Origin of the sequence: Actinomyces gerencseriae DSM 6844 (assembly GCF_000429265.1) — a bacterium.
Taxonomy (GTDB): Bacteria; Actinomycetota; Actinomycetes; order Actinomycetales; family Actinomycetaceae; genus Actinomyces; species Actinomyces gerencseriae.
Map to the genome: position 1 here is coordinate 167,812 of NZ_KE386873.1, position 56,029 is coordinate 223,840.

The window sequence follows — 56,029 nt, forward strand, 5'->3', positions numbered from 1 at the left end:
AAAGGTGCCACCGGCAGATCGTAGGAGCCGATCCTGGGAGTGTCGGTGGGACGCCTCGCCCTATCGAGTACGACGTGCGCCACACAGGACCGTCGACCACGACCTCCGAGCAGTCCGGAGCTCCCCGCCGGGGCCCGCGATCACCGGCGTGTCGGCGCGCCCGTGCGGCATGGCGACCGCCGACCGGACCGGCGGGAGAGCCGTCGGAGCGGTCGAGGCGACCGAGGACGAAGCCGTGAGACGTCGGGCGCGTTACGGGAGCAGCAGGATGCCGTCTCCCGCCAGCGCCCGTGCGGCCGCCACGAGGTCGGCCCGCAGCGCCTCGGCGTCGGCGCCCGGCAGTCCCATCAGCGCCGACACCGCACTCGCGATCTGGGCCACGCTCAGCTCGCCATCGGCGACGTCCACCAGTGCCGCGAGCGCGGTGTCGGCGCGCACCGCGCGGCCGAATCCCCCGCCCTGGCGGATGAGAATGAGGGTCGGGTCGCTCGCGCCGGGTCGCAGATGACGTTCCTGAGTGACGTCGGGGGCGACGACGGGGTGGAGCGCGGCGACCTCGTCGTCGCTCATGGCGGCCAATCGACTGCGCACGGCGACGACCTGCGCCACGTGCTCTCCCAGCGGCCCGGACGGTGCGGCGCCCACCTCCTCCAGGATCCGCCACGGCTCGCGCCGACCGTCGTCGGATGCGGGACGGTGCAGGATCAGATAGCCGAGGCCGATCCCCTCGATGTCGCGGGCGGCGAAGTCGTCGATCCAGGAGCCCAGCCGGGCGTTGAAGGCGGTCTCGTCGCGCTCGGGGGAGACGCCGCCGTCGCGCAGCCACATGGCGGCGTACTCCACCGGGTCCTGTCCCTCGCGCTGGATCACCCAGGCGTCGAGGTCGTCCGGCAACCAGGCGCGCACCTGCTCGCGCCAGTCCCGCCCGCGGTGATGCTCCCAGTTGCCGAGCATGACGGCGGTGCCGCCGGGGCTCAGGTGCTCGCCGACGGCGGGGACGAGGACGGGCAGCAGCGGAGCACCGGCGTCGCGGTACTCCATGAGGGGCAGACCGGCCTCGCGCACGGAGGACGGTGTGAGGACGAAGGGCGGGTTGGAGGCGATCAGATCGAATGCGCGACCGGCCAGGGGCTCGAGGAACGAGCCGCGGATCAGCTCGAGGCGATCGGGGTCGGTGCCGGCCAGGGCCGCGTTGAAGGCGGTGAAGGCCAGAGCGCGCTCGGAGATGTCGGTGGCGGTCACGCGGTCGGCGTGTCGCAGGAGGTGAAGGGCTTGAATGCCGCAGCCGCAGCCGAGGTCCAGGGCCGTGGCGACGGGGTCGCGCGGGGTGAGGGAGGCCAGTGTCAGGCCCGCCCCACCGATGCCGAGAACGTGGTCGGGGGCGAGCTCGCGACCGGTGGTGAGCTCGCCCAGGTCGGAGGCGACCCACCAGCGCACGTCGCCGTCGCGGTCGTGGGCCTCGTGAGGGCGCAGATCGACGGCGGCGCGCACGACGGCCGGGGCCGGAGACCCGGTGGTCGCAGACCCGGCATCGGCGGAGGAGGCGCGCGCCGGGGCGGACGGCGGCTCCGGGGCGGAGCCCGGCGCCGGGGCGGTGTCGGCGGCGTCGGCGTCGGGGGACTCGTCCCGCCCGACGGGGACGACGAGGCCCATGGCGAGTGCTCCCGCGGTGCGGGTGCGCCGCAGCACCGCGTCGAGCTCCTCCGCGGGGACGGGCTCGCCGAGCATGAACAGCGCGGTCAGAACGGCTGCGGGACTCGGATTCGCGCCGGCAGCGCGGTCCTCGGCGAGCACGGCGCGCAGGGCCCGCACCGCCGGGAAGAGCAGATCGCGGCGCAGGGCGTCGTCGGCGACCGGGCCCAGGAGGTGCCGGGTGGACTCCACGCCCCAGCCCGAGGCCTCGAGGTCGGCGCGCAGGGAGGCGATCCGCTCGGGCGAGGCGGTGGGAGCGGGCGGCGACGCGGGAGCGGCTGATGCGGTCACGCCCGCGACGGTACCCGGACCGACTCGGTCCGTCTCAGTCCGCCGGGCGCGCGGCGAGCCCGCGGTACTGGACGAGCTCGACCCCCGACGTCGTCGATATGGCTGATCAGCATGAGCCCGTCCGTGCGGTGATCCTCCGCGAAGGCGCGCAGCGCCTCTGCCCCCCACCGGGCCAGCGAGAGGCATTCATAAACTTCCCCGGCCTTCTTGTCGAAGATAGGTTGTTGAAACTTATCGCCTCTGACTCTAATGTGATGCGCGACGTCCGACCGCCAACGAGTCGCCGCGCCAGTGGGCCTCGCACGACGGCGCAGGCGGGGCCGCCCGGCGCCGACCGACGCGGCCCCGGACCGACCGACATGACAGACCGCGACCGACCAGCAACATCAGGAGAGAGTCCTCATGCCCGTTCTCACCATCGGCGACCGCTTCCCCGCCTACGAGCTCACCGCCGTCGTCCCCGGCGATCTCAAGGACATCGAAGCCGATCGCCCCGAGGACTACTTCACCACCGTCTCCTCCGCCGTCCCCGAGGGCACCTGGCGGGTCGTCTTCTTCTGGCCCAAGGACTTCACCTTCGTGTGCCCCACCGAGATCGCCGCCTTCGGCGATCTCCACGAGGACTTCAAGGACCGCGACTGCGAGGTCGTGGGCGTCAGCGTGGACAACGAGTACACCCACTACGCCTGGCGTCGCAGTCACGACAAGCTCCAGAACCTCCCCTTCCCCATGGCCAGCGACCTGAGCCGCGAGCTCGTCGAGGCCCTGGGCATCAAGCGCCCCACCGGCGAGGCCGACCGCGCCACCTTCATCGTGGACCCGAACAACGTCATCCAGTCGGTCTCCGTGACCGCCGACTCCGTTGGCCGCAACACCGAGGAGGTTCTGCGCCAACTCGACGCCCTCCAGTCCGACGAGCTGTGCGCCTGCAACTGGAGGGCGGGGGCGGCCGCCATCGACGCCCTGTCCGAGATGAAGGACTGAGTCCGGTGGTCGCTCGACCGCCGAGCCGGCCGTTCATCTCAATCCGCTCCACCACCGGCAATCTCACGAAAGACGAGGATCACCATGACCATCGCCACCCTGCGCTCCGCCCTGCCCGACTGGGCCAAGGACCTGTCGCTCAACCTGTCCACCCTCACCCGCGCCACCACGCTGACCGAGCAGCAGCGGTGGGGCACGTTCCTGGCCGCGGCCGCCGCCACCCGTCACGAGTCAGTCCTCGTGCAGGTCTCCGAGGAGGCCCGGAAGCACCTGAGCGATGAGGCCCGATCCGCCGCGCTCGGCGCCGCCTCGATCATGGCGATGAACAATGTCGCCTACCGCACGCGCCACTTCCTCGGCGGCGACTACGACAACGAGCGCGTGGGCCTGCGCATGAACATCATCGGCACCTCCGGCGGCGTGGAGAAGGTCGACTTCGAGCTGTGGATCCTGGCGGTGTCCACCATCAACGGCTGCGAGAAGTGCGTGACCGCCCACGAGGCCACGGCGCGCGCCGAAGGGCTGAGCACCGAGCAGATCTGGGAGGTCGTACGCATCGCCGCCACCCTTCAGGGCGTCGCCCAGGCGGTGGCGGTCGTCGAGACGCTTGACTGACACCGGCGGACCCGCAACGACGAGAGGGTTCACGACGCAGACCAGCGGCGGACCGGCGACGTGCGAGCCTCGGCGGCCCCGCGCACCCGGAGATCCGAGGGGGCGGATCCCGCGCGGTCGTACGTGAATGCGCCCGGTCGTACCAGACGCCGCGCGGTCGTACCTTAGAGGAGCTCTAAGGTACGGCCGCGCGGTTTGATGTACGACCGCGCGGGCTCATGTACGACCGCGCACAGTGGATGAGCGGCGCGTCGTCCGCGCTTCCCGAACCCGCACGCCCCGGGCCGCCCCGATGACGGCCGGGATGGGCCGGGGGACCGAAGGCCCAAGCCGGCTCCGAGACACTCCAGTTCCCGAGACGCTCCGACCGACGCGGCCCGAAGGGATCGGGACCGCGCCGGGGCTACGACTGCCGCGGGGGCGCCGTGACAGGGCCGCCGCCATCACCCGACCGCCCGCAACTTCTCCTCAGCCCCCGCTCTCAGTCGTCCGGGTCGACGTCGATAGCGCCCTGAACGTCGTTGAACAGCAGGTTGGCGATCTCCGACTGGACCATCTCGACCTCGGGCACGTCGGTGAGCTCCAGCGGGTCGTCCGAGCTCGTCTGCAGCCACAGGGTGCCGCACCGGAAGACCCGGTCGGTCAGGTCCTGGTCGTGCTGGACGTCGCTGATGCGGGTCAGGGGCAGGTCATGCCCCGTCTTGTTGAACACGCCCGATCTGGTGATGACCCGCTTGGACGTCACGGTGTAGCTCGTGGTCACCCACCGCACCCACGGCACCACGAGCAGCGGCACGCTCGCGACCAGCACCACCGCCCAGATGCCGATCAAGCCCCAGGGATTCCAGGAGCCGGGGACCAGCACCGAGCAGACGATGCCGAGTGCGAGCAGCACGATCTCGAGAATGATCCGCCACAGGAGGACCTTGATATGAGTATGCATGTGCCGCACCACGACCTCGTCGCGGCTGAGCAGCTTCTTCGACAGAGTCATGAGCACATCGTGCCATGCCTTCGCGGCCCGCACGGGCCCGTGACGGTCTCCCCATCCCCACGGTCGCGCAGGTCTCCCGAGCCGGGCGGCCGGCGCCCGTTCCCACTGCCCACGCCGCCCGGACCACGGGGCGCGCCCGCCGCCGCGCGGTCCGCGACACTCAGCACCGCGCGATTGTCATTCGATGAGAATCGCGTCCAGGCCATCGACCGTGGGCACATCGCGTTCCGGAGATCCGCCGTCACGGCGCAGGTACACGACGCAGAGCCCCGCACCGAGGTCGCCATCGACATCCGCCCAGGGGTCGTCGCCGATCATGAGGGCGTGCGACGGGGCGACCGAGAGACGGCGGCACGCCTCCTCGAAGATCCCCGCGGAGGGCTTGGACGCCCCGAGCTGGACCGAGGCGAGCAGAGGCCAATCGGTCTCAAGAGCGCCGACGGCGGCCAGCTTCTCCCGCTGCGGCGCCTGGTCCCCATTGCTCAGATACGCGACCGTCAGCGGGCCGCCGGGGCGATCGGCTCCCGCTCGGCGGAGACGGGTCAGGAAGCCGGGCACGTCGTCGTAGGCGCGCCACAGACTCCGATACACCTCCCGGTAGGCGCGCATGTGCGCATCGGCCTGCGCATCCGACAGCGTCGCGCCGTCGGGCACGAAGTCGCGGATGCGAGCACGCAACTGGTCGCCGAAAGCGAGCTCCCCCATCTGGTAACGGGTGAAGTACCTGCGATCCAGAGTCTCCCACAGCTCGGCGGTCTCCCCCGGCCCGAGGCTCCAGCCCGGCAGTGTGGAGGCCCACTGATAGGAGGCGACGTCGGCGGCACCGCGGTGGTCCACGAGGGTGCCGTCGATGTCGAGCAGGATGGCGCGGACGGCCGCGGGAACAGTGAAGATCGGCATGGGGCCAGTGCGCCCGAGGCCGCGGAGATCGAGGAGCCGCACAGCGAGCCGTCCGGACCGCCCCGACCGCCCATGCATGCCGAATCATCCCCGCTCGCACGGGGTGAGCCGCCCGGACGCGCCCGGGCCTCCGCAGTCACCAATGCGCTTATCCGCTCCACGCGACGTCCGCTTCAGCCCGCCCGCTCCACCGCTCGGCGCCTGCCGGTTCCCGGACTCGCGGCCCGGTCATCCCGACCATAGCCCGTCGATGAGACGCCTGCCTGTCTCCGGACAGGCGGGTGCAGGGCACCGCGGTCGATTCGTGCAGGCTGTGCGGCTGCCGGCTCCCGGATGGGCGGGCGTAGGCTGATCACGAGCACTCGTGACGACGCGCCCCGGCCGGTCGCGGGTGCCTCCGCGTGATGGGCGCCGCTGTCAAGGCCGGCGCCCCATGGATGAGGAGACTCGATGAGCAAGACACCAACGCCCTCCACCAGCACGCCCGTCCCGAGCGAGTCCGCCACCGCCCCCGATGGATCGACGATCGGAGGAGCAGCACCGCCCCGCCCGACGCAGCCCGACGATGCGCCCGCCACGGTCCACGGTCGGATCGTGCGCCCCGCCATCGTCCTGGTCACCTGCTGCGCGGCGCTGTTCATCTCCTCCATGAACGTCGCCCTCATCAACGTGGCCCTGCCGGTGATCCGCGCGAGCCTGAGCGCCTCGACGACCCAGCTGCAGTGGGTGATCGACGCCTACACCCTCATGATCGCCGCCCTCCTGCTGGTCAGCGGCTCGATGGCGGATCGCTTCGGCCGCAAGCGCGCCCTGCTCGTCGGGCTGGTCCTGTTCGCCGTGACGTCGGCTCTGTGCGCGCTGGCGCCCACGGTCACCTGGCTCGTCGTGGGGCGCGGCCTGCAGGCCACGGGCGGGGCACTGCTGACGCCGGTCGCCCTGTCGATCATCTCCGCGACCTACACCGATCCGGCGAGGCGGGCCGCCGCGATCGGCGTCTGGGGCGCCGTGGCGGGCCTGTCGCTCGGGCTCGGGCCACTGGTCGGCGGGCTGCTCACGGACACCATCGGATGGGCGGCCAACTTCTGGCTGAACGTTCCCGTGTGCCTCGTCGCGGCGATCGGGGCCGTCCTGTTCGTCCCGGAGTCCCACGCCGCGCGTCCCCGCCGATTCGACCCGGCCGGCCAGATACTCATGTTGGGACTCCTGGCGGGGGCGGTCGGCGCCCTCATCGAGGGTCCGGAGGCCGGGTGGTCCTCATCTCTCGTCCTCACGCTGGCCGTGCTCGCCGTGGTCTGCCTCGCGCTGTTCACCGTGGTGGAACGACGCGTCGCAGAACCGCTCGTGGATCTGCGCTTCTTCCGCTCGGCCGCCTTCAGCTCCTCGGTGCTCATCGCGGTGATGGTCTTCACCGTGCAGGGCGGCTGCCTCTTCCTCGTCCCGCTCCTGCTGCAGGGGCCCTTCGGCTACTCGGCGCTCATGACGGGAGCGCTCATCCTGCCCATGGCAGCGGTGCTGGCCCTCAGCTCGCCGGTGTCGGGGCGACTGGTAGGTCGCCGCGGGACCCGCCCTTCCCTCGTCATCGGCGGGGCGGCGATCTCGGTCGCCAGCGTCATGCTGGTATTCATCAGCACCGGGACCCCGGCGTGGTACCTGATCATCGCCTTCACCATGCTGGGGGCGGGGATCGGCTTCATCAACCCGCCCATCACGACGACGGCGGTGGCGGGTCTTCCCCTGTCCCAGGCGGGAACCGCCTCGGGACTGGCCTCGGCCTCGCGGCAGGTGGGAGTGGCCCTCGGCGTGGTGGTGGCCGGCCTGGCCGCCAGCACCGACGACCTCCGTCTCACGGCGGCCAGTCACCCCGTCTTCCGGCTCACGGCGGTTCTCGGGCTGGTGGTCGCGGCCCTGGGTGTGGTCTCCACGACCCGGTGGGCGCGGGGCACTCGCCATCGGCTCGACGCCCTCTTCAACGCCTCGGACGCGTAGTCGGACGCCCGAATCGGACGGATCGGATTCGCACGTCGTTCGCCCACCGAACCGCTCCCCATCGCCCCGGAGGACCACGGCGCATCACGACAGGAGGATCGAATCATCTGCGGGAGTCGCCGGCGCCTCAGCCGTGCAGCAGGTCCAGGCCGACGCTCGCCACCACCGGCGCGATCCCGAGCACGACGAAGGCCGGCAGGTGGCACAGCCCCAGCGGGAGCACCAGCCGCACCGCCAGCCGCTCGGCCGCCTCCTCGTCGGCCGCTCGCCTGCCGGCGCGCAGCGAGGCCGCCGTCCCCTCCAGCAACGGCGCGGGAGACGCCCCGTCCTCCCAGCCTGGACGCAGGCATCCCTCCAGCCGCGAGCGACGCTCCCGCCATGCCTCGTCGTCGGGAGCGTCCCAGGCCTCCTCCCAGTCGGCGCCCAGCAGCAGCGCCCGACCCGCAACCGCCAGCTCCTCCTCGTCCAGCGCCTCGCCGAGGGCCCGCAGCGCTCCCGGCAGGGACGCTCCGCAGGCCAGGGCGGCGGCCGCCAGGTCGAGCACGAGCGCCTCGTCCACCCCGCTCGACGACGCCGTCGCGGCGGAGACCATTCGCGCCGTCGCCCGATGGCCCACGATCATGAGGCAGATGCCGGCGGCTCCCAGCACGCTCCCCAGGCCGCCGTCGAGCAGCACCTCCTCGGGGCGAGCGCCCACGGCCGCCCCCAGCAGCAGCCCGACCGGCGGCAGCACGGCCAACAGCCTGGCGGTCGCCCTCGGCCCCGACAGCGCGGTGCGACGCGAGGCCTCGGCACGCCCGGACTCGGCGACCCCGCCGGCGACCGCCTCCAGGATGCCGGCCAGGGGCGCGCCGAGCGCCGCGGTGAGCCGGCACGCCGCCACCGCCCCGGGCACCGCCGCCACGGCGGCCCGACGTCGCTCCCTGGCGGCCCTGCGCCCCGGAAGGGGCGGGTCCCATGTCCATCTGCCGCGCAACCGCACCGGCCACCAGTGCTCGGGGACCGCGTCGGCCAGCTCCCGCAGGGCGGGCGGGACACCATCGTCGCCCGGTTCCGCTCCCTCGGACACGCCGTTGCGCGCCAGGCTGCGGGCCCATGCGCGCTGCGGCGTCGCCCCGGCGCGCAGCAGGGTGGCGACCTCGGTCAGGAGCAGGCCGACGTCGAGGTCCGCCAGGGACCGCACCGGGGCCCGCCCACCCGCTCCCCGCCCGGTCGTGGCACCGGTGCGGTGGGGGCCCGGACCGGCGGGACGCCCGCGCCTGGCCGGTATCCCTATGACGGCGGCCGCCAGCGCCACCAGCAGGCCGACCGCGATCACGTCGGGGTCCACAGCGCACCGCCTCCCAGCACCGCCGCGACCGGAGCCGCCCCGATGCGCTCCGCCAGTCCGTCGGCGGCCGGCCCGGCGCTGACGATGCCGTCCCGGGAGACCAGGAGCGCGTCCTCGCAGACGAGCCGTCCCTCTGCGTCCCGGCGCAGCAGGCCGACGCCGGCGATGCAGCGCCGCGTTCGGGGCGGACCGGAGCCCCTCGCCGTGCCCGGAGAGAGCCCCGCGTCGCGCTGGTCCCGCAGCGAGTCCAGCGACCCCCGTAACAGCGCATCCGGCTGCGAGTCCCCATCCGGACGCGCGGGCGGTCGAAGCGCATCCGCCCGCGACGGGCCCTCGTCCAAGGCTTCACTGGTGCGACGCAGGTGGACGACGGCGTCCAGGGCGCTGACCGCCTGGGCGGCGACCGCGGTCTCGTCGAGCCCGGCCAGAGCCCCGAGCGCCGTCAACCGGGCGGGGACGTCGGCCGGGGAGTTGGCGTGCAGGGTCGCCCAGCCGCCCTCGTGGCCGGTATTGAGGGCGGTGAGCACGTCGCGCACCTCCGGGCCGCGGCACTCCCCCAGGACGATGCGGTCGGGCCGCATGCGCAGGGCGGTGCGCACGAGCGCGGTCATGGGCACGGCGCCGACGCCCTGAACGTTGTCGCCGCGCTCCTGGAGGTGGATGACGTGGGGGTGATCGGGGCGCAGCTCGGCGGCCTCCTCGATGCACACGATGCGTTCGGTGGCGGGCACGAGGCCGAGGAGAGTGGCCAGAAGCGTCGTCTTGCCGGTGCCGGTGGCCCCGGTGACGAGGCAGGATGCCCGTGCCCTGACGAGTTCCGTCAGAACCGTCTCCAGGCCGGGCGCGATGGTGCCGGCCTCGACGAGCTCGGCCAGCGTGAAGGCACGACGCCGCTTGGTGCGCAGGCAGATGAGAGTGCCGTCGGCCGACAGGGGCGGTAGGACCGCATTGAGGCGGGTGCCGTCGGGCAGGGTGGCATCGACCACGGGGCTGGCGTCGTCCAGCCGGCGCCCGCAGGAGGCGGCCATGCGCACCGCGAGCGCGCGCGCCTGCGGCTCGGGCAGGGCAGCGCCGCGGGCGGCCTCCAGACCGCGGCCGCGATCGATCCAGGTGCGTCCGGCGCCGACGAGGACGTCGGTGACGCCGTCGAGCTCCAGCAACGGCTGGAGCACCGGACCGGCGCCCTCGACGTCGGCGCGCACGCGGCGGCTCAATCGGGCCAGGCCGCCGGCGCCGGTGGTGGGAGCCGCACCCGTTCCCAGGGCGCGCTCCAGGCCGACCCCACGCGCCAGCGCCCCGCGCACGACGGCGAGCTCGTCCTCCGCGGCGCCTCTGTCGTCGACGCCCGTCGCGGCTCCGGAGGACAGGACCTCCCCGGGGCGGGGCCGACTCCCGCCGGGCCCCGTTGATCCCGTCCCTCCCTCGGAGGGGACGCGGAGGACGGGGTCCGCGCATGAGCTCCCCGTGCCCATCATGCTCGCTGCGCTCACCATGGCCGGTCAGCCTCGAGGAGTCCGGACGCCACGGCGCGGGCGGCGCGCCGGGTGCTGCCGCGGCCCCTGGTCGGGTCGTCGCCGCGCGCCACCCGCTGGGTGACGGCCCGGTCGTTCGGAATGGTGGCGACCACCGGCGCCCCCGTCATCGCCTCGAGGTCATCGGCGGTGACGTCCTCCCCGATCGAGCGCACGATCAGCGCCTGCGAACCGTCCCCGGTGGGGCCGGCACGGGCGATCAGGGCCTCGGCGGCGACGGCCGAGCGCAGGTCCAGGCCGGTCACGAACAGCGCGAGGCAGCCGGGCGGGAGGGCGGCGCCGCGCGGAAGATCGACGATGACGAGGTCGTGGTGCGCGCGCAGCGCCTCCAGGGCGGGGCCGACGGCCGTCGGACCGGGGGCGCCGCCTCGCCCGTCTCCGGTCAGGATGGGCATGCCGAGCCAGGTGGGCAGGACGGGGACGAGGCGATCGGGGCGGAATGCCGCCTCATCGGCGGGGAGGTCCCCCCACCGCAGACCCGGGACGACGTCGTCGCCGATGAGCAGGCCGAGGCCGCCCGCCGGATCGGCGTCCAGGAGCGCGACCCGGGCGCCCGCGGCGGCGCAGGCCCGTGCGAGGTGGAGCAGGAAGGTACTGGCCCCCAGGCCGCCGCGGGCCCCGACGACTGCGACGATCCGGGCGCGCGGCGGATGCTGGGCGCTCAGCAGGGCGGCGACAAGGCGGTCGGCGCCGTCGGGCGCCGCGAGCGTCTCCAGGGCGAGGACGCTCAGACGATCGTCGGCGGGGGCGTCGGCGAGCGCCTCCGCGGAGCCCAGAAGAAGGAGGGCGCCGGCCGTCCCCATGAACTCGACGGCGGCGCCGGTCACATCTTCCGCCCGGCACAGCGCCGGAGCGCGCCCGGTGCAGGCGCGCACCAGGGCGAGGACGTCCCAGGCCAGGGACTCGGACCCGGCCGGGGACCCGGTGGGGGCCTCGGCCAGGGCGCCGGACAGAGCCGTCGCCAGGACCTCGGGCGGGAGCGCGCCCGGAGCGATCCGGCCGGCGGAGGCGTCCGCACCGGCGGAGGCGTCCGGGCCGGCGGGGAGTACTGGTTCGAGGACGTCGTCGAGGACGATGAGGACACCGACATCGGGCGTCGGCGGCGTGTCATCGGCGGGCACAGCGGGCGGGGAGGCGAGCGGATCAGACGGAGCCGGCCAGTCCGGAGGGGGCAACCGGTCCGGCAGGGTCGCAGCGATCCGCGGGCCCGGAGCGTCGCGAACGGTCGAGGGGGCGATCAAGTGGGGCACGGCGTCTCCTCCAGTCCGGATGGGATGCATGGGCGCATCTCCTTGCACTCCCAGAGTGGGGCCGGCCGCCGCGCCGTCGCATCCGATCGCCGCGACCCCTGTGGAGTAGGGGAGCAGCACGGTTCCTGTGGAGCCCCGAGAGCGCGGCCGAGCACCCGCGGCGACCGCCCCACCGGGGCCTCGCCCCATCCCGCACCGCCGGGTATCCTTGTGGCAACTATCACAACGAAGAGAAGCGGCGACGAGAGAAGCAAGGATGGCGGACACTGCGACGACCCCGCGGGGCCCCGGCCCCGTCATCAGGAAGGACGACGTGCCGATCGAGCCGGGCGCTCGGACGATCGACGGCTCCCCCGCGCACACCTGCGCCTACTTCGATCTCGACAAAACCATCCTGGCGACGTCGAGCGCACTCGCACTGGGCTCCCCCATGCGTCGCAGCGGCCTGATCTCGACCGTCTCATTGGTGCGCGGCGTCATCGCCCAGCTGCCCTACCTCCTGGTGGGCGCCGACGAGAACCAGACCGGCCGTCTCATGGAGCGCCTGGCGCTCATGTCCGCGGGCGTCGAGCGCGCGCACTTGCAGGAGGTCGTGAGGGACGCCCTGGCGACCGCGATCGAGCCCGCCGTCTACGCCGAGGCCCTGGCTCTCATCGAGGCGCACCACCGGGCCGGTCACGATGTCGTCGTGGTCTCCGCCTCCTCGACCGAGATGGTCGAGCCGATCGCCGCGCTCGTCGGGGCGGACCGCGCCGTCGCCACCCGCATGGAGGTCGACGCCGAGGGCCGCTTCACAGGCCGGATCGAGCGCAGTCTTCTCCACGGGGCGAAGGTCGACGCCCTGCTGGCCGACGCGAGCGCTCACGGCATCGACCTGGCCCGCTCCTGGGCGTACTCCGACTCCATCTCCGACCGTCCCATGCTCGAGGCCGTCGGTCACCCGGTCGCCGTCAATCCCGATCGGGATCTGCGGCGCCTGGCCGGCGAGCGGGGCTGGCCGGCGCGGGACTTCGAGCGGCCGATCCGAGTGCGCGCGCGCCGCCCGGGACTGCGGGCGGCACGCGCGAATCGCCTGGCCGGTGGCGCGGGGCTCGTCCGGGTCGCGGCCGGGCCCGTCGTCGCCGTCCTCGTCATCTCCGTCATCTCCGTCCTCGCCGTTGCCGTCACGACGACGGCGCGCCGGGAGCGCGAGGACCGGAGGCGCTGATCGCCACGCGCCTCAACCGGCGGCCGTCGTCCCGGCCTGGATCGTCCTGCAGATCACCTGCGCCTCCTGGATCCCCATGAAGATCGCCTCGGCCTGCCACGCGACCCACGCCACGACGCCGTCGTGGGTCCCGCTCGCGTAGGCGGCGGCCGCATCCGCGTAGGCGGCCGGCATCCGGGCCGCGTACTGATCGGGGACGGCGACCCCGGTCGGCTCGAGCCCGTCCCGGGTGATGAGATGGCGGACCAGCAGCCGGCCGACGGCGGCATTCCCCACGAGAAAGGGCCGCGCCGTCACCATCTCCCCGTGCACGGCGGCGGCACGCACGAGCGCGGGCGCACCTGACAGGCCGATGAGCCGGGTCAGCCCCTCCAGACGCGCCGTCAGGGCCTCGCCGTCGGGGGCGGGGCCCGGCCCGCCCTCCATGGGCGCGGTCCCGGCGGGCCGGGGAAGGGCCACAGCACCGAGCGGAACGCGCCCGGCCACGGCGATGGGCCCGGTGACGTCGCGGTGCAGGGCCGCGAGCAGCGCCCGGGGACTCGGTTGGACGGGCCTCGAGTCGCCGCGCAGATCGGGCATCCAGGAGGCCAGGCGCGCCCCGGCCCTCCACAGGCCGGCCACGACGTCCAGCGAGGGATCGCCCGTGGACGCCTCCGCGAGGCCGCCCTCGGCGACGGCCCCGCGGAGGACGGAGGAGGGCACGACCACGCCCTCCGCGCCGCCGGAGGCGATCGCACCGCGCACCGCCGCCTCGGCGCGGGCCTCGCGCCATCGACGGCGCAGGGCCTCGTGGAACCTCAGCTCGGCCGAAACCCGGCGCAGAGCCTCCTCGGCGCGCACGACCCGCGCATCGGAGGCGATCGCGCGCAGCGCCCGGACGAGCGGATCGGCGCCGTGACGACGCCCCCGCGCGCCCCCGCGCACCCCCGGCCCGGCCCCTCGTCCGGCATCCGGCCCTGGACCGATGCCCACCGACGTGCTGATCACCTCTCCACTGTAGGCGCGCCCGCATGCGGCCCGGCCCGGCTCGCCCGCGCGAGTCCGTCGACGACGTCGGACTCGGTCCCGGGCGCCGGGGCCGCCGCCCCCGGCCGGGCGACCGGGCCCGACGGGCCGCGCCGAGCCCGTCGAGTCCGACCGTGCGAGACGACGCCCCGGCACCGATTCATCTAGGCTTCGAGCCGTGACCCCCGCACAGTCCCTCAGCGCCCGCGCCCCGTCCCCGACGCCGCCCGGCGGCGTGCCGATCGCTCCGCGCCCCCGTCGAGCCGACTACCTCCTGACCGCCGCGGCCGGGATCGTCCTGCCCCCCATGATCATGGCCCCGCTGGGCATCGCGTCGTACGCCGCCGCGGACGGCCGGCTGCCCCTGGCCGCGCTCCTCATCGCACTGGCACTGGCGGTGTGCTCCACGGCTCAGTGGTTCTTCGCCGTGCGCTCCTCGCTGGGCGGTCTCGTGGCGGGCCTGATGGCACTGGTCGTGCAGGCGATCGTGCTCCTCGCCCCGCAGGGCGCCCAGTCGTCCCCCATGCCGTGGGCACGGGCCTTCATACCCACCGGCACGCTGCTGGTGACGGCGGGCGTGCTCCTGGGCGGTTCGTGGGGCATGCGGCGCGCTCGCCGCTCCGGACGAACCGACGCCCGCCTGGCGATGCGCCTGGCCGCGGCCGACCGGACCATGGGCGTGACACCACCGGCCCCGCCGTCCAGGCGTCGCGACCACGTCCTGTCCTTCGTGGTGACGGCGACGACGATCCCCGCCGCGCTGGTGCTCCTCCAGCACGGATACGCCGAGCTGGTCGGCCCGGGCGGGGACTCGTCGGGTCTGCCGACGGCGCTCGCCGCCCTCGCCCTGCTCGTCCTGGGCGCCCTCATCGCGGGCCGCTCGACCCTCGGCGCCCGGGTGACTGGACCGCTGCTCCTCCTGGTGGGCCTGCCGATACTGCTCCACGGCGTGTGGCCCGCGGCGCCGGGAGCCGCCCGGCTCTCACGATGGCTGCCCGATGATCCGACCGGGGTGGGCGTCATGGCGAGCGGCCTGCTGCTCATGACGGTCGGATGGGGGGTTCACCTGGCCAGGCGCCGGGGCCGGGCGGACGAGCTGGCCGGACTCAAGAGCGCAGAGTCGGCGGCGCCGGCGAACGACACCGACCACCCGTGATGCGCACCGCGGGCCCCTGCGGGCCACGCCGGTCCCCGCGGGCTCCGCGAACCACTGCGAGCCGCAGCCCACAGCGGCGACCCGGCACGCCTCCCCGTGACCGGCCCGCCCCGCGACTACGGTAATGGTGGAGAAGGAGGCCCCGTGAGCACTGACAACCCCAGTCGTCCTGAGGACGAGGAGCCCGACCGCACTGCGAGGGGCGGCCCCGTCGACGCCGGAGGCGCCCCCGCGGCCGAGGGGCCCTCCCCGGAGGCGCAGACCCCCGCACCGATGGCGGACGCCGACGGCGGGATCCCCGCCGCGAGAGAAGAGCCCGTGCAGATCGACACGGCTGCGGCCCCGGTGCGCTCGCAACCGCTCGGCCCCGGAGTGGGAACGGCCACTCCGCTCACGGGCACGAGCGCCGCAACCCCGCGAACCGGCATGGGCGCAGCCGCCCCGCAGCCCGCCGCCCACGCGCCCGGCACCGCCGGGACCGGCACCGCGGGCCCCCTCGCGCCCGACGCGGCCGCGTCCCCCGCTCGACCCGCGCCGGACGGGGGGCCGGGACGGGCCGCACCCGCGTCGGACGCCCTGTCCGCCGCCCTGTCCCCCGGAGGGCCCGCGACGGATCCCCTCAGCCTCGAGAAGCCCGAGCCGCTCTCATTCGCCTCCGGCGCCGAGCCGCACGACGAGGCCGCCGGATCCCCCGTCGAGGACACGGCGGTGCGCCGCCGCTCCCTGCTCACCGCGGCCCAGTCCGCCCCCGAGGGGACGCCGGACGCCGTGGGCCCGGCACCCGATGCGCCCGCCGCCCCGGCGACCGCGGTTCCCGGTGCGAGCGGGCCCGCGAGCCCCGCCCCGACGACCGGCGCGAGCACCGAGGGGGAAGCCGGAGGGAGGCCGGCCGCCGACGGCGCGGAACCGCGGAACCGCACGAGCAGAACCAGGAGCAGGTCCCACCGTGCGGACGCGGTCGACGACGACGTCCTGCTCGACGGCTCCATCGTCGTCGGCCACCCGAAGTCACGGGCCGGAGCCCACTGGGCCGGCGTCCTCGTGTCGGTGGTGGCGCTGCCCGTGGCCTGGTTCTTCCTCCATGACGGCGCCGCCATGGCCACCGTCCGCTCACCGGACTCCTACGCCTTCGACCTGTCGGCCCGCGGACTGACCGAGCTGGCCGTGGGGGCCCTGGCGCTCGTCATCGCCATGTGGGTGGCGCGCCTCACATCCGTCGGCAGCATCACGGTCGGCGTCATCTCGATGCTGCTGGGGCTGCCCTTCCTCGTCGCCCCGGGCGTGATGACGGATGCCTTCTCCCCCTTCCTCGGCGACCTGAGCACCCAGTCCGCCCTCGGCCAGAGCCTGAGCACCTATCTGTGGACCGACGCGGTCACGGGCAAGTTCCTGGTCCTGGGCGTGTTCATGGCGATGCTCGGCGTCGTCTCGCACTCGGCCCGTCGCGCCGGACGTCACGAGCAGGAGGTCATCGAGCGAGGGCACCGCGCGGAGGACTGAGGGACGCCGCGCGTCGGTTCCGCGCGGCCGCGGGGCCCGACTGCCGCGTCTCCCGCCTCCGGGCCCGGCTCGTCTAGCCTGAGGACGTGCCCGACCCCGCCGCCCCGCCCGCGCCGTCCATGACCTCGGCGCGCGACGCCCTGCGCGAGGCCGCGCCCGTCGTCATCGGCTACGTGACCCTGGGGCTGGCCGCCGGCATGCTGCTGGTGGCCGAGGGGCTGTCCTGGTGGTGGGCGCCGCTGTGGAGCCTCGTCATCTACTCCGGGACCATGCAGATGCTGCTCGTGCCCCTGGCCGGGGCGGGGGCACCGCTGGCGGCGATCGCGGCGTCCACCGCCTTCGTCTCGGGACGGCACGTCTTCTACGGGCTGGGATTCCCACTCGACCGCGTGCGCGGCCGCCTTCCCGCTCGGCTCTACGCCGTCCACGCGATCACCGACGAAGTCTACGCGCTGCTCGCCTCCAAGGACCGCAGCAGGATGAGCGGGCGCTACATCGTCACGGTCGAGGCGGTCAGCCACCTGTCGTGGACATCGGGCACGACGGCGGGGGCGCTGGCGGGCACCGGGCTGGCGGCGCTGGTCGGCGAGGACATCGAGCTGCTGGGCTTCGTGCTGACCTCGTTGTTCGTCGTCCTGGCGATCGAGAACTGGAGGAACCATCCCGACCTCGCGGTCCTGATCATCGGCGTCCTCGCCGGCGCGGCGGGCATGGCGATCGGCAGCTCGGCGGCGCTGCTCAGCGCCCTGGGCGTGCTGGCGGTGGGGCTCATCGCCCTCTACGTCCGGCGTCGTCGGGCCCGTGCACGGGCCCGACGACGGGACCCCGACGCGGGGGCGGACGCCGCCGCGACGCGCGGGTCCCAGGAGGACCGCTCATGCTGACGGACCCTCGGATCGCCATCGCCGTCGTCGTGGTCGCGGCCATCACCTTCGCCTGCCGCATCGCCCCGTTCGCGCTCCTGCGGGGCCGCGGCGGCGGCCCGCTGGTGGACTTCCTCTCCTCGGCCATGCCGCTGGGGGTCATGATCGTGCTCGTGGCCTACACGCTCGACGGAGTCGGCACCGACCCCGCCACGTGGCTGCCGGCGCTCGCCGGGATCGGGACGACGGCGGGACTGCACCTGTGGCGCCGGTCGATCGGCCTATCGCTGATCGGAGGGACCGGGATCTACGTCGTCATCAGCCTCCTCCTGGGCTGAGGCCGCGCACGACGCGGCCCGCGCACGGCTCGCGCCACCCGGATAGGCTGAACCGGTGCCCGTGATCGTCGCCCGCCCCGGCCCCTGGACCCATCGCGACCTCACCGCGGGCGGGACCCAGTTCCACGTCGCCCTCGCCGGACCCGAGGAGCTCCCCTCCCCCGCGGGACCCGACGAGCCCGCCGCGGGCGCCGAGAAGCCCCTGATCCTGCTCGTCCACGGCTTCCCCGAATGCTGGTGGACGTGGCGGCACGTCATCGGCCCCCTGGCGGAGGCCGATCTCCGCGTCGCCGCCGCGGACCTGCGCGGCTTCGGCGGCTCGGACCGACCGCCGTCGGGCTACGACCTGGCGACCCTGGCCTCCGACCTGGCCGCCGTCGTGCGCGCGCTGGGACACGAGCGGGCCGTCGTCGTCGGGGCGGGTCTGGGCGGGCAGGTCGCGTGGGCGCTGGCGAACCAGGAGCCGTCGACGACCACGGCGATCGTGCCCGTCGGAGCGCCGCACCCCATGGCGCTGAGGTCCTTGCGCGGCAGGGTCGTCTCCGGGGCGGCGCTGCAGTACCTGTGGCTGAAGTCGCCGATGCTGCCGGAGCGCTCGCTGCGCACGACGGCGGGCATGGACCGCCTGCTGCGATCCTGGGCGGGCCCGCGCACCAGGCAGGAGGTGGCCGAGTCGGCCGGGTACTACGCGACCCTCATGGCGCGACCGGGGGCGGCGCACTCGGCACTGGAAGCGGTGCGCCGCACGAGGCTCGGCCGCGAGGAGATCGCCTCCCTGAGCGAGCCCGTGAGGGTCCCGGTCATGAGTGTGCAGGGCGAGCTGGACCCGGTTCAACCGGCTCAGGCCTATGCGCGTGATGTTCACCACGTCGCGGACCACCTGCGGCAGGTGACCGTGCGCGGCGTCGGGCACTTCCCCCACGAGGAGGCTCCGGATCAGTTCCTCGACGCCCTCCTGCCCTTCCTCGCCGAAATCGAGCCGACGAGGCGGTGAGACGGCCGGGAGCCGGATCGGCGCCCGGGTCCCCTTCCCAGGGCCTCAGACGCCCACCCGCGGGCACAGTCCGGCGTCGGCCAGCACGCACTCGCCGCAGCGCGGCGCACGCGCGCCGCACACCGCCCGCCCGTGCTCGATGAGGCGGTGGCAGCCGTCGGTCCATCGCGCCGGATCCCACAGCGCGGCCAGATCGCGCTCCACCCGCACCGGATCCTTCGACGTCGTCCAGCCCAGGCGGCGCGACAGGCGGCCCACATGGGTGTCCACCGTGATCGCGGGCACCCCGAAGGCGTCGCCCAGCACGACGTTGGCGGTCTTGCGCCCCACTCCGGGCAGGCTCATGAGGGCCTCGCGCGTGGGCGGCACGACGCCGCCGAAGCGCCCGGCCAGCCCGTTCCCCAGACCGATGAGCCGCCCGGCGCGGGTGCGCTGCATGCCCAGCGGCCGCAGCAGCGCCTCCAGGTCATCGGGCCTCGCGGCCGCCAGCGCAGCGGCGTCGGGGAAGGCGGCGAAGAGCGCGGGGGTGACGGTGTTGACGCGGGCGTCGGTGGTCTGCGCCGACAGGACCGTGGCCACGAGGAGCTGGAAGGGCCCGTCGTGGTCCAGGGTGCAGCGCGCGTCGGGATGAACGACCGCGAGCGCGTCGTCGACGGCGCACGCGCGCAGGGCCACTGACCCGAGGGTCCCGGTGGCCCCGGGGCCGTCGACCGGCGACGCGGTCACGGGGACGCCCCCTCGCGCCTCCCCGCGCCCCCTCATGCCGCCCCTCGCATCGTCCTCTTCCGCCCCCCTCATCGTCGTCATAACGCCATGCACCTCGCCATGCACCTCCGCCCTCGGAGGGCTTGCTCGGATCACAATCGAGACTACAATCCTCGTCCGCGTGCCACAGGTCACAAACCGTGGCAGGATATGGCACAGGGCTGCCCGCCGAAGGCCGGGACCAGCCGATCAACCCCACAGGAGGACCTTCGTGGAAGACAGCATCATCGCCAGAATCCCGCTGTTCGAGGGAATGAGCCCCGAGGAGCAGGACGAGTTGCGCGCCATGATGACGCAGACGACTCTGCGTCGTGGCGAGACCCTCTTCACCGAGGGGGACGCCGGCGATCGCCTCTACATCCTGCTCTCCGGCAAGGTGAAGCTCGGCCACGCCTCGGCGGACGGCCGCGAGAACCTGCTGGCCGTGCTCGGCCCCGGCGAGGTGGTCGGCGAGCTGACCCTGTTCGATCCGGGCCCGCGCTCGACGACCGCCACCGCCGTCGCCCCCACCGAGCTGCTCGCGCTCGAGCACGGCCAGCTCATGGGCTTCATCGAGTCCCACCCGACCCTGGCCAAGGACATGCTGCGCGCCCTGGCCCAGCGCCTGCGCCGCACCAACACGGCGCTGGCCGATCTGGTCTTCTCCGACGTCCCCGGGCGCGTCGCCAAGGCCCTGCTGGACCTGGCGGACCGCTTCGGCTCGACGACGGAGGACGGCGTGCACGTGCCGCACGACCTGACCCAGGAGGAGCTCGCCCAGCTCGTCGGCGCCTCCCGCGAGACGGTCAACAAGTCGCTGGCCGAGTTCGTCTCCCGCGGCTGGATCCGCCTGGAGGGCCGCGCCGTCACGCTGCTCGACGTCGATCGCCTCCGTCGCCGCGCCCGGTGACGCCCGGCGACATGCGCCCGTCGCGCCGCCGCTCCCGCCGCCCGCGCGGGGACGGCCCTCGCTGCTGGCGTCCTGAAGGCCCTGCAACGGCTTCCGCCGCCCGCGCGGGGACGGCGCCCCGGCGGGCGGCCCGCCGGGCGCATGCCGCCGGGGTCCGCGACGCGGAGCTCGGGGCGAGTCGTCAGGCGAGCGGGCGCTTCATGTAGGCGACCAGGTTGTCCGAGCCGGCCGGGCCGGGCACGACCTGGACGAGCTCCCACCCGTCGGCGCCCCATTGATCGAGGATCTGCTTGGTGGCATGGGTGAGCAGGGGGACGGTGGCGTATTCCCAGGTGGTCATGGGGCGAGCCTACGGTCAGGGCCGCGCGCGGCGGAACCGGCCGCCTCACCTCACACGGGCCAGGATCCTGGGGGCGCGGCGGGCGTGTATCTCGGCCACGAGGTCGTCGTCCTCCTGCCGCAGCCACTCGCTCCAGTCGGTCACCTCGGGGAAGCGGCGCAGCAGGGCACGGCGCTCACGCTCGGTCAGTCCGCCCCAGACCCCGAAGGAGGAGTCCGAGTCGAGGGCCTCGGCGAGGCACTCCATGCGAACCGGGCACGAGAAGCACACGGGCCGGATATCCCGCTGCTCGGCGCCCTTGCCGAAAAGCTGATCTGGATCGACATCGGCGCAGGCCGCTCGGACGGCCCAGGTCTGATCGGTCGTCGTCATCTTCTTCTCCCTAGTTGAGTCGACCGACTGCGCTGTCGGCCGCATCACACCGACGACCGTATGTCAAACGTCGGCCCCACGCCAAATCCAGCCCGGGCCCGATCCGTCCCGGCCCGATCCGGTCCCGGACTGGGACCGGACTGGGACCGGGCCGGGCGGAGCCGCCCCCGGGGCGCGGCCCGGACGACCGTCGCCGCGAGACTCCTAGGGCTTTCTCAGGCCGATCGCGTCGTAGCCCACAGCGCACCGCAGCGATTGCCCGTAGGCTGAGACCATGTCGACGTCTTCCTCCCGCGGCAGGTCGCTCTCGTCCGCCCAGGTGGTCTCCATGCTCCTGGTCTTCGTGCTCCTGTCGAGCGCCGGTGGCATACTCACCGCCGGGTTCGCCATGCCCGCCGTCGGCGCCGCGGCCGCCATCACGAACGCATCCGCCAACTTCTTCGACGAGCTGCCCGACGACTTCAACGTCCTGGAGCCGAGCCAGATCTCGACCATCAAGGCCTCCGACGGCACGCAGATCGCGCAGTTCTACGCCGAGAACCGCATCGTCGTGCCCCTGTCCGAGATCTCGCCCACCGTGCAGAACGCCATCATCGCCGTGGAGGACCAGCGCTTCTACCAGCACAAGGGCGTCGACCCGACCGGCATCATCCGGGCCGTCGTCTCCAACGCCAACGGCGGCTCCCAGGGCGCCTCGACCCTCACCCAGCAGTACGTCCGCAACGTCCTGGTCGAGGCCGCCATCCAGGAGGACGACCCCGCGGCGCAGTCGGCCGCGACCGCCCGCTCCGCCGGCCGCAAGATCCGTGAGATCAAGTACGCGCTGACCCTGGAGCAGAAGCACTCCAAGCAGGAGATCCTCGAGGGCTACCTCAACATCGCCGCCTTCGGCCCGTCGACCTACGGGGTCGAGGCGTCCTCCCAGCATTACTTCTCCCACCCCGCCAAGGATCTGTCGATCACCGAGGCGGCGCTCCTGGCGGGCCTGACCAACGCGCCCGGCGCCTACGACCCGATCGCATACCCGGACAAGGCCAAGGACCGCATGAACTGGGTGCTGGACAAGATGCTCGAGGAGCAGTTCATCACCCAGGAGGAGTGGCAGGCCGGCCAGGACACGAAGATCGAGGACATGCTGCACGTCACGGAGACCGTGGGAGGCTGCGGCACCGCGGGATCGGCGGCCTACTTCTGCGAGTACGTGAAGTCCGAGATCGAGAACTCGGAGCTGTTCGGCGCCACGCGGGACGAGCGCAGCAAGCGGCTCCTGCGAGGCGGCCTGACCATCACCACGACGCTGGACATGAGCAAGCAAGCGGCCGCCGACGCCGCCGTCCAGGAGTACGTGCCCACGGGCGATCCCTCCAACGTCAAGGCCGCGCTGTCCTCCGTCGAACCGGGCACCGGCCGCATCGTGGCCATGAGTCAGAACACGAACTACGGCCTGGCCACCGAGGAGGACAGCTCGACCACGCAGATATCCTTCAGCGCCGACGCTTCTCACGGCGGACTGGAGAACACCGACGGCACCTCCGGCTTCCAGCCCGGCTCGACGTTCAAGGCGTTCGTCCTGGCGGAGTGGTATCAAGAGGGCCACTCGGGGTACGAGACCATGAACACCAGTCCGGCCACCTTCGGCCCGTCGTCATGGCGCATCTCCTGCGACCCCTCCAAGGCCGACACGTGGACGGTCGGCAACGCCAACGCCTCCGAGGGCGGCACCCACAACGTCATACAGAACACCGCCATGTCCATCAACGTCGGCTTCGCCAGGATGACGCAGCAGATGGACATCTGCGACATCACGCGCATGGCCGCCAACCTCGGGGTCACCACCAACTCCGGACAGGCGCTGACCCCCACGCCGTCGATCGCGCTGGGCTCGCAGGAGGTCACGCCCCTGCAGATGGCCAGCGCCTACGCGGCCTTCGCGGCTCACGGCGTCTACTGCCGCCCGATCGCCATCGACTCCATCACCGACGCCGACGGCAAGCCGACGGAGGTGCCCTCCGCCGGGTGCACCCAGGCGATGGACGGCACCGCCGCGGACAAGACGGCCCAGACCCTCACCCACGTCCTGAGCGACAAGACCGGCACCGGCAAGGACGTGCCCCTCAACGGGCGCCAGGCCGCCGGGAAGACCGGGACGACCGAGTCCATGGACAATGCCTGGTTCACGGGCTTCACCCCGCAGCTGTCGACGGCTGTGTGGCTGGGGCACTCGGAGGGGTACTCCTCGATGGACCACCAGTACGTCGGCGGCCGCTACTACCAGACCATGTACGGCTCGGACGCTCCCGCCCCGCTGTGGAAGATGTACATGGACGCGGCGCTGGCCGGTCAGCCCGCCGTGGGCTTCAACCAGGTCGGTCTCAACGTCGCGCCGGCGGGCGCATCGTCCTCGGACGGATCGTCCTCGGACGGCCAGAGCGCTGGCGGGGCGCAGAACTCGAGCGCCTCCGGGGCCCCGCAGAGCTCCGCGTACGACGTCGTCAACGCCTCCGCTCAGGCGTCGGAGCCGCCCCGGGGCCAGGTGTCCCAGGGCACCGGGGTGCCCTCGCAGCAGGGCGACGGCCAGGACGCCCGGGGCCCGGCGGCCTCGAACGACTGGGGTCCCCAGAACATGTCCAAGAACGGGAGCTGACGGGTGCCCGCAGCTCACGGCGCGGTCCGCTCATGCGCCCGCGCCGCTGTCGGCGCGTCCCTCGCGGGGCTCGGCCTTCTTGGTTACGCGCTCCTCGAGGCGAGCCTCCCCGTACTGCGGCGCGTGGACGTCCCCGTCCTGGCGGCCGGCGAGCCGCCGGTGACCCTCCTGCACCTGAGCGATCTGCACCTGACCGACCGGACCGAGGCTCGGGTGGCCTGGGTGAGGCGCCTCGCCCGCCTGAGGCCCGATGTCGTCATCGACACCGGCGACAACCTGTCCTTCGCCAACGGTCTGGAGCCGTTGGGACGCGCGCTCGCCCCATTCCTGGGGCTTCCCGGCGCCTTCGTCCTGGGAGACCACGACTACCGCACGACGGTCTTCAAGTCGCCCACGCGCTACCTGCGCTCGCACCCGAGCCCGGTCTACAAGGACCTCGACGAGGCGCACGTGGCGCTGCCCTGGACGGAGGTGCGCGACCTGCAGGCCTCGGGCGGCTGGGCGGACCTGACCAACGCTCGTGGAACGATCTCCGTCGGCGGACGGAGCATCGAGCTGGTCGGCGTGGATGACCCGCATGCCGAGCGCGACGCCTTCCCGCCGGCGGCGTCACCGGCGGGCGCGACCGGGGACGGGCCCGCGATCCGCGGCGGTGACGGCCGCCCGCTGCGGATCGGGTTGCTCCACGCGCCTTACCGGCGCGTGCTGGACGCCATGTCGGCCGACGGCGTGGATCTTGCGCTGGCGGGGCACACGCACGGCGGCCAGCTGTGCCTCCCCGGCGTCGGCGCCCTGGTGACCAACTGCGACCTCGATCGCGGACGGGCCTCGGGCCTGTCGCGGTGGCCGGGGCGCACCGGGACGGCCGGCGGCATGCACCTGTACGTCTCCGCGGGCCTGGGCACGAGCCCCTACACGCCCGTGCGCGTGGCCTGCCGCCCGGAGGCCACGTTGCTCACCCTGACGCCCGTCGCCCGAGGCTCCTGACGTCGGAGGGATCCGACGCCCGTCCGCCGAGCCGCGCCCCTTCGCCGAGATCGGTCCGACGGCGTCGTACCCTGTCGAGTCGGACTATTCGGCGCGAGTCCGACGACGACGCCGTCCGACTCGCGCCATCATGTCGTCCTCGTCCCGCAGAAGACCCGTGCGCGCTCGAATACGACGGCTTCGGTCCGCGGCGCCGCGCAGACGTACGAGGGAGCGGCGCAGCGCGCTCCTCCGCCGGTACGTGATCGATGCCTCTTCAGCAGGGTTTCCATCCGTCCCGACAGGACGACTATCATGTCGTCTGCTGCACGCGGGGTGTGGCGCAGCTTGGTAGCGCGCTTCGTTCGGGACGAAGAGGTCGTGGGTTCAAATCCCGCCACCCCGACGATGTGGAGGCTTCACGATTTGCTCATGAGGTCTTCGAAGAAGGGTAAGAGGCCGCCAGGTCGACTACCCCGACCATTGACTCACCCTCAAATCCGCGTCACGGGCCTCCCCTGACGCGGGTTCTTGTTCCATTTCGTTTGCTTTCGCACTCCCCATGCCATCATCCAGCAACCTCTGCGAGTCCGGCATCCCCGGAGACGGGGCGACGATGTCACGCGTCACCTCAATGCGACATCGTCGTCTCGAGCGGACGCGAGGCCGCCGCCTAGCCCAATCCCCGGTTCACCCGACTCAACGTCCAGCGCTTTGCTGAGCTTTTCATCGCACTCGTCTTCGCCGCATCACACGACCGCGTCCAGCCCGGCCTCACTATTCCCCGTCACTGCCTCGCCCGGCCTTGACGCCGCCCACCGCCTCATCTCGCGGAGCGGCCGCGACTGCGATGACAAAGATCCGTGGAGCGTCACTTACCTCGGTTTTCTCGAAGAAACGCTCAGCGTATTTGAGGCGCTAGGCGGCCCGATGCAAGCGCTGAGAGCGGCTCGCATTGCCGCGTCGCCGGATTTTATATCGAGCCAACGCTACGACAGGACAGCTCCAACGCCGGAGCTCAGGACCTCGAAGTCGAAAACTTCACCGCCCAGGAGGACGGTTCCAGCATCGAGGCCCGCTACGAGGATGAGACGATCTGACTGACACAGCGCCTGATATCCGAGCTCTTCGGCACCACCCGAACCAATATGGCTTATTCATAGAGGGTGCTTAGGGCGTTTTCCGGTAGTTGCCTGTTGCTACGTAAGATGCGATTTGTTTCCTAGGTACTTCAGGTTTCACACCCGAATTCTCTCAGGAACAAGCTGCTGCTCCATCCAGGGACGCATGCCCCGACAAAGCACCCCAAATGCCCCCATGAATAATCCTCAAGGCGTTCAAATCTACCACGAGGGCCCGGATCCCGTCGGAACGCGCGAGAATGATCGTTGATATTCGGGATTTTTCTCCGCCCACCGCAACGATCCCCGGATGCGCTCGCAGCACCACCAGCAAGAGGAGGAACTGGTCCAACCGCGCCAGCGAGAAGACCTCATCGAGACAACGACGACAATCTACTACTACCCCTTGTCGTGGGTTCAAGTTCCATCACCCCGACCACAGCCGTCATGCTGCTGGGCGGGCACGCGGTGGACGACGGCCGCATCGTCCCGCAATCGGTCCTCAACGGTCGAGGCGGCCGAGCCCCCGCGCGAGCAACGATCATCCGGGCCCGGATCCCGCCCCGCTGTACGTGGCCGGGCCGGACAGCAGGATGCGGGGCGGGCCGGGCCATCCGCCCCGCCTCGCCCCGCCGCCCGCGGCCGGGCCGGACAGCAGGACGATCCATGACGACCAGCGGCCCCTCGCACCCGCACCGCGCCCGCGGCATGTCAGCCACCGATCAGGAACGTCCCCCGCCATTCCTCCCTGATCGCGTCCGCGAGAGCGCAGGAGAAATCCTCATAGCTGATCCTCCTTCGGAGGAATCCGCGCTCATCATCCGAAGGATCCACCTTCGTGTAACGACCCGTGCGAGGACCTTGCGGCTCATAACTCGGCGGAGGAATCAGATAGGCCCCATGATATCGATCCCCGCAGCCCTCAAGGTGATCACGGAGTGCGGCGTGAGCGGCCCCGCGCGGAAGCGTCGGCGCAGGAAAATCCGGACTCTCCCAGAAACGACGCCCATCGCCCAGACGCAGAGCCCCCGCACCACCGACGTGGATGAACTGGACATCCTTCGTCGCATCCCGTGCGGCGATGAGTCGCTCATGGCAATCGACCAGGGCCATCCGCGGAATATCCTCCCGCAATCGAATCGCATTCACGACGACATCGATGCCCGTGAGCGCCGCAACCATGCCGGCGTCGTCGTCCATATCGATGACTCGAACGCCATCGGCCCCCTCCGGAGGCGTCCGACACCCTTTTTCATACGACGCCCGGCGCATGCCGGCATACATCACGGCACGGTTCGGTCGATTCCTCATGACGGCCATCCCGGTGCGGCCGGTGGCGCCGAGAACAAGCACCGATCTCATCGGGAGGCCCCCTTGCGAACGACGACGTCGAGGATGACGAGGGAGGCCGAGGCGCCCGCGAGAAGGGCGGCCAGCGTCAGAGTCAGGGCGCCGAACGCCCCGATCGTCCCACCGACAATCGCCCCGATGCTGGCGCCGACGAAGAGGACGAACCCATTGATGGCCATGCCGCTGCCGCGATACGGCGCCGCAGTGTCGCCGTAGAGCGAGATCATGGAGGGGATGGCGAGCGCCACCCCCGCAACATAGACGACACTCGCACCGACGACGCCGATGATCGTCCGCGACAGAATCATCTCACCGAGCATGCCGATCGCGGCCAGACCGAACCCGCCCTGCGCCACCCGGATCATCCCGATGCGCTTCGACAGGGCGCCCGCGCCCATACTGAGAAGCATCGCCGGGAGCGCCGCCAGCCGGATGACGATGATACTCGAGGTCGCCACATGAAGATCCTCAAGATGACGCCCCATTCCGGTGTACAGGGCCACGAAGGACAGCAGCAGCGTCACATGCGCGATATCGAGGAGAGCAATAGCCGGCCTGATGAGCAGAGCCGCGAGGTTCTCGAACTGCCGGAGCAGCGACATGGATGGGCCGCGCCCCGGGACGTCGGCGACAACGGTGATGATGAGCGCACATATGAGTGCGAGAATCACGCCGCACATGATGAAGAACCACGGCCAGCTCGCGCGCAGCGCGATGGCGGACGCCAGGACCTGTCCGACGATGCCGGCCACCAGGAAGGCGGTCGACATCGCGCCGATCGCCCTCGCCCGACGGCGGGGAGCCACCGCCTCCGTCAGGTAGGCCAGGGCAACGGGTGCGAATCCCGAGGCCGCCGCCCCCTGGAGAGCGCGCAGCACCGAGAGCATCGACGACGACGAGACCGCCGCGCACGCGAGGGTCGCCGCCGCGAGCACTCCGATCGACACCACCATCACCCGCTTCCGCCCATATCGATCCGAGACCGGCCCCCAGACGAGGAATCCGAGCGCGTACGGCGCGCTGAAGCTCGTCGAGAGAGCGAACGTCGCATCACCGCCCATCGCGGCGCCGACGGGGCCGAGCAGCGGGATGGCGGCATACAGCTGCGTGAGCACGAGGAGCGCCGCGACGACGAGGACGGAGACGGCCATCCCGTGCGCGGGATGGGCCGCCGATGCCCCCTCCCCGGGACTCGCCGCCGGGCGGGACGCCCCGTCGCTCGCTCCCCCGATCGCCTCGTCGGCAGCCCCGTCGCTCGCTCCCCCAGCAGCATCGTCGGCAACACCGCCGGTCGCCGCTCTCTCGACCAGCCCCTCGACCGCTCTCACGGCCGCTCCTTCAGCCGCCTCAGCGACCCCGCAGCCCGCATGAGTCCGCTTCCGAGTCATCCCGACCACCTTTCTCCAACGGGAACGTTGGAGTCAACGTAGTACACTGCGCGGAGAACTGCAACGACAGCGTTGGAAATGAGAACGGGAGGCGCCGCATGGCATGGGACACCGAGGGGACCAAGCGCAGGATCATGCAGGCGGCGACGACCGAGTTCGCGGAGCACGGGCCCGACGGCACGACCGTTGAGCGGATCGCCAGACGAGCGGGGGTCAACAAGGAGCGGGTCTACAACTACTTCGGGGGCAAGCGGGCCCTGTTCGCCACGGTGCTCCGCGACGAGCTGGCGAACGTCGCCCGAGCGGTGCCGGTGGCCTCCTTCGCCACCGAGGACATCGGCGAGTACGCGGGGCGCGTCTACGACTACCACCGCGAGCGCCCCGAGCTCATCCGCCTCCTTCGCTGGGAGGCGCTGGTCTTCGACGGCGAGGTTCCGGACGAGGAGGTGCGCCGGGCGTACTACGAGTGCAAGTCGGACGCGGTCGTCGAGGGCCAGGAGGCCGGGACGGTCACCGCGAGCATCGACGCTCCGCACCTGATGATGCTCGTGCTGTCCATGGCCGGTTGGTGGTCGACCGTCCCCCAGGTGGCGCGGATGCTCTGCGGCCCGCCTTCCGATGAGGAGCACGCCGGGCGGCGGGCCGCCGTCGTGGCGGCCGCCCGCCGTTTGGCCGACCCCGGGGCGGACTGACTCCCCAGGCCGGGACCCGACGTCGAAGACGGGTCGGCTTCCCCCGGTCCCGACGACGGGAGAAGCGGCGTCGTGGAATCATCGGAGCCTTTCCCGACGTCGAGCAGGTGCTCGCGCCGTTCGGCGAGACCGTCGAGCTGGTCGAGAGCGTTGCGGCCATTGGTGGCCCACGCGATGACCCGCAGGTCATCGGCCCGGTTGACCATGGGAGTCAGGCCCATGCGAGCGGCCCGCCGGTCGTCGACGACCATGACGGAGATCGTCCGACCGGCGTCCTCGTCGCCCGCACGGGCCGCTCCATCGACGGGCGCGGTCATGCGGCCTCCCGGTGGGGGATGACGGCGTGCAGCCTCCATCCGTCAGGGGCGGGGCCGGCGCTCAGGGCACCGCCGGCTCCACGGACCGCGTCGGCCAGGTGGGCCAGTCCATGCCCGGACGGCGGGGCCCCGGGCGACGGCGTCCCGACGGGCTCCACGGGCGATCGCATCATCGGCTCCACGGGCATCGCGCCGTCTGCGGCGAACCCGGCCTCCCGGACGCTCCGACCATCGTCGGACACCGTGACGCCGGTCGAGCCCTCGGCGTGCTCCAGGGCGATGATGACGCGGGTGGCGCCCTCGGCGTGCCGCATGGCGTTGGTCAGGGCCTCGCGAACGACGGTGAAGACGACGCCCCCGAGGGCGGCGTCCTCGGGACGTGGCCCGGTCTCCGCCAGGGCGACGGCCAGGCCGGTGCGGCGGGTCGTCTCCAGGACGCCGTCGAGATCGTCCCATCCGCGGCGGGGCTCGGCGGCCGGCTTCTCGGCAAGAGCAGTCCCGCCGACAGGGCCGGCGGCGGGCTGAAGGGCGTCGACGGTGTGGCGCGTGTCGGCCAGGCCCTCGCGGGCGAGGGCGTTGATGGCGACGATGGCCTCGTCGAGCTCGGCGTCCCCGGCGGCGCCCGCCAGCCCCTCGGACAGGGCGATAATGGCGGTGAGATCGTGCCCCACGGAATCGTGCAGCTCGGCGGCCACTCGGGCCTGGTGCCGGGCGGCATCGCGTTGCGCCATGAGCCGGTGCTCGGCGGCCTGGGCGGCGAACTGGGCGTCCCCGTGCTCCAGGGTCTCCCTGCGGGACCGGGAGCTCACCGCCGCGGTGACGACGACGGCGATCAAGAAGATCTCCGGCGTGATCCATTCGAAGAGATATGCGCGGTCGACCACGACCAGGGGAAGGGCCCAGCCGGCGAGAACCATGAGCGGGCCGATGATGCGCTGGACTGCTCCCGCAATGGTGAGCACGGAGTAGAGGGCCACCAGCGGAGGGAACACGACGGTCCCGGCCGCCGGCCCCGGTCCCCACAGGTCCACGCTCGCGGAGATCAGACCCATGAGGACGACGGTCGCCAATGGCCAGCGCCGCCGGCAGAGCAGGGCCGGGACGATGAGCAGGCAGAGCACCAGCAGCGGCCGGATGTCAGCCCGGGGCTCGGTGGGCGGAACCTGATGACTCGCGACGAACATCTGGAAGGACTGGAACAGGCCCGCTATGACCGCGACAGACCACAGGCCGACGGCGGACGTGCGCCACCAGGCCGCGACGCGGTCCAAGGGGGTCCGCGGAACTCTCGTTGCCGTGGGCCGCGGGGCCGCGCTCATGAGACCCGGGCGGCAGCACGCCGCAACGCCATCGTCCGCACCGGAGCCCGGGTGATGGCGAGCGCGGTGGATCTCATGAACGGGCGAGCCCGAGCCGCCCGCCGCAGCTCGGTCGTGGATGCGAGGTTGTTCGCTGCTGTGCTCACGGAGCCATGGGACCCCATCGCCGCGCCCGCGCGCACCGCCGGACCCGAGGCTGTCACCCGTGGGGTACTGCTGCGGGCCAACGGCCCGGCGAGTCGGAATGGCCCGCCGCACCCGCCCGTCCGCTCCGGTTGCCGTCCGCCTCTCAAGAGAAGGTGCGATCAGGCGGACGAGTCCTCCGCCGACAGTGGCCGCAGATCGAGACGCGCATCGGCGGCGCGCTGCAGCAACTCGTCATCGTGGGTGATGAGCAGGACCACCGCGCCCTGGCGGGCGCTGCTCCTGATGGCGTGCGCGATCGAGTCCAGGTGACGCCGGTCCACGCCCGAGCTCGGCTCGTCGTAGATCACGATCCGCGCTCCGACCTGCCGGGTACCGGCGATGACCAGCCGCTGCTGCTGGCCTCCCGATAGCGCCAGCGGGTGCTGCTCGGCGAATGGCAGAAGATCGAACTCGTCGAGCAGTCGGTCGACATCGCCGACGGCGGGCGCGGTTCTCGATGAACCCGCACGGGTCGCTGCGAGCATGATCTCGGCGCGGACACTGTCGGTGAAGAGCTGGCGCTCCGCATCCTGCATGACGATCGCACTCAGGCGGAGCCGCTGTCGCGGGGAGAGGGGGGTTCCGTCGAGCGTCATGGTGCCGCCGTGCGCCTGGAGGCCAGTGATCACGCGGGCGAGAGTGGTCTTGCCCGCCCCGTTGGGACCGCGCACTGCCGTGACGCCTCCGGCTGGGACATGCGCGGAGTCGATGGACAGCACCGTGCGCCCCTTGAGGGCGCACCGCACATCCACGAGTCGAAGGCCATCGGCCCCGGCCCGCTCAGGCACCCCGGGCGCTGCGGGTGACGACGCCGCTGCGTCGTCGTCACCGGACTCGGGCGCCGTGCTCACCGCTATGCTCGCTCCAGTCGCCTGGATGGACGGCAGAGCGAGCGGAGGAGGCGATCCGATGCTCCGGAGGCCATACCGTTCGATCGCGGACGGGCCGAGCTCGGAGAACTGTTGCGCGGTCCACGAGCGGAAGACTCGTCCGCGCTCGAGCAGGACGAGTCTGTCCGCGATATCGATGAGGTAGTGCAGCCGGTGCTCGCTGATGACGATGGTGATGCCGCGTTCGTGCAACTCGGCAACCATGGAGGCCAGGATCGCCACGGCATCGGCGGACAGGTTCGAACTGGGCTCGTCGAGCAGCAGAATTCCCGGATCATGCCCGAGCGCGGCGGCGATGGCGACGCGCTGCTGCTGGCCGCCGGAGAGCTGCAGCAGGGGACGCTCCATAATCCCGTTCAGCATGAACCGACGCATGAGCGTCTCGACGCGCGCCTGAATATCCGCGGGCTCAGTACCGAAGTTCTCCAGGGCGAAGGACAACTCATCGATGACCGTCGAGGTGAAGAACTGACGCCGCGGGTGCTGCAGCACCGTGCCGGTACGTCTCCCTATCTCCTCGAGAGCGCTCTCTCGCACGTCGAGGCCGGCAACCGAGATCCGACCGGACAGAGCCCCTTCATGAAAATGCGGGATGAGCCCGTTCATCATCCTCAAGAGAGTGGATTTCCCCGACCCGCTCGCACCGCACAGCACGACCAGCTCGCCCGACTCGATCGCGAGATCGATGTCGCTCAGAGTCGACACCTCCGACGTCGCGTACTGCCAGGTCGCATCAGTAACCGCAATCATAGGAAACCTCTCATGACCCAGCAGGCCGCGGCGAGGACACCGGTGATCGCGCCCCAGAGCAGATCGGGCCGCCCCAGCCGGGGAGGCACGCGACTGGTCGGCCGTTGATACGAGCCGAGCCCTCTCAATAAGGCTGCGGCAGTCAGATCGTCCCCCACTCGCAGTGTCGAGGCGATCACCGGGACGGTGAACCGGCCAATACTCAGGACGGGATGTCCCAGTAGGGACCGCCAGCCGGCGAGCCCCTGCAATCGCATCGAATCGACCACCGCGGACGCCTCCGCCAGGACGATGGGCATGAACCGCAGCACGACGGCGATCGGCACCGTCAGCGCTCGTGGAACACGAGCCGCCCGCAGCGCGGCGGTCACGGTCCCGGGAGTCCCGGTGCGGAAGAAGTGCAGGGCCACACCGTAGATGGCCACGAATCGCAGGACGAATGCGGCAGCGACTCCGACGATCACGGAGAAGGTGGACATCACCAGGAGCGGCAGGCCATGCGCGAGGAAACCGAGCATCACCGCGACGACGGCCAGTACGCCGGCATGCCGCCAGGCGCGGTCGGCGACGGCCAGGAGGAGACCGAGCCCCGCGCCCGCGGGGACGAAGACATCCCCTCCCGGCGCCATCACCGCGAGGCTGGTGACGATGATGAGGACAACGCTTGTTCGCGGATCGGTGTGTCGCCACCAGGACCGCGCAGGGCCCCGCCTCGACGCCTCAGACGCCTCAGACGCCTCAGACGCCTCGGCGGCATGAGGCACGACCGCATCCGTCGGAGCCGGCCGTACGGTCACGCCAACCCTGCGCGGGTGAAGTTCTTGCGCAGCAGCCCCAGGGCGATGACCCCGCCGATGAAGCCGAGGACCACCACCGCGATATCGAACCCGATGAGGACCGCGGGCGTCAGAAAGGCATCCAACCCAGCGGAGTAGTCCGCCCCCATCCGCGTCATGGACGGAGAGCTGAAGAACGACTCACGATCGTAGAACAACGGAAGAAGCGGGGCTGTATTCCACACGGAGAAGATGGTGTAGGAGATGACTCCCGCCCAGCGCGAACGATAGCCGGTCGCCGCCAGCACCAATTCTATAATTATGGACAGGACGATCGTAATAGCGATCGACAGCGGGGGGAATCCGACGATCAGAAGAACGATTCCGAGCACGATCGCGAACAGCCCCACCATTCCCGCATGCCTCACCCGCGAGAGGAACAGCATGAAGGGAATCGCCCCGATCACAACGCTCAGTCCGAGCGTCGCCAGCATCATGACCGGGGTGAGGAAGCCGAATATGGTCACCGCGAAGTAGAGCACGATGTAGATAGCGAGGAAGATTCCGATCGTCATGAGATCACGACCACTCATCGCGAGCGTGAATCGATTCCCCTTCGGAGTCCCACCAGAAACGTCATTCGACATCTTCAGTCCTTTCATTGCGAGTTGCGCACAGGCCGTGAGCATCAATTCCGACGAGGCTCGCCGGCACTCACCGGCCCGCTGGCACCACCAGGTGCAGCGCGCGACGCCCGCGCAGACTATCACACCGTTCACATGGCGTCATGGGGGGGGTATCGTCAAAGCCGGAGAGACGATCGCTCGATGGCGGGACGTTACCCAACGTTTATAGGCACCGACGGGTATCGTGACGCGAGCCGTCGGAGCCACCGGACATGTCTCGCCGGCCGCCCCCCGCAACGGCCCGGAACCACGTCGCGCCGCACAGCGCCACGCCCATGGCACGCCGATGTCATCGCCGGCGCCCGCCGACGCAGCGCCCGGACCCCGGCGATGACATCCAACACGACCCGCATTGGTATCATGCGCGCCATCACGGCTCACGCGATCACCAGGGAGGCGACGATCACGAGCACCATCGACATGTCATACCACCTCGGCCTGACGCCGAGGGCCATTATCGACGCCGCCGTCGAGGCCTCCCGGGGGGACGGCCTCGAATCATGGTCCCTTCGCGATCTCGCAGGACGACTCCATGTCACACCGCCGACGCTCTACCACCATGTCGGCGGACAGGAGCTCCTGAGGCAGCACGTGGTCGGGCGGGTCCTCACGATGATCGACTTCCCGACCGAGAGCGGCCCCTGGCGGGAGTGGTTCCGTTCGGCGCTGTTCCCGGCACGGCCCGTTCTGGCGATGTACCCGGGAACGGCGAAATGGCTGCTGCTGCACGGACCGATATTCACGAGCATGGTTCCCGTCGTCGATGCCGGTATCGCATCCCTGCAGCAGAGCGGATTCGGGGAGATCACCGCATACGCATACGCGACCCTCTTCAATACGGCCCTCATGACGATCGCCTCGGCGGACGACAAACTCCGTCATGAGGAGGCCGGTATCCGCGACCACGCAACGCTCATGAGCAAACTCAACGATCTCGCCGACACGAGTCCGGGGATGTCGCTTCTCGTTCACGATATGGCGGCCCAGTTCATGGGCTCCGCCGACTCGTCCGCGGCGGCGCGCGACCGCTACTACCGTTTTGTTGTCGAACGCCTCATGGACGGCCTTGAGGAAGCACTGAGGAATTCCTGAAGCGCGCCTCGCGCATGAGTCCTCCCATCTGCGCCCGCCCGCCGGGGAGCCGCATTCGCATCACGAGCCTGTCCATAGGGGCGCCTGGTGCGTTCCGGCGGGATCACCGGGATTACCGGGACTACGTAGTGCCGCTCAAGGCGGCACGGGGACCCGACTCACCGCCCCGACGGCCCACGAGTCCGCGCCGCCGTCCCGACGGGCCCGGCGTGAGCCGGGCCCGTCGGGACGAGAATCGGGCCGGAGAACCCGGGAGCTCCCACGCCTCCACACGCCGCGCCGTCCGCTCGGGCCGTTCGACGACTGGCGTCTGTAGCATGGAGCGCACGTGTTCCGCGCTATTGGTGAGGGGGTCGCGGCAATGCTCCGTCGTATGTCCGCGACATTGCGCGCCCTCCCCCGCCACCTGCCCGAGGCCACGCTGTCCGCGCTATTTGCCCTGCTGTTCCTCGCCTGGAGCTGGCTCACTCTGGCCGGCTGCACCTCCATTCTCGACGCCCACGCACGCCCTCCCATTCTCCGACCGCGCTCCTATCCGGGTCAGATCGCGGAGGCCCTCTCACTGGTCACCCATCCCGTCGTCATTGTCATCGCCATCGCCGTCGTCGCCATCTTCTCCTTCAGGCGCCGCATGCGCCGCCTCTCCCTGGCGCTGGCGATCGCCGCCGCGGGCATCCCCCTGCAGGTGGGCCTCGCCCTGGCCACCCACAGGCCGCGGCCGCACACGGCCTTCGCGGACTCGATCTCGCACATCGGGAGCGCCTACCCGGCCAGCCACGTCACCGCCATGACCCTGGGCGCCTGGGTGCTGGTCACCCTGACCCGCGCGCACCGGCGCGGCACCTCCTCGGTCGCCCAGTGGACCACCATCGGCTCCGGCGCGGTCGTGCTGACCGCCGCGTGCCAGTGGATCATGGGCCTGGCGCATCTGTCCGACATCGTGGGCGGACTGCTGCTCGGCATCGCCGTGGCGAACCTGGCCCTCAGCGCGGGCGGGGTCGACTCGATCCTGTCCGCCTGGGCGCGGCTGGAGCTGCTCCGCCAGAGCGAGGGCAAGCGCGCGGCCATCATCCTCAACCCCACCAAGTTCGACGACCTGTCCCTCCTGCGGCGGCGAGTCGAGGCCGAGGCGCGTACCGCGGGGTGGCGCCCGACGCTCTGGCTGGAGACCACTATCGACGATCCCGGTCATGAGCCGACGCGACGCGCGCTGGGGCTCGGGGTCGACCTCGTCCTGGTCGCCGGCGGCGACGGAACGGTGCGGGCGGTCTCGGCCGAGCTTGCGGGCACCGGCACGCCCATGGCGCTCCTGCCGTCGGGCACCGGCAACCTGCTCGCCCGCAACCTCGGCGTGCCCCTGGACACCGACGCCGCCCTGCAGCTGGCCCTGCACGGTCGTCCCAGGGCGATCGACGTCGTGCGCTGCGAGACCGGCGGCCCGGACGGCGACGGCGTGCTCACCCAGCGCTTCGTCGTCATGGCGGGAATCGGCCTGGATGCGCAGATCATGGAGAACACGAGCGACGACCTCAAGAAGGTCATCCGCTCGGGCGCCTACGCGCTGGCGGCGGTGCAGAACGCCGCGCCGAACCCATTCACGGCCACCGTCACGCTCGACGACGACGAGCCGACCGAGCAGCAGGCGGTGATGGCGCTCCTGGGCAACGTCGGCACGATCACGGCCGGAGTGCCCCTCTTCCCCCAGGCCTCGCCGTCGGACGGGAAGGTGGACCTCATGCTCGCCAATCCCGACCGTGTCGTGGACTGGGCGCGGCTGGGCGCGCAGATCCTCACCGGCCGGGACCAGGAGGGCTTCACCACGACGTCGGCCTCCCGCGTGCGGATCGCGACCGACAGGCCGGTCCCCTTCGAGCTCGACGGCGACACCGTCGGGACGACCCGCTCGCTGACCGTCGAGATCGAGCCGGGGGCGCTGCTCGTCGTCGCGCCGAGGCACTGAAGGAACCCGCGTTCTCACGCCTCATCGGGAGGGCCGGCCGGCTCGGCCCGCTCGGTCAGCTCCGCCGGCTCAGTCAGCTCGGCCAGGAGCGCGTCCAGGGCCGACCTCCCGGCGGGGGACAGACCCGCGCGGAGCTCGTCGTCGAGGCGCCGCGCGGCATCAACGCCGAGGGCGAGAAGCCTGCGCCCCTCGGGGGTGATCTCGATCGCCCGGGCCCTGCGGTCGGTTCGGCTGAGCGTCCTGCGAACGGCCCCGAGCCGGACGAGCTGATCCACCAGCGAGACGACCAGGCTCGGCGCCACGCGCAGCTGGTCGGCGACGTCTCGTTGGGAGCTCGCCAGCCCGGCATCGACGACGGCGAGCAGACCCACCTGCTTGTGGGTCAGCCCGGTTCCGTCGATCCGCTCGGAGAACGCCCTCGTCACCCGGGCTCCGAGCACTCCCAGCCGGAAGCATGCCGCCGACAGGATCGCAGCGCCGCCTTCTTCTCCCATGACCTGAATGATACAGTATAGAATCATTCAGTTTTGAACGATCCATGGAGGTGCGATGTCGATGCCGTGGCCACTGGTCCTGCTGAACACGATCATGGGGGTGGGCTCCGCCGCTGCGGCCGGAGCGGCCGTGGCACGACCGCGGCTGCTCGCCCCGCATGACGGAACGGACCGCGACGACCGCTTCTACCCGTCCATGTACGCGGCGCGGAGCATCCCGCTCGGGCTGATGGTCACCGCCGTCGTCTGGCTCGAGCCCGACCCCCTGACGCCACTCGTTCTGATCGTGGCGGCGCTCGCCCAGCTCGCGGACACGGCCATCGGCCTGTCGCACCGGCTCACGGGCATGGCGGTCGGGGCGGCGATCGCCGCCGCGTGCCATATCGCCGGCGCTCTCGTCCTGCTCTGACGGAGCCGCGCGCCTCCCGCCCGGCACGCTCGCCGACGACGGTAGTAGCCTGACCGCGCGGGAACGATGCTCGAAGCGGCATCGCGGTGCACCACGACGAGGAGGACGGGGAGCGAGGATGACGAGGCGCAGAGGTGGCGCGGCCGGGCGGCCGGACGGCTACCACGCGGGGCTCGACGCGGACAAGGTGATCGACGCCGCCGTCGAGCTCTCGCGGGGCACCGGGCTGGCGGCGTGGACGCTGCGCGATCTCGGCGAGAGGCTCGGCGTCGCCCCGTCGGTCATCTACCACCACGTGGGCGGCCGCGAGCTCCTGAGCCGCCACGTCGTCGAACGGGTCCTGGCCCTCGTGGGCCTGCCGACCGCCGTCATGCCGTGGCGGCAGTGGTTCCGCGAGACGCTCTACCCCATTCGGCCCGCACTCGCCGACTACCCGGGCACGGCCCGGTGGCTGCTGATGCACGGGCCCGTCTTCCCCGGCATCGCACCGGTCGTGGACGCCGGAATCGCCTCGCTGCAGCAGGCCGGCTTCGGCCGGGACACGGCTCTGGCGTACACCTCGATGGTCAACACCGCGATGATGACGATCGCCACCATCGACGACCGGCTCCTGCACGAGGACGACGGCCCCCGCGACCACGCGACCCTCATCCGCGACCTCGGCCGGATCGCCGCCGACAGCACCGGCATCTCCCTGGTGACGCGCGACCTGCTGACCCAGTTCACCGGTCCCCAGGAGGACATCGCAGCGGCCCAGGACCGCTACTACCGCTACACCCTCGAACGGCTCATGGACGGCCTCGAGGCCAGCCTCCACGCCGACTCGCGCGGCTGACGGCCCCGCGGCCGGGCGGGGTCGCCGTCTCGCCAATGCCCCGAGACTTGAACATGCTCGAGGGCCCCGCGGCCGGGCCGGCTCGGCCGTGCCCGCACGACCGCGTCCGCCCGGACCGCCGTCGTCCCGCGCGAGGAGATCCGGTCCATCGCACCCCACCTCGGGATGTCGCACCTTGTTATTAGAATCTCGTTCACATAGGCTGCCCTCGGTTCCGGCGGCAACGCGGCCGCGGGAGGAGAATCGTGAGGAGAGCAGGACATGAGTGCTTCGCAGCGGGAGGGCCGTGAGGCGACGTCCTCGCAGGTCGGGATCGTCCTGGCGACGGTCTTCCTGACCTACCTGGGGCAGACGACGCTCAACCCCGTCATCGCGCCGCTGTCCCGGGAGGTCGGGCTCCACGAGTGGCAGATCGGCTTCACCATCAGCGTCGCGGCGGTCATGGTCGTCCTCACCAGCCAGACCTGGGGGCGCCGCTCCCAGTCGTGGGGGCGCAAACCGGTCCTCGTCGCCGCCCTGGCGATCTGCGCTGCGGCCATGGCGCTCTTCGCCGTCGTCGCGGCCCTGGGCACGAGGGGAGTCCTGAGCAGGACGCCCCTGTTCATCCTGTTCGTCCTCACCCGCGGGCTGCTCTTCGGCACGGCGCTCGCGGCGATCCTCCCGACCGCCCAGGCCTACGTCGCCGACGTCACCTCGAGTGAGGAGGAGCGCGTGCGCGGCATGGCGGGAGTCGGCGCATCCCAGGGCATCGCCTCGATCGCCGGGGCTCTGGTCGGAGGGCTGCTGTCGGGGATCTCCCTCATGGCATCGGTCGATATGGTCCCGGTGATCCTGCTCGCGGGCCTACTGGTGGTCGTGGTCGCCCTGCGCCGGGAGACCCGGACGGAGCTGGTCGCCGAGCCCGCGCACGTGAGCCCCTTCGACCCGCGGGTCTGGCCCTTCCTCGTCGCGGGGTTCGGCATGTTCACCGCACTGGGGCTCATCCAGGTCGTCACCGGCTTCCTCGTGCAGGACCGCCTCGCCCTGGACGCGGACACGACCGGCCTCGTCACCGGCGGGGCGCTGCTGGCGGCCGGCATCGGGCTGGTGCTCGCCCAGAGCGTCATCGTACCGCGCTCGACGTGGGCGCCCTCCACCCTGCTGCGCGTCGGCACCTGCCTGGGGGCCATGGGCTTCGCACTGCTCGCGATCGACGGCGGACTCGTGCTCATCGTCATCTCGGTGACGGTGATCGGCATGGGCATCGGCATCGCCATGCCCGGCTACACGGCGGGTCCCACGCTGCTCATGAGCCGTGAGGAGCAGGGCGGGCTCGCCGGTCTGATCGGGGCGACCAACGGGCTGACCTATGTCGTCTCACCCACGGCGGGCACGGCCATGTACGGGCTCTCACCGATCCTGCCGATCGCCGTCGGGGGCGGGATCCTCGTTCTCGTGCTCGTCTTCGTCCTCGCCCACCGCCGCTTCCGCCGGGCCCCGGAGGACGGGGAGAGCGGTGCTGAGTGATCGCCGAATAATGATGAGGAGGCCGACGGCGCCGGGGCGTGCGAGAACGGCGCCGACGGCGGCCAGGGCGGGGATGAGGCTGGGCGGGTCCCGGTGAATCGGAGCGAGGACCTCGCGGCTCCCCCGCAGGGTCCGCGATCAGGCCGGCGCGACCACCCCCAGCCCACGGCGGCGCGCGGCGATCCGCATCTCACGGTCGTACGTGAGAAGGGCATCGGAGCGGATGTCCAGGGCGACCGTCAAATGAATGGCGTCTGCGGAGCGCAGCCCCGCCGAGTCTCCGGCGGCATTCAGCAGATGCTCCCTGGAGACGTCCACGAGCTCGACTCCCGACAGCAGCGTCGCGACCGCCTCCTCATCCAGCTCGCGACGGCGCCTGGCGGCGCAGTGGAGCTCCGTGTAGAGAAGGAAGGACGAGCACAGGGCGATATCGCCCGCACTGTCAGGACTGTGCGACACGGTTTGATTGAGCCATCGCGCCAACGGCTCCGACTCATCCTCCTCGATGAGGAGCTTGAGCGCCGCGGACGTATCCAGGTAGTAGATCGTCACCGTTCGCCGCGCAGATCATCCAGCACATCCCGAGATGCGATGCCGGTTGCGCGCCTCAACCGGGCGAAGTCCACACGGGCCCTCGGAGTGACGGCCCCGCGCCGCCTGAGAAGAGCAAGACGCTCGCCGCCCATGGGAGAGAGCAGAGCCACCGGCTCCCCGTTGTTGGTGACTTCGAAGGTCTCCCCCGCCTGAACACGACGAAGGATCGACGCACTGCTATTGCGCAACTCGCGATGCGTAATCGTGGACGCCACGGCCATCACCTCGTCGCAAACGTAGCACACGAGTCCTCGGAGTGACGCTCCCGCGCTGCACCACCTCGAAGCGATCGACTCCAGCCCCGGCCTGCTCGAACTGCAGGGTCACAGCGTGTCAGTCCTCCGGAACGCCACCCACACCTGGTTCCGCGACCTCTTCCACTTCGACCAGTCCTGAGCCGCGACCCGGCTCCTGGACTCCCTTAAGAACTCACTCCAGGCCCTGCCCGGCTGACGCCGACGGACGCCCCGCGCCCCGGTCGCCGCCCCGGAGGCACGGCACGATCGCATGCCTCCTTCCGGCCGTGGGAGGGGGGCGCCGTTCGCTAGCATCCCTCCATGGGCTGCGAGCGCGTACTGCTGTCGGAAGGATCGAGCCTGACGGCCCGCGAGTTCGTCACCGTGCTGGGCGCCCGCGGAATCGATGTCGAGGTGGCGTCCCCGACCCGACATCCGCTGGCCTCCTTCAGCAGGTGGTGCCGAGCGGTACGGCGGGTTCCGCCCGCCGGGTCCGACCCCCTCGGCTACCTGCGTGCGTTGGATGCCCTGCTCGCCTCGGGGCGCTACGAGGCGCTGCTGGCCACCCATGAGCAGGCGTGGCTGCTGGCCGCGGGACGGCGGTTCCTGCCGCACGCCTCCGGGCGCCTGGCCGTCGCCGGCGCAGAGGCCTTCGAGCGGGTGCAGTCGAAGATCGCCTTCGCACTCCTGTGCGACGAACTCGATATTCCCCAGCCCGCCTGGCACGAGGTGAGGGACGAGGCGGACCTGGATCGCGTCGGGTACCCGATGTGGGTCAAGGCCGCGCACTCAACCGCGGGCAGAGGCGTCCGTCGGGCCCGGGCGCGCACCGAGGCGGCCGCGGCGTGGCGGGCCCTCCGGGTCACCGGAGGGCCCGGGGAGGGCGAGAACCGCGGAATCGCGAGCGCTCCCACGGAGGCGCCCGCCGGGGTCGCCGAGGTCATGGTGCAGGCTCCGGCCGCCGGGGCCTACCGGCAGGTCGCCGCCCTGTTCGACCACGGCCGGCTCGTCGGGGCGGCCTGCTCGGAGCGCATCGGGCTCGGAGCGGGAGGGTCCGCGGCGGCCCGCCTGTCGGTGTCGGACCCGGGCGCGGTCGACGCCGTCGTCCGCCTGGGTCGGGAACTGAACTGGCACGGCGGCCTCACCTGCGACTACTTCGCCGACGGCTCCGGCCGGAGACTCTTCATCGAGTGCAATCCCCGCACCACCGAGCCCGGCAACGCCGCCGCGGCGGGCGTCGACCTGCCGGCGCTCTCCATCGCCCTGACCACAGGACGCCCGCTCCCCCGGACACCGCTCATCGCCAGGGCGGGAGTGCGCACGCGCTCGACCATGGCGCTCGCGCTGGGCGCGGCCGAGGCCCGGGGGACCCGCCGGGCGGTCGCCGGCGCACTGGGTCGCGCCCTGACCGGTCGCGCGCCCCTGCGGGGCAGCCGCGAGGTCCTCACCCCGGTTCACCGGGACCCGCCCAGTCTCATCCCCGCCCTGGCCGCCGTCGGCGCCGTTCTCGCACGCCCCGGCGCCGTCACGGCCCTGGCGGGCGGCGCCGTCGACGCCTACGCGATCACGCCGCGCTCCATCGCCCGGCTGTCCTGAGCGCGGTCTCCGCTCCCGGCCGGGCCCCGCTCCGGCGGCGGCGCGGTAGCCTGTCGTCATGCCGGTCCCGATCCGAATGACGAAGATCCATCACGCCTGCCTGACGATCGACGACGGGAGCACGAGGATCCTGCTCGATCCCGGGAAGTTCGGGCCCCGCCCGGGCCTGGACGGAGTCGACGCCGTGCTCATCACCCACCGGCACGTCGACCACCTCGACCCGGACCTCGTCGCGGAGGCGCTGCGTCGGGGAGTCCCCGTCTGGGCGCCGGGGGACGCGCTCGGGGACATCGGTGATCTCGACGGCGTCGGGGCCGGCGGCCCGCACGAGGCGGTTCCGGGCGCGGCACTGCGCATCGGCTCCCTGTCCGTCCAGGTGGCCGGCGAGCGCCACGCCGAGCTGCACCCGACCCTTCCGGGCCCGGAGAACCGCGCCTACCTGATCGACGAGCGGGTGCTCGTCACCGGCGACGAGCACCCGGTCCCGCCGAGCCGTCCCACCACCCTGGTCACGCCCATCGACGCGCCCTGGCTGCGCGCCACCGACCTGATCCGCTACGTGCGCGACGTGCACCCCGAACTCGTCGTCGGCGTCCACGACGGCCTGCTCAACGCGGACGGGCTCTCGGTCGCCCGCCACGTGATCGACTCGCTGCGGGACGAGGGCGCGACCCGGGCCACCATGCTCTCCGACGGCGAGTCGATCGATATTCCCGGGTGACCGCGGGCTCGATGACGACCGCGCGTCCGGCCCCGGCCGGTGCCCGTGAGCGGAAGCCCGGATTCGGCGGCTGGGGGCAGCCGCCGGCTTCCCCGATGAACTTGCCCGAGGAGGAGCTGAAGGCCTCGGAGCCGGAGCGCCCCGACTCGCAGTCCCGGCCGCTCGGACCGATCTCGGTGCGGAGCTGAACCGATCTCGACACGGAACTCGACCGATCTCGACACGGAACTCGACCGATCTCGGCTACTCCCAGCGGAAGAGCCTCGCCGCGAGCGCGCCGCAGGCGATCCCGAAGCCCAGCAGGATCACGGCCGACCCCCAGTGCGCGCCCCATCCGTCACCGGCCCACAGGCCCTGACTGAGATAGGTGAGCTGGGTCAGCGGCGAGAAGCGGGCCGCCGAGCGCACCCCCTCAGGCAGAACGGCCAGCGGCACGGCGGCGCCGGAGGTGAAGATGAGCGGGTACAGCACGAGGTTGCCCACCCCCTGCGCCGCGCCCGGGGTCCGGAAGCGGGATGCCAGCAAGTAGCCCAGCGCCAGGAAGGCCGCCAGCCCGAGCAGGGTGGCCAGGAGCGTCCCGACCAGGGCGCCGACGGAGGCCGGGCGCACTCCGAAGCCGAGGATGACGACGGCGTACATCGCCGCGATCGAGGCGAAGGTGAGGACCAGCCGCGAGACGACGTCGGCCGCCAGGTAGGGGCCGGGCTGGAGCGGGGTGGCCCGGAAGCGCCGCAGCACCCCGGCACTGCGCTGGGAAGCCATGTCCACCGGCACCATGATGGCCGAGGTGATGGCGATGACGATGCCGGGGAAGGCGGTGAAGTTGGCCTCCAGGAAGCCCCTGCCGCCGAACTGCGGGGTGGGGTCGTTGCCGAAGATGAGGCCCATGACGATGATGAACACCGGGGCGAAGGCGAGGGAGAAGACGACGGTGACGGGGTCGCGCAGGGTCCGCAGGGCGGTGACCCGGCACAGCTGACGGAAGGCCTTCATGGGTCTCAGTCCTCCTCTCGCATCGAGCGGCCGGTCAGGGCGAGGAACACGTCCTCCAGGTCGGGGGCCGACACTCGCACGTCGCTCACGGTGGGGCCCGTCCTCTCGATCGCGTCGATGATCCGCTGCGGGAAACGCGTGCTCGTCGAGCGCAGCCGCACTCGGCAGTCGCGGACCGACACGTCGGAGACGCCCTCCAGGCCGTCCAGCACCGAGTCGGGCACGGGGCTGGACGTGCGCAGCCGGATCTCGGCGCCGCCGCCCAGGGAGGCGACCAGGTTCGGCACGGTGTCGAGGGCGATGAGGCGCCCGTGGTCGACGACGCCGACCCGGTCGCACAGGGCCTCCGCCTCGTCCATGTCGTGCGTGGTCATGAGGACCGTGGCGCCGCCCTCGCGGATGGAGCGGACCACGTCCCACATGGCCAGACGGGCCTGCGGGTCGAGAGCCGTGGTGAGCTCGTCGAGGAAGACGAGCTCGGGCCGGTTGATCAGAGCCAGGGCGATGAACACGCGCTGCCGCTGGCCGCCGGAGAGCTTCTCGACGTAGGCGTCCCGCTTCGCGGCGATCCCCAGCTCCTCCAGGAGCTCATCGGTATCGGCGGGGTGGTCGTACAGGGAGGCGAAGAGGCTCATCGCCTCGCGCACCTTGATCTTCGGCGGCAGCGCCGCCGTCTGCAGCTGAACCCCGATGCGGGTCCGCCAGGCCGGGGTCGGGTGCGCCGGATCGACGTCGAGCACGCGCACGCTTCCGCCGCTGGGGGTGCGCAGTCCCTCCAGGCACTCCAGGAGAGTGGTCTTGCCCGCCCCGTTCGGCCCGATCAGGCCGACGATCTCGCCCGGGCTCACCTCGAAGGAGACCCCATCGACGGCGACGAGCTCGCCGTAGGTCCTGGTCAGGTCGTCGACGACGATCGCCGGGTTCATCGCCCCTCCTCGGTGCGCGTCCAGGAGGTTGACGGCGATGCGCCGGGGCCCTCGAGAGGGTCGCCGGCCGAACCGGCGTCGCCGCTCGGGTCCTCGGTCGGCGGCGCCCCGGGCACCGTGCCCGACGTCGTACCCGGCACCGCGCCCGGCCCACTCGGCATCCGTCCGTCGAGAGTCGAGCGCACGAGCATCGCCAGGGGGTCGTCCGGAGCGCGCTCCAACAGGAGTCGCAGGGGGATGAGTGCCAGCCCCTGGGCCGGATCGGTCAGGACGACGAGCTGATCACCCGATTCGAGGCCGAGGTTCTTGCGGGCCTGCGCCGGGATGGCGACCTGTCCCCGCTGCCCGACGGTGACCGTTCCGAAGAAGCCCCGGCCATCGGGGCCGATATGGACGGGATTGCGCGGCACCATGGTTACTCCTGTCTCTCTCTGCCAGTAACTGGCATGTTCATCATGTATGACATGTAAAACATGCATTGCATCCAATGATGCACCCATTCCAGCGCAAAGGCAAGAGGAGAGGGGAGCGAGGGGAAGAGAGGGGGCGCCGGCGAGCGGACCCGGCGGTTCGGCGCTCCCCGAGTTCCGCGCGGTCGTACGCAGCAGCGCGCGGTCGTACCTTCCCGCGCCAGGTCGTACCTTAGAGGGCTTCTAAGGTACGACCGCGCGGACTCACGTACGACTTCGCGGCGGCGCGTACGACCGCGCGAGCCCGGGTACGACCGCGCGAGCCCGGGTACGACCACGCGAGCCCGAGTATGACCACGCGAGCCCGGGTACGACCGCGCGAGGCTCTCGCGGCAGCACAGCGCCGGACGGCCCGGTCCGGCGCTCAGTTCACGTCTCGCTCAGGGCCCGAGGACGCTCAGGGCCTGAGGATCTCGCCGTCGTCGCTGACCCGGGCGATGGCGATCCCGTGGCGGGGCGCGGTCAGGAGCAATCGGCTCACGAAGTCCCCGGCCCGGGGCCAGCTCACCGAGATGTACATGTACTGCGGAGCGAATCCGTAGTCGACGATGTACTCGTCGATACCGGGGCGGGCCTCGCATGTCGCGTCATCAACGGCGTCCGGGCCATTCAGAGCGGGGAAGTACCGGCGGAGCTCGCGGTACAGGGATCGCAGGGAGGGAGTCATCACCGCCGGTTCGAAGCCCGTCTCCAGCGGCTCGTCCCCCTCCCACCAGGCGGGGAAATCGGCGTCGGAGATGAAATCGGGCTCGAAGACGAGGATGTCGTAGCTCATGGTGCTGCTCCTCGGCGGATGCAAGAGGCGGATGGATGGTCGGCGGACGGGATCGGAGGCGAACCCGGGTCGGAGGCGGATGCGACGGCGACGTTCGTGCGCGCGTCGGTGGACGTGACGCGGTCCCGAGTCGGCGGATGCGGCGCGGGACGGGAAGCGCGTCGAGGAGGGCCTCCACGACGCGGTCCCGGATCAGACGCGGACGCGGCGCAAGAGCTCGGGACTCGGCAGGGCGCCGTCCAGGACGTAGTCGCGGAAGAAGGGCACGGCCTGCTCCCCGGTGAGGATCTCCTCGGGATGGAGCCTCGTGGTGTAGGTGGACCCGCCGCCGACGTCCCAGGACAGCTCGACCCAGGCCTCGGGGTCCTGGACCGGTTCGCGCGCCACGACGTAGTGCACGTGGCCCTCCTCGTCCGTCACTCTCGCCTCCAGGGTCAGGTCCGTGCAACGCCCTCCGACCTGCATGTAGGTGCTGACAGCGGGATCATCGCCGTCGACCTCGGTGATGTTGTCGGCCCCCTCGGGCAGGGCCCACACCCCGCAGGAGAAGAAGGTTCTTCCGTCCAGGACGCGCGGGTCGGTGAGGCAGCGGGTGAGCTCGGCGAGCACCGACTCGGGAGTCTGCTCCCAGTCGAAGCCGTCGCTGAAGCCCAGCTCGAGCCCGACGGTCCACGTGGCGAATCTCCTGGCCATAGTCGCTCGACAACCTCTCACTTCTCATCCCTCGGTCGTCCGAGAACCGCTCGGGCGACGACGTCGGCAGGACCGGAGCGCCGGCCCGGTCGGGCATCGCGCGGACGACGCGCCCGCCCGCGGGTGGCCCTAGACTAGCGCCGCCCCGTCGTCGACCCGCAGGAGCCGCACCCATGGACCCCTCCCCCGCATCCCTGCGCTCCCGCGTCACCGTGGCCCTGGGCCGAGCCGCCCGCCTGGTGTCCCGCCTGCGCGGTGGCGGCTCGGGCGGAACCGCGCTGCCCGGTCTCGTCGTCGAGAAGATCGACCCCGGGTTCCTGGCTCGCACCCTGGACAGGCTGCCCATGGGCGTGATCGTCGTGTCGGGCACCAACGGCAAGACGACGACGACGAAGATGGTCGTCCAGCTCCTGCGCGAGCAGGGGTTGAAGGTGCTGACCAACCGCTCCGGGTCGAACTTCGTGCGCGGGGTGCTCGCCTCGCTGCTCACCGAGGTCGATGCGGGCGGCCGCCTGGACCACGACGTCGCCGTCCTGGAGCTCGACGAGGCCCACGCAGTGCGCTTCGTGCGGCTCGTCAAGCCCCGCCACGCCCTGCTGCTCAACGTCATGCGCGACCAGCTCGACCGCTTCGGGGAGATCGACTACACCGCCTCCCTTCTGCACAAGGTCGCCCTGGCGACCACCGGCTCCGTCGTCGTCAACGCCGACGACCCGCGCCTGGGCTCCGAGGGATTCACCGGGGACCTGACCGCCCACGTCGTCTCCTTCGGCGCCGGCGAGGCCCTGCGCGCCCTGTTCGTCTCCGACGACGACCTGCGCGCCGGGACGGCCCGGGCCGAGCGATCCGGGGCCGGCGACTCCGAGCCCGACGTCGGGGGCGCCCGTCCCGAGGGGACCCGGACCGACCCGCCCGAGCCCGCGGACACCGACCCGGCGTCCGCGCAGGGCCCTGACCCGTCCGGTCCCGCGAGCCCGGGGGCCTCGGCGCCTCCGACGCCGCGCGTGAGCCTGCAGTCGCTGAGCGGCCAGGACGCCGTCGTGCGCGTGGATGGCGCCGACCACGACGTGACCTTCACCATCCCCGGCATCCACAACCAGCTCAACGCCTGCGCGGCCCTGGCCGTCGCCCTGGAGGCGCTGGGCGACAGAGCGGACCTGCCGGGGCTGCTGACGACCCTCGCCCGCGTCCAGGCGGCCTTCGGGCGCGGCGAGGTCCTCGCCCTGGACGGCCGCGACGTGCAGCTCTCGCTCGTGAAGAACCCCGCGGGCTTCCGCATGGGACTGCTCACCGCCGCCGAGGCCGTGCGCTCCGGCGGCCCCGAGTCGGTCATGATCGCCATCAACGACGAGTACGCCGACGGCCGCGACATGTCCTGGCTGTGGGACGTCGAGTTCGCGGGCCTGCGCGCCGAGGGGGTCGCCGTGGTCACCGGGGTGCGCGCCTGGGACATGGCGCTGCGGCTGCGATACGACGAGGTGCCCGTGGGAACGGTCGAGCCCGACCTGACCAGGGCCGTGGCGCTCCTGCGCGAGGCCGCCGGGAAGGCCGATGACGGGGCGGGCCGCCCCATGCGCATCTTCACCACCTACACCGCCATGCTCGCCCTGCGCGCCCACCTGGCCGAGCTCACCGACGTCGAGGAGGCCCTGACATGAGCGAGCCGACCTACCCGCACGCCACCGAGGGCGCCGCCCGCGGGCGCCTGCGCCTGCTGCAGCTCTACCCGCGAGACATGAACATCTACGGCGACTGGGGCAACGCCCTGGTCCTGGCGCGCCGCGCGCAGTGGGCGGGCTACGACGTCGACCTGCTGTCCTACGACCCCGGCGACGAGCTCCCGGAGGACGTCGACCTCCTCGTGGGCGGCGGCGGCCAGGACTCCGGGCAGGAGCGCATCAAGGAGGACCTGACCGCCCGCGGCCCGCAGCTGCGCGCGTGGGCCCGCGACGGCATGCCCATGCTCGTCATCTGCGGGCTCTACCAGCTCTTCGGACGCCGCTTCGTCACCGGCACCGGCGGGCAGATCCCCGGCATCTCGATCTTCGACGCCGAGACCGTGGCCGGCAGCGGGCGCTTGATCGGGAACATCACCCTGGAGTCGAAGAGCTTCGGCAGGATCGTCGGCTACGAGAACCACTCCGGTCTGACGACGCTGGCCCCCGGGGTCGCGCCCTTCGGCCGCGTGCGCTCCGGGGACGGCAACAACGGCAGGGACGGGACCGAGGGCGCCCGTGCCGACCACGTCATCGGCACCTACCTGCACGGCTCCCTGCTGCCCAAGAACCCGGCCGTGGCCGACTGGCTCCTGGCCCGCGCCGTCGAGCGCGCCGGCGGGACGTGGGAGTCGGAGAGGCCGGGCGGGCTGGATGAGCGCGCCGACGCCTGGGCCGAGAGGGCCCGCAGGGTCGCCGCGAGCCGGCCGCGCTGAGATCGCCTCGGCTCAGCGGCGCCGCACCCGGCGAGCTTCCGGTTCCGCGCACTCATTCGTGGTAACTTCCGGTTCTGCCCACTCGTTCGAGGCTCGTGGAGGCCGTCCATGTCCGAATCCATCGCACACCAACCGCACGCAGAGGTGCTCACCGGCCCGGACGCCGAGCAGGAGCTCAGCGGGATGGGACTGGCAGTCGCTCCCTTGTCCCGCGCGTGCGTCGAAGGGCTGCGGACCGCCGTCAATCAGCACTCGTCCTTCGAACCGAACATCGCCCTGGGGTTCTCCATCTGGGCGAAAATCGTGGGCTCGCTGCGCACCCTGCTCGACGAACGGGGGTGGCGATCCCACAACACCGCCAACGCCCCGCGGTCAGTCAACCCGGACGGCACGATGGCCATCGCGGCGATCGGTGGCGACGAGAACACCGCATGCGCGAGTTCCGATCCGAGCAATGCCCGCGCTCGTCGGAAGGGGTCGACGTTCGACGCTGAGGTCAAGAACAATGGGGAGGGAAGCAGCGCTCCCGGATTCACCCAGCCCTGCCTCGACCTCGCCCTAGGCGACCTGGGCGACGACGGCACTCGATTCAACGACTTGCGCACGTGGATGCTGCTCTACTTCTGGGACCGCAGGGCCGATGAGTTGCGTCTTGAGCTGTCGCTGCCGATCGCCTGCGAGGACGGTGTCGTCACCCGGTGGAAGACCCGCATCATTCTGCCCGCGCAGGACCTGTCGAGCCAGGATGATCTGCGCAGCAACGACGACGTGCCGTCGCCACCCGCGCAGGACGTGGACTTCGAGATCACCGCCATCTCATGACCCTGGAGCCCTCGCGAATCATCCTGGCGAGACAACGAGCGGGCCTGCCCAAGACCGCTCTGGCCCGAGCGGCGGGGGTCGCCCCGCGTACGGTGACGACCTGGGAGTCCAGAGGGGCCCCCTCATCACGGTTGAGCGACATCGCCGGCGCGACAGGAATGCCGGCCGAGTTCTTCTCCGGTGGAGTGATCGACCTGCTCGAGGAGGATCAAATCTTCTTCCGGGCACGACGACGCTCGCCCTCCGCCCTCCTGCACCGATCAGCGGCCTTCGGATCTCTCGGCATCGGGTTCTACGACTCCATTCGCCGGCGCTTCAGAACTCCTGCGCTCAGCATGCCCGAGGCGGAGCCGGGCGACTCTCCCCGACAGGCCGCGCGAGCCCTGCGCCTGGCCTGGAGAATGGGGATGGGACCCGCTCCCAACCTGGTCCAGCTGGCCGAGGCCCACGGTATCCGGGTCCTCGGCATCCCGCTGGCGGACGCCGCGGTCGATGCCTTCAGCTTCTGGGCGCCCGACGGACGCCCTTTCGTCTTCCTGTCCCGGATCAAGACGGCGGAGCGCTCGCGCTTCGACCTGGCTCACGAGATCGGTCACCTGGTGCTCCACTGCGACGTCACTGGAACCGGGGAGACCACCGACCGGGAGATCGAGCGCGAGGCCGATGTCTTCGCCGCCGAGCTCCTCCTGCCCACCGAGGCCCTGCGCGCCCGCGTCCGCGGCGCGCCCTCCATCGAGGACCTCATGAGGATCAAGAGCACCTACGGGGCCTCGGCCATGGCGGCCGCGCGCTCGATCCGCGACGCCGGCCTCCTGTCGGAGTGGGGCCATCGCCAACTGGTGGCGACGCTCACGTCACGAGGATTCCACACGGGCGAGCCGGGGAGCGCTCTGCCCTATGAGAAGTCGCGGGTCTTCAGCACGGTGCTGGAGCGCCTGAGGGCCGAGGGGGTCGCGGTGGCCGACTGGGCGAAGGGCATCGGTCTGCGGCCCGACGACGTCGCGGACTTCATGTTCGGGCAGGCTCTGCGCGCAGCGCCCGACGCCGACGCCGACGCCGCCTCCCCGCAAGATGTCTCCGGCGGTGGCGCTTTTCCACCGGCCCGGCCGAGCCTCCGGGTTGTGACATAGGCGGGCGCCGGCCCGCGTGCTCGCCATTCCGTACTCACCCCGGTCCTCCCGGAGGACCCGGCAACATGCCGGGACCATCCCCCATCGAGGCCTCTCTCCTCTAGGCTCAACGCATGGCGACTCCCGAATTCCGGAGTGGGGGCGGGTGGTGACCGCCCAGTGGCCCCACTGGGCGGTGGCGACCACGGGCGGCGACGGGAGCCCTCCCAGGGGCCATGGCCAGAGGATGGGCTCGGTCCTTCGTGCGGCTGTTCAATCCGTCCACCGTCGTCGCGATCCTCGTGCTCTTCGCCTACGCCCTCCAGTGCATGTCCACGGCCGCAGCGATGCACTGCGACACCGCCACCCGGAAATAGCCGGCCATCGCCTGCACCTGCATGCTCATCATCACCTGGGTCATGGCGGCGCCCCGCACGCTCGTCGCCGTGTTCATATGATTGAAACGATGACCGGACACGCGACAGGACGTTCAGGAGGGGTGGGGCAGCCGTGCCCGTCGTTCCCACGCACCCGGTGACCACGCCGGACCCCGACGTGCTGCGGTGGGTCGTCCCCGACGGCCTGCTGCCCTTCACCGGGGAGGTGGCCCGTGCACCGGCTCTGCTTCAGGCCCTCATTGATGACGGCACCCTGAGCTCCGTGCGGGTCGACGGCGGCGCGGTGCTCACCCTCCTGGGGACCGGCCGCAGCTGGCGCCAGGAGGGGGCCCGGGTGCGCAGTGCGCTGGTGGACGCCCTGGGCGCCCCGGGCTCCTGGGAGGGCAGGCAGGCGGCCCGCGCCTCCGGGCCCGACGACGCCCTGGAGTCCGCCGCCCGGCAGATCGCGAGCGGCTCACTGGGGTCCTTCGTCAACAGCCACGGCGGTTCGCTCGTCGTGCGCTCGGTGCGCGACGGCGTCGTCGAGATCTCCATGGAGGGCGCCTGCGACGACTGCCCGGCCGCCGAGATCACGATGCATGCGCGCTTCGAGCACCTGCTGCGGCGCCGCTGCCCCTGGCTGGTCGAGGTCCGCCGGGTCGAGGGGTAGGGGGTATCGCCTCGTCGCCGCGCCGGGCCCGCCCCTCCTTCGCCGAGCCGGGAGGATGTCGCGCAGCCCCACCGTTGCCCGTTGCGCTTCGCGACGTTCACCCGGTTCAAGGCTGCGGGGCTCGATGTGCACCGTGGTCAGGGCAGGGGCGGCCAGAGCGCCGGAGAGCGACGCAAGATCGACCTGAGCCGTGTCAGAGAGACCAGATAGCCTGACGATAGAGAAGCCTCACCTTAAACTGATGTGGACGATGCGCATCGTCCGCATCGAGACCTAGGGCGGAACAGGACTCCGAGGAACTCCGACGATATCCGAGGACATCATGGCGACAGCAGTCTCACAGCACAGCACATCGGCCTCCACCGGCACCACGAGCACCCCGCCTCCGGCGGAAAGATTCCTCTCCGACCTGCGTGTGGGCACCACGAGTCGCGTGGTCGGCCTTGTGGAGGACACGGCCAGCGGCCCCATCATCAGGCGGCTGAGCAACTTGGGCTTCGTCCCCGGCAGGGTCGTCACCCCGTTGCGCCGCGCCCCACTGGGCGACCCGGTCGTCTACCGCGTCGCCGACTACGAGCTGTGCCTGCGCCACCACGAGGCCCGCATCGTCCGGGTCGAGACCATCACCGAGGCCGACGACGCCGTCGAGGCCGCGGCGGAGTCCGCCACAGCGGCCGAGGCGGAGACGGGAGAGACGGTCCCCTTCACCGAGCCGGTCGCCGAGCCCGCGCGAGAGGGGCAGCGTCAATGAGCGACCACTGCGCCGCCCACGAGGTCCCCGGCGCCCCGGACTGCCACTGCGGTTCCTCCAGCTCCAAGACGCTGGTGGCCGGGGCTCGGCGCATCGCTCTGGCCGGAGCCCCCAACGCCGGCAAGACCTCCATCTACAACGCCCTGACCGGCCTGCACGCCAAGACCGGCAACTACCCGGGCGTCACCGTCACCCGGTCACTGGGGACCTGCCGGATCGGCGGGACCGACCTGACGATCGAGGACCTGCCGGGCGCCTACTCCCTGGACCCGATCAGTCCCGACGAGCAGGTGGTGCGCGACGTCCTCACCGACGCCTCGCAGGCCGTCTCCGTCCCCGACGCCCTGGTGGTCGTCGTCGATGCCACGACGCTGCGGCGAGGGCTGAACTTCGTGGCCGAGGCCCTCGCCCTGGACCTGCCCACCTGCCTGGTGGTCACCATGACCGATGAGCTCAGCCGCCGCACCGGGAGACTCGACGTCGAGGCCCTGGGCCAGGCCCTGGGCATCCCGGCCGTACGGGTGGTCGGCAACCGGGGCATCGGCATGCCCGATCTGCGCGAGCGTCTCACCGAGATCGCCGACTGGCAGCACCCGCCGCTGCCGCCGCCCACCGACCCCGGTGAGGTCGCCTCCTGGGCCGACTCGATCCTGATCGCCGCCGACTACGAGGCGCCCCAGCAGGACCGCACCACGGCCGCCGTCGACCGGGTACTGCTCCACCCGGTCCTGGGCTCCCTGGTGTTCTTCGCCATCATGTACGTCTTCTTCCAGGCCATCTTCTCCTGGGCCGAGCCCTTCAAAGGAGCCATCGAGGACGGCTTCGGAGCGCTGGGGACCGTGGTGCACGGCTGGCTCGACGACTCCCACCCCCTGCTGGCCGGGCTCGTGGGCGACGGCCTCATCGGGGGCGTGGGCTCGGTGCTCACCTTCATCCCCCAGATCATCACCATGTTCCTCATCATCGCCGTCCTGGAGGGCGTGGGGTACATGTCGCGAGCGGCCTTCCTCATGGACAAGATCATGAGCCGGGCCGGGCTGGAGGGGCGGGCCTTCGTGGCGCTACTGTCCTCGTTGGCCTGCGCGATCCCCGGGATCATGGCCACCCGCACGCTTCCCAGTGCCAAGGACCGGGTGGCCACGATGCTGGCCGCCCCGCTCATGACCTGCTCGGCGCGCCTGCCCGTCTACGTCCTGCTCACCTCCATCATGGTGCCCGGCGACGCCAGGATCGGGCCCCTGGGAGCGCGCGGCACCGTCATGTTCGCGCTCTACCTGCTGGGCGCGGTCTCCGCGATGGCGGCCGCCTGGGTGGTCAAGCGCCTCACCGACCGCGGCGGGGTGCTCCTGCCCTTCTACATGGAGATGCCGCCCTACCGGCTGCCGCGGCCACGCGCCGTCGCGCTCATGGTGTGGGACGCCTGCAAGGGCTTCGTGAAGAAGGCCGGCACGATCATCACCCTGACCACCATCATCCTGTGGGTGCTGCTCAACGTCCCCATGCGCTCCGAGGAGCAGTTCAGTGCCCACTGCGCCGCCAACGCCGAGTGCGCATCCGTAGCAGCAGCGGTGGAGGAGCCGTCGTCGTCCACCGTCAAGGGCGACGACGGCGAGACCGTCACCGACCCCGAGGAGCTGGACAAGCTGCTGGAGGCCCAGAAGACCTCCTACACGATGGACAACTCCTGGGCCGCCAAGGGGGGCAAAGCGGTCCAGCCGGTCCTCGAGCCACTCGGCTTCGACTGGCGCATCAACGTCGCGGTGCTCTCCTCACTGGCCGCACGCGAGACCTTCGTGGCCACACTCGGCCAGATCGCAGCCGCCGAGGACCCCGAGGAGCCCAGCGCCCACCTGGCCACCATGACCTACCAGCAGGACACGCTGACCAACAAGGCCGGCGACAAGCTGTTCAGCCCCGCCACGATCGCGGCAATCCTCGTGTTCTTCGTCTACGCCCTCCAGTGCATGGCCACGGCCGGCGCGATGCGCCGCGAGACCGGCACCTGGAAATGGCCGATCATCGCCTACACCTACATGCTCGTCACCGCCTGGATCATGGCCGCGATCACGCGGTTCATCGTCGCCATGCTCGTGTAGGCGGGCGGGGACGGCGAAGCCGACCGTCTAGGCTCGACGCATGGCGACTCCCGAGTTCATCGTGTCCCTGCGGCAGAAGATCGGCCACGAGCAGCTGTGGCTTCCCGGCGTGAGTATCACCGTCGTCGACGACGCCGGCCGCCTCCTGCTGGGGCGGCGGACCGACAACGGGCAGTGGGCCGTGGTCTCCGGCATCCCCGAGCCCGGCGAGCAGCCCGCGACGGCGATCCGGCGCGAGTGCCTGGAGGAAACCGGCGTGGACGTCGAGATCCTGGCCCTCATCGGCGTGGAGGCCGGTCAACCGATCTCCTTCCCCAACGGCGACAACTGCGTCTTCATGGACATCAACTTCGTAGGACGGCCCCGCCCCGGCACGACGGCGCGC

General features: G+C 71.6%; 55 protein-coding genes and 1 tRNA gene (2 of these 56 running past the window's edge). 29 read left to right on the forward strand and 27 right to left on the reverse strand.

The features are described from left to right. Together G448_RS0113810 and G448_RS16815 are read right to left on the reverse strand one after the other, a co-directional pair. On the reverse strand, nucleotides 1-11 hold the 5' end (the start) of the coding sequence (locus tag G448_RS0113810) for a phosphatase PAP2 family protein (RefSeq protein WP_026408459.1). Its footprint begins 994 nt before the window's first position; 11 of the gene's 1,005 nt are visible here — the first part of the coding sequence; it begins with the start codon at nucleotides 9-11; the stop codon falls past the left edge of the window. A gap of 241 nt (nucleotides 12-252) precedes the next feature. Continuing rightward, nucleotides 253-1,983 (reverse strand): DUF7059 domain-containing protein, encoded by a 1,731-nt coding sequence (locus G448_RS16815; RefSeq protein ID WP_051269102.1) that lies wholly within the window; start codon nucleotides 1,981-1,983, stop codon nucleotides 253-255. 402 nt (nucleotides 1,984-2,385) lie between these two features. Here G448_RS16815 and G448_RS0113820 point away from each other — a divergent pair, with 402 nt between their 5' ends. Next, the gene (locus G448_RS0113820; protein WP_026408460.1) at nucleotides 2,386-2,967 is read left to right on the forward strand and encodes a peroxiredoxin; all 582 of its coding nucleotides are present in this window, start codon (nucleotides 2,386-2,388) and stop codon (nucleotides 2,965-2,967) included. A gap of 84 nt (nucleotides 2,968-3,051) precedes the next feature. After that, a complete protein-coding gene (gene ahpD / locus G448_RS0113825; RefSeq protein ID WP_026408461.1) occupies nucleotides 3,052-3,582 on the forward strand; it encodes an alkylhydroperoxidase, AhpD family in 531 nt (176 codons plus the stop codon). 481 nt (nucleotides 3,583-4,063) lie between these two features. Here ahpD and G448_RS0113830 read toward each other — a convergent pair whose 3' ends face one another. Both G448_RS0113830 and G448_RS0113835 read right to left on the reverse strand, forming a co-directional pair. Beyond that, on the reverse strand, nucleotides 4,064-4,576 hold the full coding sequence (locus G448_RS0113830; RefSeq protein ID WP_026408462.1) for a PH domain-containing protein: 513 nt from the start codon (nucleotides 4,574-4,576) through the stop codon (nucleotides 4,064-4,066). Nucleotides 4,577-4,753: 177 nt separating this feature from the next. Continuing rightward, nucleotides 4,754-5,476, reverse strand: a complete 723-nt coding sequence (locus tag G448_RS0113835) for an HAD family hydrolase (protein WP_169720860.1) — start codon at nucleotides 5,474-5,476, stop codon at nucleotides 4,754-4,756. A 450-nt stretch (nucleotides 5,477-5,926) separates the two neighbouring features. Between G448_RS0113835 and G448_RS0113840 the strand changes: the two genes are divergently transcribed. After that, nucleotides 5,927-7,462 (forward strand): DHA2 family efflux MFS transporter permease subunit, encoded by a 1,536-nt coding sequence (locus tag G448_RS0113840; RefSeq protein WP_084436803.1) that lies wholly within the window; start codon nucleotides 5,927-5,929, stop codon nucleotides 7,460-7,462. Nucleotides 7,463-7,589: 127 nt separating this feature from the next. Here the strand turns inward: G448_RS0113840 and G448_RS0113845 are convergent, their stop codons facing one another. The 3 genes from G448_RS0113845 to G448_RS16820 all read right to left on the reverse strand — a co-directional run bounded on the left by G448_RS0113845 (nucleotide 7,590) and on the right by G448_RS16820 (nucleotide 11,574). After that, on the reverse strand, nucleotides 7,590-8,792 hold the full coding sequence (locus G448_RS0113845; RefSeq protein ID WP_026408465.1) for a hypothetical protein: 1,203 nt from the start codon (nucleotides 8,790-8,792) through the stop codon (nucleotides 7,590-7,592). Next, entirely contained in the window at nucleotides 8,777-10,096 is a 1,320-nt protein-coding gene (locus tag G448_RS0113850) for a TadA family conjugal transfer-associated ATPase (RefSeq protein ID WP_026408466.1), read from the reverse strand. Before G448_RS0113850 ends, G448_RS0113845 begins: the two co-directional genes overlap by 16 nt. Nucleotides 10,097-10,278: 182 nt before the next feature. After that, nucleotides 10,279-11,574 carry a nucleotide-binding protein gene (locus G448_RS16820; protein ID WP_245572357.1) on the reverse strand — a complete coding sequence of 432 codons (1,296 nt, stop codon included), beginning with the start codon at nucleotides 11,572-11,574 and terminating at the stop codon, nucleotides 10,279-10,281. Nucleotides 11,575-11,830: 256 nt separating this feature from the next. Between G448_RS16820 and G448_RS16825 the strand changes: the two genes are divergently transcribed. Beyond that, the gene (locus G448_RS16825; protein ID WP_084436805.1) at nucleotides 11,831-12,781 is read left to right on the forward strand and encodes an HAD family hydrolase; all 951 of its coding nucleotides are present in this window, start codon (nucleotides 11,831-11,833) and stop codon (nucleotides 12,779-12,781) included. A gap of 12 nt (nucleotides 12,782-12,793) precedes the next feature. On the opposite strand, the gene G448_RS0113865 is transcribed toward G448_RS16825, so the two are convergent. Further along, nucleotides 12,794-13,768: a Fic family protein gene (locus tag G448_RS0113865; RefSeq protein ID WP_034495468.1), complete on the reverse strand. Its 975-nt coding sequence runs from the start codon at nucleotides 13,766-13,768 to the stop codon at nucleotides 12,794-12,796. Nucleotides 13,769-13,964: 196 nt separating this feature from the next. Between G448_RS0113865 and G448_RS0113870 the strand changes: the two genes are divergently transcribed. From G448_RS0113870 to G448_RS0113890, 5 genes are all read left to right on the forward strand, one after another. Then, the gene (locus G448_RS0113870) at nucleotides 13,965-14,942 is read left to right on the forward strand and encodes a hypothetical protein (RefSeq protein ID WP_245572358.1); all 978 of its coding nucleotides are present in this window, start codon (nucleotides 13,965-13,967) and stop codon (nucleotides 14,940-14,942) included. A 144-nt stretch (nucleotides 14,943-15,086) separates the two neighbouring features. Then, nucleotides 15,087-16,442 (forward strand): hypothetical protein, encoded by a 1,356-nt coding sequence (locus tag G448_RS17205; protein ID WP_051269104.1) that lies wholly within the window; start codon nucleotides 15,087-15,089, stop codon nucleotides 16,440-16,442. A gap of 119 nt (nucleotides 16,443-16,561) precedes the next feature. Continuing rightward, nucleotides 16,562-17,326 (forward strand): AzlC family ABC transporter permease, encoded by a 765-nt coding sequence (locus G448_RS16835; protein WP_051269106.1) that lies wholly within the window; start codon nucleotides 16,562-16,564, stop codon nucleotides 17,324-17,326. Continuing rightward, entirely contained in the window at nucleotides 17,320-17,643 is a 324-nt protein-coding gene (locus G448_RS0113885; protein ID WP_026408469.1) for a branched-chain amino acid transporter permease, read from the forward strand. Before G448_RS16835 ends, G448_RS0113885 begins: the two co-directional genes overlap by 7 nt. Nucleotides 17,644-17,698: 55 nt before the next feature. Beyond that, nucleotides 17,699-18,637 carry an alpha/beta fold hydrolase gene (locus G448_RS0113890; protein WP_026408470.1) on the forward strand — a complete coding sequence of 313 codons (939 nt, stop codon included), beginning with the start codon at nucleotides 17,699-17,701 and terminating at the stop codon, nucleotides 18,635-18,637. 45 nt (nucleotides 18,638-18,682) lie between these two features. Here G448_RS0113890 and nth read toward each other — a convergent pair whose 3' ends face one another. Next, entirely contained in the window at nucleotides 18,683-19,399 is a 717-nt protein-coding gene (gene nth / locus G448_RS0113895; RefSeq protein WP_051269107.1) for an endonuclease III, read from the reverse strand. 214 nt (nucleotides 19,400-19,613) lie between these two features. Here nth and G448_RS0113900 point away from each other — a divergent pair, with 214 nt between their 5' ends. Continuing rightward, a complete protein-coding gene (locus G448_RS0113900) occupies nucleotides 19,614-20,291 on the forward strand; it encodes a Crp/Fnr family transcriptional regulator (protein WP_026408472.1) in 678 nt (225 codons plus the stop codon). 181 nt (nucleotides 20,292-20,472) lie between these two features. Here G448_RS0113900 and sp36 read toward each other — a convergent pair whose 3' ends face one another. Both sp36 and G448_RS0113910 read right to left on the reverse strand, forming a co-directional pair. Next, nucleotides 20,473-20,631 (reverse strand): Sp36 family protein, encoded by a 159-nt coding sequence (sp36, locus tag G448_RS17865; RefSeq protein WP_084436806.1) that lies wholly within the window; start codon nucleotides 20,629-20,631, stop codon nucleotides 20,473-20,475. Between the two features lie 45 nt (nucleotides 20,632-20,676). Continuing rightward, nucleotides 20,677-21,003, reverse strand: coding sequence for a WhiB family transcriptional regulator (locus tag G448_RS0113910; RefSeq protein WP_026408473.1), 327 nt, complete (start codon nucleotides 21,001-21,003; stop codon nucleotides 20,677-20,679). Between the two features lie 274 nt (nucleotides 21,004-21,277). Here G448_RS0113910 and G448_RS16840 point away from each other — a divergent pair, with 274 nt between their 5' ends. From G448_RS16840 to G448_RS0113925, 3 genes are all read left to right on the forward strand, one after another. Continuing rightward, entirely contained in the window at nucleotides 21,278-23,647 is a 2,370-nt protein-coding gene (locus G448_RS16840; RefSeq protein WP_034495471.1) for a transglycosylase domain-containing protein, read from the forward strand. A gap of 3 nt (nucleotides 23,648-23,650) precedes the next feature. Then, nucleotides 23,651-24,634, forward strand: a complete 984-nt coding sequence (locus G448_RS0113920; protein WP_026408474.1) for a metallophosphoesterase — start codon at nucleotides 23,651-23,653, stop codon at nucleotides 24,632-24,634. Nucleotides 24,635-24,945: 311 nt separating this feature from the next. Beyond that, nucleotides 24,946-25,019 (forward strand) — tRNA-Pro (locus tag G448_RS0113925). Nucleotides 25,020-26,445: 1,426 nt separating this feature from the next. Here G448_RS0113925 and G448_RS17870 read toward each other — a convergent pair. Both G448_RS17870 and G448_RS16845 read right to left on the reverse strand, forming a co-directional pair. After that, nucleotides 26,446-27,096, reverse strand: coding sequence for an NAD(P)-dependent oxidoreductase (locus G448_RS17870; RefSeq protein ID WP_084436808.1), 651 nt, complete (start codon nucleotides 27,094-27,096; stop codon nucleotides 26,446-26,448). Further along, a complete protein-coding gene (locus G448_RS16845) occupies nucleotides 27,093-28,412 on the reverse strand; it encodes an MFS transporter (protein ID WP_245572360.1) in 1,320 nt (439 codons plus the stop codon). The genes G448_RS17870 and G448_RS16845 overlap by 4 nt, the downstream gene beginning before the upstream one ends. Before the next feature lie 158 nt (nucleotides 28,413-28,570). On the opposite strand from G448_RS16845, the gene G448_RS0113940 reads away from it, so the two are divergent. After that, entirely contained in the window at nucleotides 28,571-29,164 is a 594-nt protein-coding gene (locus G448_RS0113940) for a TetR/AcrR family transcriptional regulator (RefSeq protein WP_026408475.1), read from the forward strand. Between the two features lie 313 nt (nucleotides 29,165-29,477). Here G448_RS0113940 and G448_RS0113945 read toward each other — a convergent pair whose 3' ends face one another. The 5 genes from G448_RS0113945 to G448_RS0113960 all read right to left on the reverse strand — a co-directional run bounded on the left by G448_RS0113945 (nucleotide 29,478) and on the right by G448_RS0113960 (nucleotide 34,091). Next, nucleotides 29,478-30,752 carry a sensor histidine kinase gene (locus G448_RS0113945; RefSeq protein ID WP_051269109.1) on the reverse strand — a complete coding sequence of 425 codons (1,275 nt, stop codon included), beginning with the start codon at nucleotides 30,750-30,752 and terminating at the stop codon, nucleotides 29,478-29,480. 44 nt (nucleotides 30,753-30,796) lie between these two features. Next, a complete protein-coding gene (locus tag G448_RS18315; protein ID WP_156911061.1) occupies nucleotides 30,797-30,946 on the reverse strand; it encodes a hypothetical protein in 150 nt (49 codons plus the stop codon). A gap of 159 nt (nucleotides 30,947-31,105) precedes the next feature. After that, on the reverse strand, nucleotides 31,106-32,626 hold the full coding sequence (locus G448_RS0113950) for an ABC transporter ATP-binding protein (protein WP_026408477.1): 1,521 nt from the start codon (nucleotides 32,624-32,626) through the stop codon (nucleotides 31,106-31,108). After that, nucleotides 32,623-33,423 carry an energy-coupling factor transporter transmembrane component T family protein gene (locus tag G448_RS16850; RefSeq protein WP_342663556.1) on the reverse strand — a complete coding sequence of 267 codons (801 nt, stop codon included), beginning with the start codon at nucleotides 33,421-33,423 and terminating at the stop codon, nucleotides 32,623-32,625. The genes G448_RS0113950 and G448_RS16850 overlap by 4 nt, the downstream gene beginning before the upstream one ends. Beyond that, on the reverse strand, nucleotides 33,420-34,091 hold the full coding sequence (locus G448_RS0113960; RefSeq protein WP_034495619.1) for an MptD family putative ECF transporter S component: 672 nt from the start codon (nucleotides 34,089-34,091) through the stop codon (nucleotides 33,420-33,422). Before G448_RS0113960 ends, G448_RS16850 begins: the two co-directional genes overlap by 4 nt. A gap of 327 nt (nucleotides 34,092-34,418) precedes the next feature. On the opposite strand from G448_RS0113960, the gene G448_RS0113965 reads away from it, so the two are divergent. Together G448_RS0113965 and G448_RS0113970 are read left to right on the forward strand one after the other, a co-directional pair. Further along, complete coding sequence (locus G448_RS0113965; RefSeq protein ID WP_245572361.1) at nucleotides 34,419-35,180, forward strand: TetR/AcrR family transcriptional regulator; 762 nt, start codon at nucleotides 34,419-34,421, stop codon at nucleotides 35,178-35,180. 373 nt (nucleotides 35,181-35,553) lie between these two features. Beyond that, nucleotides 35,554-37,140, forward strand: coding sequence for a bifunctional phosphatase PAP2/diacylglycerol kinase family protein (locus tag G448_RS0113970; RefSeq protein WP_245572362.1), 1,587 nt, complete (start codon nucleotides 35,554-35,556; stop codon nucleotides 37,138-37,140). A gap of 14 nt (nucleotides 37,141-37,154) precedes the next feature. Here the strand turns inward: G448_RS0113970 and G448_RS16855 are convergent, their stop codons facing one another. Further along, complete coding sequence (locus G448_RS16855; RefSeq protein WP_051269115.1) at nucleotides 37,155-37,634, reverse strand: MarR family winged helix-turn-helix transcriptional regulator; 480 nt, start codon at nucleotides 37,632-37,634, stop codon at nucleotides 37,155-37,157. Between the two features lie 61 nt (nucleotides 37,635-37,695). Between G448_RS16855 and G448_RS0113980 the strand changes: the two genes are divergently transcribed. From G448_RS0113980 to G448_RS0113990, 3 genes are all read left to right on the forward strand, one after another. Then, the gene (locus tag G448_RS0113980) at nucleotides 37,696-38,043 is read left to right on the forward strand and encodes a hypothetical protein (RefSeq protein ID WP_026408481.1); all 348 of its coding nucleotides are present in this window, start codon (nucleotides 37,696-37,698) and stop codon (nucleotides 38,041-38,043) included. A gap of 118 nt (nucleotides 38,044-38,161) precedes the next feature. Further along, the gene (locus G448_RS0113985; protein WP_026408482.1) at nucleotides 38,162-38,878 is read left to right on the forward strand and encodes a TetR/AcrR family transcriptional regulator; all 717 of its coding nucleotides are present in this window, start codon (nucleotides 38,162-38,164) and stop codon (nucleotides 38,876-38,878) included. 261 nt (nucleotides 38,879-39,139) lie between these two features. Next, the gene (locus G448_RS0113990) at nucleotides 39,140-40,384 is read left to right on the forward strand and encodes an MFS transporter (RefSeq protein WP_026408483.1); all 1,245 of its coding nucleotides are present in this window, start codon (nucleotides 39,140-39,142) and stop codon (nucleotides 40,382-40,384) included. Nucleotides 40,385-40,522: 138 nt separating this feature from the next. On the opposite strand, the gene G448_RS0113995 is transcribed toward G448_RS0113990, so the two are convergent. Next, nucleotides 40,523-40,936, reverse strand: coding sequence for a type II toxin-antitoxin system VapC family toxin (locus tag G448_RS0113995; RefSeq protein ID WP_026408484.1), 414 nt, complete (start codon nucleotides 40,934-40,936; stop codon nucleotides 40,523-40,525). Next, nucleotides 40,933-41,193: a type II toxin-antitoxin system Phd/YefM family antitoxin gene (locus G448_RS0114000; RefSeq protein ID WP_245572363.1), complete on the reverse strand. Its 261-nt coding sequence runs from the start codon at nucleotides 41,191-41,193 to the stop codon at nucleotides 40,933-40,935. Before G448_RS0114000 ends, G448_RS0113995 begins: the two co-directional genes overlap by 4 nt. A gap of 342 nt (nucleotides 41,194-41,535) precedes the next feature. Here G448_RS0114000 and G448_RS0114010 point away from each other — a divergent pair, with 342 nt between their 5' ends. Both G448_RS0114010 and G448_RS0114015 read left to right on the forward strand, forming a co-directional pair. Next, nucleotides 41,536-42,810 carry an ATP-grasp domain-containing protein gene (locus G448_RS0114010; RefSeq protein WP_026408487.1) on the forward strand — a complete coding sequence of 425 codons (1,275 nt, stop codon included), beginning with the start codon at nucleotides 41,536-41,538 and terminating at the stop codon, nucleotides 42,808-42,810. A gap of 58 nt (nucleotides 42,811-42,868) precedes the next feature. After that, the gene (locus tag G448_RS0114015; protein WP_026408488.1) at nucleotides 42,869-43,531 is read left to right on the forward strand and encodes an MBL fold metallo-hydrolase; all 663 of its coding nucleotides are present in this window, start codon (nucleotides 42,869-42,871) and stop codon (nucleotides 43,529-43,531) included. 243 nt (nucleotides 43,532-43,774) lie between these two features. Here the strand turns inward: G448_RS0114015 and G448_RS0114025 are convergent, their stop codons facing one another. The 5 genes from G448_RS0114025 to G448_RS0114045 form a co-directional block, all read right to left on the reverse strand. Further along, nucleotides 43,775-44,524: an ABC transporter permease gene (locus G448_RS0114025; protein WP_026408490.1), complete on the reverse strand. Its 750-nt coding sequence runs from the start codon at nucleotides 44,522-44,524 to the stop codon at nucleotides 43,775-43,777. A gap of 5 nt (nucleotides 44,525-44,529) precedes the next feature. Then, on the reverse strand, nucleotides 44,530-45,450 hold the full coding sequence (locus tag G448_RS0114030; RefSeq protein WP_026408491.1) for an ABC transporter ATP-binding protein: 921 nt from the start codon (nucleotides 45,448-45,450) through the stop codon (nucleotides 44,530-44,532). Continuing rightward, the gene (locus G448_RS16860) at nucleotides 45,447-45,863 is read right to left on the reverse strand and encodes an AbrB/MazE/SpoVT family DNA-binding domain-containing protein (protein ID WP_084436814.1); all 417 of its coding nucleotides are present in this window, start codon (nucleotides 45,861-45,863) and stop codon (nucleotides 45,447-45,449) included. The genes G448_RS0114030 and G448_RS16860 overlap by 4 nt, the downstream gene beginning before the upstream one ends. Nucleotides 45,864-46,317: 454 nt before the next feature. Continuing rightward, nucleotides 46,318-46,695 (reverse strand): hypothetical protein, encoded by a 378-nt coding sequence (locus G448_RS0114040; RefSeq protein ID WP_026408492.1) that lies wholly within the window; start codon nucleotides 46,693-46,695, stop codon nucleotides 46,318-46,320. 192 nt (nucleotides 46,696-46,887) lie between these two features. After that, the gene (locus G448_RS0114045) at nucleotides 46,888-47,388 is read right to left on the reverse strand and encodes a hypothetical protein (protein WP_034495478.1); all 501 of its coding nucleotides are present in this window, start codon (nucleotides 47,386-47,388) and stop codon (nucleotides 46,888-46,890) included. A gap of 173 nt (nucleotides 47,389-47,561) precedes the next feature. On the opposite strand from G448_RS0114045, the gene G448_RS0114050 reads away from it, so the two are divergent. The 4 genes from G448_RS0114050 to G448_RS0114065 all read left to right on the forward strand — a co-directional run bounded on the left by G448_RS0114050 (nucleotide 47,562) and on the right by G448_RS0114065 (nucleotide 51,771). Further along, a complete protein-coding gene (locus G448_RS0114050; RefSeq protein WP_026408494.1) occupies nucleotides 47,562-49,046 on the forward strand; it encodes a Mur ligase family protein in 1,485 nt (494 codons plus the stop codon). Further along, nucleotides 49,043-49,819 carry a type 1 glutamine amidotransferase gene (locus G448_RS0114055; RefSeq protein WP_026408495.1) on the forward strand — a complete coding sequence of 259 codons (777 nt, stop codon included), beginning with the start codon at nucleotides 49,043-49,045 and terminating at the stop codon, nucleotides 49,817-49,819. The genes G448_RS0114050 and G448_RS0114055 overlap by 4 nt, the downstream gene beginning before the upstream one ends. A gap of 108 nt (nucleotides 49,820-49,927) precedes the next feature. Then, a complete protein-coding gene (locus G448_RS0114060) occupies nucleotides 49,928-50,641 on the forward strand; it encodes a hypothetical protein (protein ID WP_026408496.1) in 714 nt (237 codons plus the stop codon). Then, entirely contained in the window at nucleotides 50,638-51,771 is a 1,134-nt protein-coding gene (locus G448_RS0114065) for an XRE family transcriptional regulator (RefSeq protein WP_026408497.1), read from the forward strand. Before G448_RS0114060 ends, G448_RS0114065 begins: the two co-directional genes overlap by 4 nt. Nucleotides 51,772-52,063: 292 nt before the next feature. Here the strand turns inward: G448_RS0114065 and G448_RS18320 are convergent, their stop codons facing one another. Further along, complete coding sequence (locus G448_RS18320; protein WP_156911062.1) at nucleotides 52,064-52,204, reverse strand: hypothetical protein; 141 nt, start codon at nucleotides 52,202-52,204, stop codon at nucleotides 52,064-52,066. A gap of 56 nt (nucleotides 52,205-52,260) precedes the next feature. On the opposite strand from G448_RS18320, the gene G448_RS0114075 reads away from it, so the two are divergent. From G448_RS0114075 to G448_RS0114090, 4 genes are all read left to right on the forward strand, one after another. Beyond that, a complete protein-coding gene (locus G448_RS0114075; RefSeq protein ID WP_026408498.1) occupies nucleotides 52,261-52,797 on the forward strand; it encodes a NifU family protein in 537 nt (178 codons plus the stop codon). Between the two features lie 322 nt (nucleotides 52,798-53,119). Beyond that, entirely contained in the window at nucleotides 53,120-53,548 is a 429-nt protein-coding gene (locus G448_RS16865) for a FeoA family protein (RefSeq protein ID WP_034495482.1), read from the forward strand. After that, nucleotides 53,545-55,644, forward strand: coding sequence for a ferrous iron transporter B (gene feoB / locus G448_RS0114085; protein WP_026408499.1), 2,100 nt, complete (start codon nucleotides 53,545-53,547; stop codon nucleotides 55,642-55,644). Before G448_RS16865 ends, feoB begins: the two co-directional genes overlap by 4 nt. Before the next feature lie 40 nt (nucleotides 55,645-55,684). Further along, nucleotides 55,685-56,029: the 5' portion of an NUDIX hydrolase gene (locus G448_RS0114090; RefSeq protein WP_026408500.1), read on the forward strand. The gene runs 156 nt beyond the window's last position; 345 of the gene's 501 nt are visible here — the first part of the coding sequence; it begins with the start codon at nucleotides 55,685-55,687; its stop codon lies off the right edge, out of view.

Bases quoted from the DNA above. Each gene is read 5' to 3' on its own strand.
- G448_RS0113820 (WP_026408460.1), top strand. From the start codon at position 2,386: ATGCCCGTTCTCACCATCGGCGACCGCTTCCCCGCCTACGAGCTCACC.
- ahpD (WP_026408461.1), top strand. From the start codon at position 3,052: ATGACCATCGCCACCCTGCGCTCCGCCCTGCCCGACTGGGCCAAGGAC.
- G448_RS0113830 (WP_026408462.1), bottom strand. From the start codon at position 4,576: ATGACTCTGTCGAAGAAGCTGCTCAGCCGCGACGAGGTCGTGGTGCGG.
- G448_RS0113835 (WP_169720860.1), bottom strand. From the start codon at position 5,476: ATGCCGATCTTCACTGTTCCCGCGGCCGTCCGCGCCATCCTGCTCGAC.
- G448_RS0113840 (WP_084436803.1), top strand. From the start codon at position 5,927: ATGAGCAAGACACCAACGCCCTCCACCAGCACGCCCGTCCCGAGCGAG.
- G448_RS16825 (WP_084436805.1), top strand. From the start codon at position 11,831: ATGGCGGACACTGCGACGACCCCGCGGGGCCCCGGCCCCGTCATCAGG.
- G448_RS16835 (WP_051269106.1), top strand. From the start codon at position 16,562: ATGACCTCGGCGCGCGACGCCCTGCGCGAGGCCGCGCCCGTCGTCATC.
- G448_RS0113885 (WP_026408469.1), top strand. From the start codon at position 17,320: ATGCTGACGGACCCTCGGATCGCCATCGCCGTCGTCGTGGTCGCGGCC.
- nth (WP_051269107.1), bottom strand. From the start codon at position 19,399: ATGAGGGGGCGCGGGGAGGCGCGAGGGGGCGTCCCCGTGACCGCGTCG.
- sp36 (WP_084436806.1), bottom strand. From the start codon at position 20,631: ATGACCACCTGGGAATACGCCACCGTCCCCCTGCTCACCCATGCCACC.
- G448_RS0113910 (WP_026408473.1), bottom strand. From the start codon at position 21,003: ATGACGACGACCGATCAGACCTGGGCCGTCCGAGCGGCCTGCGCCGAT.
- G448_RS16840 (WP_034495471.1), top strand. From the start codon at position 21,278: ATGTCGACGTCTTCCTCCCGCGGCAGGTCGCTCTCGTCCGCCCAGGTG.
- G448_RS17870 (WP_084436808.1), bottom strand. From the start codon at position 27,096: ATGAGATCGGTGCTTGTTCTCGGCGCCACCGGCCGCACCGGGATGGCC.
- G448_RS0113940 (WP_026408475.1), top strand. From the start codon at position 28,571: ATGGCATGGGACACCGAGGGGACCAAGCGCAGGATCATGCAGGCGGCG.
- G448_RS0113950 (WP_026408477.1), bottom strand. From the start codon at position 32,626: ATGATTGCGGTTACTGATGCGACCTGGCAGTACGCGACGTCGGAGGTG.
- G448_RS0113960 (WP_034495619.1), bottom strand. From the start codon at position 34,091: ATGCTCACGGCCTGTGCGCAACTCGCAATGAAAGGACTGAAGATGTCG.
- G448_RS0113965 (WP_245572361.1), top strand. From the start codon at position 34,419: ATGACATCCAACACGACCCGCATTGGTATCATGCGCGCCATCACGGCT.
- G448_RS0113970 (WP_245572362.1), top strand. From the start codon at position 35,554: ATGTCCGCGACATTGCGCGCCCTCCCCCGCCACCTGCCCGAGGCCACG.
- G448_RS16855 (WP_051269115.1), bottom strand. From the start codon at position 37,634: ATGGGAGAAGAAGGCGGCGCTGCGATCCTGTCGGCGGCATGCTTCCGG.
- G448_RS0113980 (WP_026408481.1), top strand. From the start codon at position 37,696: ATGCCGTGGCCACTGGTCCTGCTGAACACGATCATGGGGGTGGGCTCC.
- G448_RS0113985 (WP_026408482.1), top strand. From the start codon at position 38,162: ATGACGAGGCGCAGAGGTGGCGCGGCCGGGCGGCCGGACGGCTACCAC.
- G448_RS0113990 (WP_026408483.1), top strand. From the start codon at position 39,140: ATGAGTGCTTCGCAGCGGGAGGGCCGTGAGGCGACGTCCTCGCAGGTC.
- G448_RS0114010 (WP_026408487.1), top strand. From the start codon at position 41,536: ATGGGCTGCGAGCGCGTACTGCTGTCGGAAGGATCGAGCCTGACGGCC.
- G448_RS0114015 (WP_026408488.1), top strand. From the start codon at position 42,869: ATGCCGGTCCCGATCCGAATGACGAAGATCCATCACGCCTGCCTGACG.
- G448_RS0114025 (WP_026408490.1), bottom strand. From the start codon at position 44,524: ATGAAGGCCTTCCGTCAGCTGTGCCGGGTCACCGCCCTGCGGACCCTG.
- G448_RS0114030 (WP_026408491.1), bottom strand. From the start codon at position 45,450: ATGAACCCGGCGATCGTCGTCGACGACCTGACCAGGACCTACGGCGAG.
- G448_RS16860 (WP_084436814.1), bottom strand. From the start codon at position 45,863: ATGGTGCCGCGCAATCCCGTCCATATCGGCCCCGATGGCCGGGGCTTC.
- G448_RS0114040 (WP_026408492.1), bottom strand. From the start codon at position 46,695: ATGAGCTACGACATCCTCGTCTTCGAGCCCGATTTCATCTCCGACGCC.
- G448_RS0114045 (WP_034495478.1), bottom strand. From the start codon at position 47,388: ATGGCCAGGAGATTCGCCACGTGGACCGTCGGGCTCGAGCTGGGCTTC.
- G448_RS0114050 (WP_026408494.1), top strand. From the start codon at position 47,562: ATGGACCCCTCCCCCGCATCCCTGCGCTCCCGCGTCACCGTGGCCCTG.
- G448_RS0114055 (WP_026408495.1), top strand. From the start codon at position 49,043: ATGAGCGAGCCGACCTACCCGCACGCCACCGAGGGCGCCGCCCGCGGG.
- G448_RS0114060 (WP_026408496.1), top strand. From the start codon at position 49,928: ATGTCCGAATCCATCGCACACCAACCGCACGCAGAGGTGCTCACCGGC.
- G448_RS0114065 (WP_026408497.1), top strand. From the start codon at position 50,638: ATGACCCTGGAGCCCTCGCGAATCATCCTGGCGAGACAACGAGCGGGC.
- G448_RS18320 (WP_156911062.1), bottom strand. From the start codon at position 52,204: ATGAACACGGCGACGAGCGTGCGGGGCGCCGCCATGACCCAGGTGATG.
- G448_RS16865 (WP_034495482.1), top strand. From the start codon at position 53,120: ATGGCGACAGCAGTCTCACAGCACAGCACATCGGCCTCCACCGGCACC.
- feoB (WP_026408499.1), top strand. From the start codon at position 53,545: ATGAGCGACCACTGCGCCGCCCACGAGGTCCCCGGCGCCCCGGACTGC.